The organism is Streptomyces sp. IBSBF 3136, assembly GCF_036815105.1.
Classification (GTDB): Bacteria; Actinomycetota; Actinomycetes; order Streptomycetales; family Streptomycetaceae; genus Streptomyces.
Genome location: NZ_JAJSZC010000037.1, coordinates 1 through 45,885 on the forward strand (window position 1 = coordinate 1; position 45,885 = coordinate 45,885).

The following is a 45,885-nucleotide window of genomic DNA, read 5'->3' on the forward strand; positions in this document are numbered from 1 at the left end:
GGGTCTCACCGGCTGCCGCGGGCCTGGTGGGCGATGCGGCGCAGCGCCTCGGCGAAGTCGTCGGCGACGCGGCGCACGGTGTCCGTGGCGTGGAGGGCGGGCCGGTGGTGCCAGGTGAAGGAGAGCCGGCCGCCCTGGACCGCGCCGACGACCTCCAGCGGGTGGGAGCCGCTGTCGCGCGGGTCGTGGTGCCGGCCGAACGAGCCGTGTTCGGCGCGCACCAGGCCGTCGCCGGGGCTCTCGGGGCGGGCGTCCCACTGACCGAGGTAGTTGAAGACGACCTGGCCGTGCGCGGCCCGTCCGAGCCGCTCGCGCACCTCGGGCGGGCCGAAGGTGCGCAGGGCGCCGAAGCCCAGGCCGTTGCCGGGTACGGCGCGCAGTTGGCGGCGGACCGACTTCACCAGAGCCCGCCAGTCCCGGCCGGGGCCGAGATCGGCCGGGTCGGGCACGTGGAGGGCGACGGGGTGGACGGTGGTGAACCAGCCGACCGTGCGGGAGAGGTCCACCTCGTCGAGGATGTCCTCGCGGCCGTGTCCCTCGAGGTCCAGGCGGACCTCCTCACGGCCGGTCCAGCGGGCCAGGGCCAGGGCGAGGGCGGCGAGCAGTACGTCGTTGACGCGGGTGCGGTAGGCGGTCGGGGCGGCGCGCAGCAGTGCCTCGGTGTCCGGCTCGTCCAGCTCGACGGTGAGTGTCTCGACGAGGCCCGTTTCCGGTGTGTCCGGTGTCCGGGCGGGCAGCGGCTCGGTGTCGACGGCCCGTTCCCAGTACGGCAGTTCGTCGTCGAGGGAGCCGGCCGCGACGTGCGCGGCCAGGCCCCGGGCCCAATCGAGGAAGGAGGTGGTGCGCTCCCCCAGCGTGACGGGCTCGCCCCGGACGGCCTGCCGGTAGGCGGCCTCCAGGTCGTCGCGCAGGATGCGCCAGGACACGGCGTCGACCACCAGGTGGTGGGCGACCAGGAGGAGGAAGGCGGGCCGGCCCGCGTCCCCGGTGAACAGGGCCGCCCGCAGCAGGGGGCCGCGCCCCAGGTCGAAGCCGGTGTGCAGGTCGTCGGCGGCCTTCTCCATCGCCGCGTCGGCTTCGGCGGGGGTGAGGCCGCTCAGGGCGTGACGGGCCAGGAGCCGGTCGCGGTCGGTGTCGGACGGCGGGGGGTCGAACTGCTGCCAGCCGTTCTCGTCCTCGGTGAAGCGCATGCGCAGCGCGTCGTGGTGGTCGAGCAGGGCGTTGAGCGCTGTTTCCAGGGCGGTGGCGTCCGGGTCGATGCCCAGTTCCAGCAGCAGCGACTGGTTGAAGTGGTCGTGGCTGGCGCGGGGGCTGGTCAGGAACCACTCCTGGATGGGGGTGAGCGGCACGTCCCCGCTGACCGGTCCGGTTTCGGTGTGCCGGGGTGCGCCGCCGGCGACGGTGGCCAGTTCGGCGACGGTCTGGTGGGTGAACAGGTCGCGGGTGGCCAGGTGCAGTCCGTCGCGCCGCAGCCGGGAGACGACCTGCATGCTGAGGATGGAGTCGCCGCCGAGGTGGAAGAAGTTGTCGTGCGCGCCGACGTCCGCCACACCGAGCACGTCGGCCCAGATGCGGGCGATGCGGCGTTCGGTGTCGGTGCGTGGCGCGGTGCGCGGCCCGGCGGCGGTGTGCGTGGGGCCGGGTTCGGGCAGGGCGGCCCGGTCGGTCTTGCCGTTCGGGGTGAGCGGCAGGCGTTCCAGCGGCACGAACGCCGACGGGACCATGTGCGCGGGGAGCAGCCCGGCGAGGTGGTCGCGCAGCTCCGCCACCGGCAGTTCCTCGACGGTGTCCCCGGCGGGTACGACGTAGGCCACGAGCCGTCCGCCGGACCGGCCGTCCGGGTCGGATCCGCCGCCGCGCACGGTGACGACCGCGTCGCGCACCCCCGGGCTGCGGCGCAGCGCGCTCTCGATCTCGCCGGGCTCGATGCGGAAGCCGCGCAGTTTCACCTGGTCGTCGGCGCGTCCGGCGAAGCGCAGGTCGCCGGAGGAGTCCCAGCGGGCCAGGTCGCCGGTGCGGTACATCCGCTCCCCGGGCGCGCCGAACGGGTCGGCGACGAAGCGGGAGGCGGTCAGCCCGGGCCGGTTCAGGTAGCCGCGGGCCAGTCCGGGCCCGGCCACGTACAGCTCGCCGGTGACGCCGGGCGGGACGGGGCGCAGGGCGGCGTCGAGGACGTGGACGTGGGTGGCGCCGGCGGGGCGTCCGATCGGCGGGGCTCCCGTGCCCGGGGTGAGGGGGCCGGTCCAGGTGGCGACGACGGTGGCCTCGGTCGGGCCGTAGGAGTTGATCATGCGCCGGCCGGGTGCCCACCGTTCGACGAGGTGGGCCGGGCACGCCTCCGCGCCCACGATGAGGGTGCGCAGGTGCGGCAGGGCGTCGGCGGTCCCGGCGTCGACGGTCGCCAGGGCGGCGGGCGGGATCAGGGTGTGGCTGATGCGCCGCTCGGCGAGGACCTGGGCGAGCCGCTCGCCGACGAGGGGGCCCTCCTCTCCGGTGACGAGGGTGGCTCCGCCGAGCAGGGACACGCACAGCTCCAGCACGGAGGCGTCGAAGCTGGGCGAGGCGAACTGCAGGACCCGGTCGCCGGGCCGAGTGTCGTAGCGTTCGGCGGCGGCCGCGGCGAAGGCGGCCAGGCCGCTGTGGGTCACGGTCACGCCCTTGGGTGTGCCGGTGGAACCGGACGTGTAGATCACGTACGCCGGGTGGGCGGGCGTCAGCGGGGCCGTGCGGTCGGCGTCCGTGGGCGCGGTGTCCGGCCCGTCCGCGTCCCGTACGGCGGCGGGGTCGTCCAGCACGAGCCAGGCGTCCGCGTCGCGCAGCATGAACTCCCGTCGCTGCTCGGGGTAGTCGGGGTCGACCGGCAGGAAGGCGCCGCCGGCCTTGGCCACGGCGAGCTGGGCCACCACCGTCTCCGCGCCGCGGGGCAGCGCCAGTGCCACGATCCGCTCCGGACCCACGCGCCGGGCGATGAGCCGGTGCGCCAGCCGGTTGGCGGCGCGTTCGACCTGCGCGTACGTCAGCTCGCGGCCGTCGGCGTCGGCCAGGGCCACGGCGTCGGGGGTCCGGGCGGCCTGCCGTTCGAACAGCTCAGGCAGCGTCGCCGCGGGTATCGGGCGGGCGGTGCCGCGGCCCTGGTCGAGGACGGACTTGAGCGCTTCGTCGGTGGCGAGCGGCAGGGCGCCCACGGGCCGGTCGGGGTCGTCTGCGACGGCGGTCAGCAGGGTGCCGAGCTGGTCGGCCATGCGTTCGGCGGTGGCCGCGTCGAACAGGTCGGTGTTGTAGGTCAGCAGGCCGTGCAGCTCCCCGGCAGCGGTCTCGGCGAACTCGAGGGTGAGGTCGAACGCCGCATGTCGCAGGTCCGTGTCGACGTCGCCGACCTGGATGCCGGGCAGGTCGAGGTCGGCGGCCGGGGCGTTCTGCAGCACCACCATGACCTGGAACAGGGGGGTGCGGCTGGTGTCGCGGACGGGCTGCACCTCGTCCACCACGCGTTCGAACGGCGCCTCCTGGTGGGCGAAGGCGTCCCGTACGGTCCCACGCACGTCGGTGAGGAACTCGGGGAAAAGGCGGCCGGGTTCGACGTGGGAGCGCAGGACGAGGGTGTTGACGAAGAACCCGACGAGGGCTTGCGTCTCGGCGCGGTCGCGGCCGGAGGTGACCGTGCCGACCGTGATGTCCCGGCCGCCGGTCAGGCGGGCCAGGTAGCTCTGCGCGGCGGCGACGAGCGTGGTGAACAGGGTGGCCTGCCGGTCCCGTCCCACCTGGACCAGGCGGCGGGTGGTGGCGCGGGGCAGGGCGAGCCGCACGGTGGCGCCGCCGTGGGTGCGCACCGCCGGACGCGGCCGGTCGGTGGGCAGGTCCAGCGTCTCCAGGCCGGCCAGGTGCTCCTTCCAGTACGCGAGGTGCTCGTCCGTGGCGGTGCCGCGCTGCCAGTGGGCGTAGTCGGCGTAACTCACGGGCAGCGGCGGCAACGGCTCGGCTTCCGCGCCCAGTTCGGTCCGGTAGTAGTGCGCGAGATCGCCGGTGAGGACGCCGGTGGACCAGCCGTCGGTGACGATGTGGTGCAGGGTCAGCGTCAGGACGTGCTCCTCGTCCGAGAGCCTGATCAGCCCCGCGTGCAGCAGCGGGCCGCGCCGCAGGTCGAACGTGCGGGCGCGCTCGGCCTCCAGCAGCTCGCGCAGCCGGTCCGCGCGGCCGCTCTCCCCCGTCGCCGTCAGGTCGCGCAGCTCCAGCGGCACGTCCTGCGCCGGGTGGACGATCTGCACGCCGCGGCCGTCCACCGTGTCGAAGGTGGTGCGCAGTGCCTCGTGCCGCTCGGCCAGGGCGCGCAGGGCCGCGGTCAGGGCGGGCACGTCGAGCCGGCCGCGCAGGCGCAGGGCCAGCGCGGTGACGTACTCGCCGCTGCCGGGCGCGAACTCCTCCAGGAACCACAGGCGTTGCTGGGCGTGCGACATCGGTGCGGGCGTGTCGCGGGGGGCGGGGACGATCGCGGTGGGCACGGCGTCGCCGGACGGCTCCGCGGTGAGCAGCGCGGCGAGTGCGGCGGGGGTGGGGTGGGTGAACACCGCCCGCGGTGACACGTCGGCGCCGAACGCCTCGGACAGGCGGGCGGCCAGCCGGATGCTGAGGATGGAGTCGCCGCCGAGCTGGAAGAAGTCGTCCTCCACACCGGGCCGTCGGACGGCGAGGACCTCCGCGAAGACGTCGGCGGCACGCCGTTCGGCGTCGGTGCGCGGTGCGATCGCCTCGCGCTGCCGGTCGCCGCTCGCGGGCTCCGGGGCCGGGAGGGCGGCCCGGTCGACCTTGCCGTTGCCGCTGAGCGGCAGCGCCGGCAGGGCGACGAAGGCGGCGGGGACGAGGTAGTCGGGCAGCGAACGGACGGCGAACTCCCTTACGTCCGTGAGGTCTTCGGGACCGACCACGTAGGCGACCAGGCGCCGGCTGCCGGGCCGGTCCTCGCGGGCCACCACCGCGACGTCCGCCACGTCGGGGTGTGCCGCGAGGACGGCCTCCACCTCGCCGGGTTCGACGCGGAAACCGCGGATCTTCACCTGGTCGTCGGCGCGGCCCAGGAACTCGACCGTGCCGTCGAGCCGGCGGCGGACCAGGTCGCCGGTGCGGTACATGCGGGTGCCGGGCGGGCCTGCGGGGTCGGCGAGGAAGCGGGCGGCGGTGTCGCCGGGGCGGCCCAGGTAGCCGCGGGCCACGCCCTCGCCGGCGACGTACAGTTCGCCGGCGCAGCCCGGCGGCACGGACCGCAGCCGGCCGTCCAGGACGTGCACGCGCATGTCGTCGAGCGGGTGGCCGATGGGCACGGTGCCGGGGACGGCCGTGGCGTCGGTCAGTGCGAAGGACGTCGCGAACGTCGTCGTCTCGGTGGGGCCGTACCCGTCCACGACGGTCAGTCCGGGGCAGGCGGACAGCACGCGGCGCACGGCCGCGGCGGGCACCACGTCGCCGCCGGTCCACACCTGGCGCAGGCCGGCGAAGCAGTCCGGCGCGTCCTGCGCCAGCAGCCGGAAGAGGCCGGCGGTCAGCCACAGCGCGGTCAGGCCGCCGTCGCGGACCAGGTGCCGCAGCAGGGCCGCGTCCATGGGCCGGGGCGGTGCCACGACCACGCAGCCGCCGGTGAGCAGGGGCGCCCACACCTCGAAGGTGGCGGCGTCGAAGGCCACCGGGGAGTGCAGCGGCACCCGGGCGCACACCCCGCCGGCGAAGCGGCTGTCGGTGGCGAGGGCGGCCACGTCCCGGTGGCGTACCGCGACCGCCTTGGGCTCGCCGGTCGACCCGGAGGTGAACATCACGTACGCCAGCCGGTCGGCGTCCGCGGGTACGGGTGCGGGCGCGTCCGGCACGGGTGCGGCTGCGGCTGCGGCTGCGACGTCCGCGGCGGTCAGCTCGACCGTCGCGCCCGCCCGCCCGATCAGCGCGCGGCGCCGGTCCTCGGGGGCGCGGGCGTCCACCGGGACGTAGGCGCCGCCCGCCTTGAGGACGGCGAGCTGGGCGACGACGAGTTCGGCACCGCGGTCCATCAGCAGCGTCACCCGGTCCTCCACCCGCAGGCCGCCGGCGAGGAGCCGGGAGGCCACGGCGTCGGACCAGTCGTCGAGGCGGCGGTAGGTCAGCTCGGTGCCGCCGTCGCGCACGGCGGGCGCGTCGGGGGTGCGGCGGGCCTGTTCGGCGAACAGCTCGACGGGGCTGCGCGGCGCCGGCTGCCGGGCGGGAGTGTTCCACCGCCGGAGCAGGGCGCGGTCGTCCCCGGTCAGCAGCGCGAGGCCGGTCACCTGCGTGTCGGCCTCGATGCCGTCGGCGAGGGCGGTCAGGACGGTCGCGAGCCGGGCGGCGAGGCGTTCGGCGGTGTCCGCGTCGAACAGGCCGGCGTCGTAGGCGAGGTCGATGCCGAGCCGGTCGCCGAGGTGGGTGCGCAGGCACAGCGGGAAGGTCGGGGCGTCGTCGGCCCGCACCTCCTCGACGCGCACGCCCGTCCGGGCCGTGGCGGACTCGTCGACGGGGTAGTTCTCGAAGACCACCATGCTGTCGAACAGCGCCTCGCCCGCCGGGACCTCACTCAGCGCCTGGATGCGGGGCAGCGCGAGGAAGTCGAAGCGGCGGGCGTCGCTCTGCCGCTCCTGCACGTCCCGCAGCCAGGACACCACCGATCCGCCCGGGACGCGGATCCGGGTGGGCACGGTGTTGATGAACATGCCGATCATCGCCTCCACGCCCGGCAGTTCGGCCGGGCGGCCGGAGACGGTCGTGCCGAACACGACGTCGTCGCGTCCGCTGTGGCGGGCCAGCAGCAGCGCCCAGGCGCCCTCGATCACGGTGTTCACCGTCAGCCCGGCCCGTGCCGCCGTCTCCCGCAGCCGCGCCGAGACGCGCTCGTCCAGGTAGCGGCGCGCGGTGGCGGCGGCGCGGGCCCGGTGCGCCTCGGCCGGCGTGCGGTCGTACGGCAGCGGGGTGCGGGCCGGGAAGCCGGTGAGAGCGCCGGCCCAGTACGCCTCGGCCGCCTGCTCGTCCTGGTCGTGCAGCCAGCGCACGAAGTCGGAGAACGGGCGCCGGACCGGGACGGGGGCCTCGCCGCCGCCGGTGAGCGCGGCGTGGCTTTCGCACACCTCGGTGAGCAGCTGCCCGGTGCTCCAGCCGTCCAGGATCAGGTGGTGGGAGGACCACAGCAACAGGATCTCGTCGTCGGGCAGTGCGGCCAGGGTGATGCGGGTGAGGGGTGCGGTGGTGAGGTCCATGCCGGCCGTGCGGTCGGCGGTCAGCAGGTCCTCGGTCTCCTTCGCCCGCTGCTCGGGGGTCAGGTGCCGCCAGTCGAGGTGGGTGACGGGCAGCTCCACGCGGTGGTGGACGACCTGGACCGGGTGCGGCAGGCCCTGCCAGTGCACGCTGGTGCGCAGAGCCTCGGTGCGGTCGGCGACCTGCTGCCAGGCCGCGGCGAAGGCCCGCGGGTCGCTCACTCCGGACAGCCGGACGGCCGTCCGGTCGAAGTAGGCGCCGGCCGTGTCCACCAGGCCGTGGAAGAGCATGCCGGCCTGCAGGGGCGTCAGCGGCAGGACGTCCGCCACGTGCCGGCCGTCGCCGACGAGGCGGTCCAGCTCCCGCTGTCCGAGCCCGGCAAGGGGGTAGTCCGACGGGGTGCGGCCGCCCGCGTCCGGGCGGGCGCAGTGGGCCGCGATGTCGCGCAGCGCCGCGCACATCTCGTCGGCGAGGGCGCGGACGGTGGACTCGTCGTAGACGGCCGGCGGATAGGTCCAGCCGAGTTCGAGCCTGCCGTCCTGGACGACCCCGGTGAGGTCGAGCAGGTAGGGGCGCGGCGCGTCGGGGTCGGTGTCGGAGCCGGCCGGGGGCAGCGCGGCACGGTACAGACCGCCGCCGTCGCCGCCGGTGTCCCACTGGCCGTGGTAGTTGAAGCCGACCTGCGGTGCGGGGGCGCCGGCCGGCGGGCTGCCGGGCAGCAGGTGGCGCAGCGCGCCGTGGCTCAGGCCGTGCAGGGGCACCGCGCGCAGCTGCTCCTTCACCGAGCGCAGGGTGTCGTGCCAGCCGGCGTCGGGCGCGACCGTCAGCGCGAGGGGGTACTCGGCGGTGAACCAGCCGACCGTACGGGACAGGTCCAGGTCGTCGAAGAGGTCCTCGCGGCCGTGGCCCTCCACGCCGACCAGCACGGTCTCTCGGCCGCACCAGCGGGCCAGGGTGCGGCCGAGGGCGCTGAGCAGGACGTCGTTGACCTGGGTGCGGTAGACCTCCGGGACCCGGCGCAGCAGGGCGTCGGTCGTCTCCGGGTCCAGTTCCACGGTGACCGTGGCGGCGGTGCCGTGGGTGTTGGGCCCGGGTCGACCGGCGGGCAGGGCGGCGGGGGCCGCGGCGGTGCGCTCCCAGTGGGGGAGGTCGCCGTCCAGGGCGCCGGAACGGGTGTGCGCCTCCAGGCGGGCCGCCCAGTGCCCGTAGGCGGTGGTGGCCGGGGGCAGGTCGACGGGGTGTCCGTCCGACGCCTGGCGGTGGGCGGTCTCCAGGTCGGCCAGCAGGATCCGCCAGGAGACGCCGTCGACGACCAGGTGGTGCACGGTGAAGAGGAGTTGCGCGGGCAGGTCGGGGCCGCGGTCGAAGAGCAGGACGCGTGCCACCCGGCCCTCGTTCGGGTCGAGGCGGTCCCGGGCCGCGTCCGCCGCGCGCCGCACCTCGGCCTCCAGCGCGGCGCCGTCCAGGCCGGTCACGTCGTGGTGGGTGAGGATGCCGTCGGGTGCGTCCGGCAGGACGTCCTGGCGCCGGCCGTCGCCGGTCGGGCGGAAGCGGGTACGCAGGGCCGGATGGTGGCGGACGAGGGCGTCGACGGCCGTGCGGAGGGCGGACAGGTCGGTGCCGGGGGCGAGTTCGAGCCGCTGCGACATGGTGAAGCGCAGCGGGTCGCCGGGACGGCGGCCGTCGAGGTACCAGCGCTGGATGGGCGTGAGCGGTGCCTCGGCGGGCGGGGCCGTGTGCGCCTCGGCCGGGGCCGCCTCGGTGACGCGGAGGGCGAGTTCGGCCACGGTCTGGTGGCGGAAGACGTCCTTGGTGGTCAGCGCCAGTCCCGCCCGGCGGGCCCGGGAGACGATCTGGATGCTGAGGATGGAGTCGCCGCCGAGCGCGAAGAAGTTGTCCCGCGCGCCCACCCGGTCGAGCCGAAGGACGTCCGCCCAGATGGCGGCCAGCGTCTCCTCGGTGCCGGGGCGCGGTGCCACGTACGCCGTGGCGGGGTCCGGCTGGGCGGGCGGGGCGGGCAGGGCGCGCCGGTCCGTCTTGCCGGTGCTGGTGCGCGGGATCCGCGCCAGCGGGACGAACGCCGCCGGCACCATGTGGTCCGGCAGGGTGCGCCGCAGCGCGCCGCGCAGGGCGTCGGCGGCCGGGACGGCGCCCTGGGCGGGCACCACGTAGGCCACGAGCATGAGCCGGCCCGCGTGTTCGCGCGCCGTCACGACGGCCTCGGACACGTCCGGGTGGGCGAGCAGCGCGGCCTCGACCTCGCCGGGTTCGATGCGGAACCCGCGGATCTTGATCTGCTCGTCGGCCCGGCCCAGGAACTCCAGCAGCCCCCGCTCGTTCCAGCGGACGCGGTCACCGGTGCGGTACATCCTCCCTCCTTGCCCGCCATCGGGCAGGAGGGGCCCACCCGGCGCGCCGAACGGGTCGGCGAGGAAGCGGGAGGCGGTCAGGCCGGGGCGGCCCAGGTAGCCGCGGGCCACCTGGGCGCCGGCGAGGTACAGCTCGCCGGGCACGCCGGGCGGCACCGGGCGCAGGGCGCCGTCGAGGACGTAGGCGCGCAGGTTCCGGCCGGGGCGGCCGATGACCGGCCGGTCCGGGTGGTCGGCGCAGCGGCCGTAGGTGGCGTCGACGGTGCACTCGGTGGGCCCGTACATGTTGTACGCGGTGACGCCGAGGCCGGTGGCGGCGCACAGCTCCCGCCAGGTGCCGGGGCCGGTCGCCTCGCCGCCGACCAGCAGGACGCGCGGGTGGTGGCGGCCGGGGGCGAGGAGCCCGGCGGCGGTGAGTTCGCGCAGGAAGGACGGGGTGACGTTCACCAGATCCAGGCGGCGTTCGGCGACCTGGGCGCAGAACGCGTCGGGGTCCAGGCGCACGTCCTCGTCGATGAGATGGACCTCCTGCCCGAGGGCGAGGAGCAGCGGTCCCTCCCAGGAGGTGTCGAAGGAGAACGACGCGCTCAGCGCGGCGCGCAGCCGGCGCCCGTCGGCGGTGTGCGGGGCGACGAGTCCTTCGCGGTGGTCGTGGCAGAGGTTGACCAGGTGGCGGTGTTCGACGACGACGCCCTTGGGGCGGCCGGTGGAGCCGGAGGTGTAGACGATGTACGCGGCGTGGTCCGGGCGCAGCGGGGCCGGGCGGTCGCGGTCGGTCGGGTCGTGGGCGGGCAGCCGCTCCCACGGCGTGTCGCGCAGTGCCTCGGCGGTCAGCACGGTGTGCGGGGCCGCGTCGGCGAGGAGGTGGGCGGCACGCTCCTCGGGCAGGCCGGGATCGAGACAGAGCAGGGTGCCGCCCGCCTTGGCGACGGCGAGCACCGCCACCATCAGGTCGGAGGTGCGCGGCAGCCGTACGGCGACCACCCGCTCGGGGGCGACACCCTGGGCGAGGAGATGGTGGGCGAGCCGGTTGGCGCGCTCGTTGAGGACGGCGAAGTCGAGCGTGGCGTCCCGTGCCACCAGGGCGGTGGCGTACGGCGTGCGGGCGGCCTGCGCCTCGAAGAGGGCGGGGAAGGTGGTCTCCGGCACGGCGAGGCGCGGGCCCTGCCAGTCGCGGAGGACCTGGTGCCGCTCGGCCGTGGTCATCAGCTCCAGCGCCCGTACGTCCCGGTCGGGGTGCTGGGCCGCCGCCTGGAGCAGCAGCCGCAGGCGGTCGGCCAGGCGGCGGACGGTGCTCTCGTCGAACAGGCCGGTGTCGTACTCCAGGTGGCCGGTGACGCCGCCGTCTCCTTCCACGAAGTCGAAGGCGAGGTCGAAGGTGGCGTTCCGGACCGGTGGCAGGACCGGCTCGACCTCGAGGCCGGGGAGGGCGGGCGTCTCGGCGCCCAGGTTGTGCAGGGCGACCATGACCTGGAACAGGGGGGTGCGGCTGGTGTCCCGCTCGGGCTGGAGGGCGTCCACCAGCCGTTCGAAGGGCACGTCCTGGTGGGCGAACGCGTCCAGGACGGTGCCGCGCACCTGCGCCAGCAGCGCGCGGAACGTGCTGCCGGGGCGCACCCGGTTGCGCAGCACCAGGGTGTTCACGAACATGCCGACCACGTCGTGCAGTTCGGGGCGTTCACGGCCGGCGGTGACGGTGCCGACGGCGAAGTCGTCCTGGTCGGCCCAGCGGGACAGCAGGGCCGTGCAGGCGGTCAGCAGCGTCATGTACAGGGTGGCGTCGGACGCCCTGCCCAACTCGCGCAGCCGATGGGTCAGTTCGGCGGGCAGGGTGAAGGTCACCAGGGCGCCGTCCCGGGTCCGTACGGCGGGACGCGGCCGGTCGGTCGGCGGCTCCAGCGGGGGCACTCCGTCCAGCCGCTCGCGCCAGTGCGCGAGTTGTCGCTCGACGCGGTCGGCGCGGGCGCGCTGCCAGGTGGCGTGGTCGGCGTACCGGACGGGCAGGTCCGGCAGTTCGGGGCGGCGGCCCTCGTGCGCCGCGGTGTACAGCTCGCCCAGGTCCCGGCCGAGCACGCCGAGCGACCAGCCGTCGGTGGCGATGTGGTGGACGGCGAGGACGAGGGCGTGCTCGCCGGCGGCCAGGCGGGCCAGCCGGGCGCGCAGCAGCGGCCCGGCCGCCAGGTCGAAGGGGGTGGCGGCCTCGCGCTCCAGCAGCGCGTCCAGCGCCGCCCGCGCGTCCGGGGCCGTGGTGAGGTCGTCCACGGGCAGGTCGACCCGGTGCGGCGGGTTGACCACCTGCCGTGCCTGTCCGTCCTGTTCGGTGAACGTGGTGCGCAGCGCCTCGTGCCGGGCGACGAGGCCGTCCAGCGCGGTGCGCAGGGCGTTCCGGTCGAGCGGTCCGCGCAGGAGGAGCACGGACAGCGTCGTGTACTCGGTGCTGCCGGGCTCGAACCGGTCGAGGAACCACAGGCGTTGCTGGGCGTACGACAGCGGGGCCGGGGTCTGCGGGGCGGTCGCCGGTATCGCGTCGGTCTCCGCGGCGGAGGCCGTGTCGCCGACCGGTTCGCCGAGCGCGGCGGCCAGGGCGGCGACGGTGGGGCGGGTGAACAGCAGCCTCGGGGAGACGCCGGGGCCGAACGCGGCGCGCAGGCGGGCGGTGACGCGGACGGCGAGGATGGAGTCGCCGCCGAGCGCGAAGAAGTCGTCGCCGGCGTGGACCTCGGCCACTCCCAGGACGTCCGACCAGGCGGCGGCGACCAGCCGTTCGGCGGGCGTGCGCGGCGGGGTCCGGTCGGTGCCGGCGGCGTAGCCGTCCGGTCCCGGTGCGGGCAGCGCGCGCCGGTCGAGCTTGCCGTTGACCGTGAGCGGCAGCGCGTCCATCGGGACGTAGGCGGCGGGGACCATGTGGGCGGGCAGCAGGCGCTCCGCGTGGGCGCGCAGTTCGGCCGCCGCGGGGGCCGGGCCGCCGCTGCCGACGACGTGCGCCACGAGCCGGCGGGTGCCGGAGGCGTCCTCGAACACCCCGACCGCGGCGTCGGCGACGCCGGGGTGGGTGTGCAGGGCGGCCTCGATCTCGCCGGGTTCGATGCGGTAGCCGCGGATCTTGACCTGGGCGTCGGCGCGGCCCAGGTACTCCAGGGTGCCGTCGACCCGCCACCTCGCCCGGTCGCCCGTGCGGTACATGCGGCTGCCGGGCCGGCCGAAGGGGTCGGCGAGGAAGCGGGTGGCGGTGAGACCGGGGCGGCCCAGGTAGCCGCGGGCCAGCCCCTCCCCCGCCACGTACAGTTCGCCGGTCGCGCCGGGCGGCACGGGCGCCAGGTCCGCGTCGAGCACGTGCACCCGCAGGTCCGGGATGGCCGTGCCGATGGGGCTGGCGGGGCCGTCGGCGGCGGTGGCGGGGTCGAGCGGGGCGTACGTGACGTGCACCGTGGTCTCGGTGATGCCGTACATGTTGACCAGCCGCGGGGCGGCGGCCGGGTGGCGCGTCCACCAGTCGGTGAGCCGTCCGGTGTCCAGGGCCTCGCCGCCGAACACCACCGTGCGCAGCGCGAGGCGGGCGCCGGTGTCCGGGTGGTCGGCGTCCGCGCGGATCAGCGGGTAGAACGCGGACGGCGTCTGGTTGAGGACGGTGACCCGCTCGTCCGCGAGCAGGCGCAGGAAGTCCTCCGGGGAGCGGGCCGTCTCGTCGGGTACGACCACGAGCCGGCCGCCGTGCAGCAGCGGTCCCCACAGTTCCCACACGGAGAAGTCGAACGCGTAGGAGTGGAACATCGTCCACACGTCGTCCGGGCCGAAGGCGAACCAGTGGCCGGTGCGGGTGAACAGCCGGACCACGTTGGCGTGCGGGATCACCACACCCTTGGGGCGGCCGGTCGAACCGGAGGTGTAGATGGCGTAGGCGGGGCTCTCCGGCAGCGGGCGCCGGGCCGGGGCGGGGCCGGTGGCCGGGCGGTGGGCGAGGTCGGCCTCGGTGTCCGGGTCGTCGAGGAGGAGGGCGGGCACACCGGTGCCGTCGGTCCGGGCGGCGGTTGCGGTCGTGGTCACCAGTGCCACCGGGGCGGCGTCGGCGAGGAGGTGGCCGATGCGTTCGGCGGGTGAGGCCGGGTCGATCGGCAGGTAGGCCGCGCCGGTCTTCAGGACGGCGAGGATCGCGACGACCTGGTCGCCGGAGCGGGGCAGGGCGAGGGCGACGAACCGCTCGGGTGCGGCGCCGAGTTCGGCGAGCCGGTGGGCGAGCCGGCCGGCGCGGGCGTCGAGCGTGGCGTAGTCCAGGTGCTCGCCGTCGCAGGTGACGGCTACGGCGGCGGGCGTGCGGGCGGCCTGCTCCTCAAACAGGTCCACCAGGGTCCGGTCGGGGCGGCCGTGTTCGGTGCCGTTCCAGTCGGTGAGCATCCGCCGACGTTCCCCGGCCGTCGTCCAGGCCAGGGCGCGCAGCGGCCGGTCGGGGCCGTCGGCGAGCTCCGTGAGCAGCAGGCACAGCCGGTCGGCGAGGGAGCGGACGGTCGCCGCGTCGAACAGGGCGGGATCGTAGGCGAGGTCGAAGCCGAGGCGTTCGCCGTGGTAGGCGCGCAGCACGAGGGGGTAGTTGGTGGCGTCGCGGGAGGTCACCTCGGCCAGGCGCACCCCGGAGCCGGCGGTGCGGGCCTCGTCGAAGGGGTAGTTCTCGAAGGCGACCATGCTGTGGAACAGCGGGCTGCCGGAGGGCACCTCGCTGAGCTGGGTCAGCTCGGCCAGCGACACGGCGGCGAACCGCCTCGACTCGGCCTGGGCGTCCTGCAGTTCCCGCAGCCAGGCGCGGGCCGTGCGTCCGGCGTCGACGCGTACCCGGGTGGGCACGGTGTTGATGAACATGCCCACCATCGACTCGACGCCGGGCAGGTCGTCGGGCCGGCCGGAGACGGTGGTGCCGAACACCACGTCGTCCTCGGCGCCGTAGCGGGCGAGCAGCAGCGCCCAGGCGCCCTGCACGACCGTGTTGAGGGTGAGTCCGGCCTCGCGTGCGGTGCGCGCCAGCCGGGCCGACGTCGCGTCGTCCAGGCCGGCCGTGTGCATGTCGGCGGAGCGGGCCAGGTGGGCGTCGCGCAGGGGGCGGTCGGTGGGCAGCGGGGTGGGGGTGGTGAAGCCGGCGAGGACGCCCTGCCAGTGCGCGCGAGCGGCGGCGGGGTCCTGCTCGGCGAGCCAGCGCACGTAGTCGCCGAAGGGGCGCCGTACCGGCGGCCGGGACTCGACGCCGGCGGTGAGCGCCGCGTACTCCTCGCACACCTCGGTGAGCACCTGGGCGAGGCTCCAGCCGTCCAGGATCAGGTGGTGGGAGGTCCACAGCAGGTGCAGTCCCGCCTCGGGCAGCCGGACCAGGGTGAGCCGCATCAGCGGTGCGGCGGCGAGGTCGATGCCGCGGGCCAGGTCGTCCGCCCGCAGCCCGGCCAGGCGCTCGGCCCGCTCCGGCTCGTCCAGGTCCCGCCAGTCGAGGTGGGTGACCGGCACCCGTACGTCCCGGCGCACGACCTGGAGGGGCAGGGGTACGTCCTCCCAGACCACGCAGGTGCGCAGGGCGGGCGTGCGCTCGGTGACGCGCTGCCAGGCCGCGGCGAAGGCGTGCGGGTCGGCGACGCCGTCCAGCAGGAGCGCCGCCTGGTCGACGTAGACGTCGTCGTCGCCGCCGACCAGCCGGTGGAAGAGCATGCCCTCCTGGAGCGGGGTCAGCGGCAGAATGTCCTCCACGTCCCGTCCGTCGCCGGCCAGCCGGTCCAGGCGGTCCTGGTCGAGGCGGGCCAGCGGGAAGTCGGACGGGGTGCGGCCGCCCGCGCCTGGGCGGGCGCAGTGCTCGGCGATCGCGGCGAGCGCGCCGGTCATGCCGTCGGCCAGGGCGCGGACGGTGTCCTCGTCGTGCACCTGGTCGCTGTAGTGCCAGGTGATCTCCAGTTCGCCGCCGGCGACCACGGCGGAGACGTCCAGCAGGTGGTCCAGCGGTTCGCCGGCGGCGATGTCACGGCCGGGCACCTCGCCCGCCGGGGTGAAGTCCCGCCCGGCGCCGGCCTCCCACTGGCCGTGGTAGTTGAAGCAGACCTGCGGCAGCGGGAGGTCCCTCAGGGCGCGGGCGGCCGGGTCGGGCGAGCCGAGGCGGGCCAGGGCCTCGTAGCCGAGGCCGTGCCGGGGCACGGCCCGCAGCCGCTCCTTCACCGTCTTCAGGGTGGCGCCCCAGTCGGGCGCGCCGGACGGTCCCGCGGGCGTGAGGGTGACGGGGTACTGGGTGGTGAACCAGCCCACCGTGCGGGACAGGTCGAGCGTGTCGTCCTCGCGGCCGTGCCCCTCCAGGGCGACGGTCACCCGCTCGGTGCCGGTCCAGTCGGCGAGGACCCGGCTCAGCGCGCTGAGCAGCACGTCGTTGACCTGGGTGCGGTAGACCGCGGGCACCTGGCGCAGCAGGGCGCCGGTGGTGGCGCGGTCCACGCGGGTGCGCAGGGTGCGCACCGAGCCGGCGAGCGGGGTGCCGGGACGGTCGACGGGCAGCGGGGTGCGGACCTCGGCGGCCTCGGCCGTCCAGTGCGCCAGGTCGGCGTCGAGGTCGCCGGCGCGCACCCGGCGGGACAGGTGCGCGGCCCAGTCGGCGAACGGCGTGGCGACGGGGTCCGGTTCGACCGGGTCGCCCTCGGCCGCCTGCCGGTAGGCCTGGGCGAGGTCGGCGAGGAGGATGCGCCAGGAGACGCTGTCCACCGCCAGGTGGTGGGCGGTGAGGAACAGCTGGGGGCGCTCGCCGGGGCAGGTCAGCAGGGCCGCGCGCAGCAGGGCGCCGGTCTGCGGGTCCAGGGCGGCGCGGGCCGTCTGCGCGGCCTCCTCGCGGGCGGCCGCCGGGTCGGCGGCGCGGGCCAGGTCGTGCCGGGTGAGCAGGCCGGTGCCCGGGCCCTCGCCGGGGTGCTGGCGCCAGGTGTCCCCCGTGCGCGCGAAGCGGGTGCGCAGCGCCGGGTGGTGGGCGGTCAGTGCCTCAAGGGCGCGCTCCAGGGCCCGTTCGTCCAGGTCGTGCGGCAGGTCCAGCAGCATCGACATGGTGAAGTGGCGCAGCGGGCCGTGCGCGGCGAAGAACCACTCCTGGACGGGGGTGAGCGGCGCCGGGCCCTCCTCGCGCGGGCGCCGGGGCGCGGGCACGGCGGCGGTGCGCGCCGACGCGGCGGCGGCGAGGTCGGCGACGGTCTGGTGGCGGAAGACGTCCCGCGAGGTCAGGTGCAGGCCCGCCGCGCGGGCGCGGGAGACGGCCTGGATGCTGAGGATGGAGTCGCCGCCCAGCTCGAAGAAGTTGTCCGTGACGCCGACCCGGCGCGCGCCCAGCACCTCCGCCCAGATGCGGGCGAGGGTCTCCTCCTCGGGGGTGCGCGGGGCGACGAACTCCCGCTCGCGCTCGCCGCCGTCGAGGTCGGGCGCGGGCAGGGCCCGCCGGTCGACCTTGCCGCTGACGGTCGTCGGCAGGGCGTCGAGGACGGTGAAGGAGGACGGCACCATGTGGTCGGGCAGCACGAGCCGGCAGGCCGCCCGCAGCTCGCCCGGGGCGAGCCGCGTGTCCCGCTCCGCGGGGACGAGGTAGGCGGCCAGCCGGGTGTGGCCGTGCGGGTCGGCGACGGCGACGACCGCGGCGGCCGCCACGCCGGGCAGGTCCGTCAGGGCCGCCTCCACCTCGCCGGGCTCGATGCGGTGGCCGCGCACCTTGACCTGGTCGTCGGCTCGTCCCAGGTAGTCCAGGCGGCCGTCACCGGTCCAGCGGGCCAGGTCGCCGGTGCGGTACATGCGGGCGCCGGGCGGGCCGAACGGGTCGGGCAGGAAGCGTGCGGCGGTGAGCCCCGGCCGGCCCGCGTAGCCGCGGGCCAGCTGTACGCCGGCCAGGTACAGCTCGCCGCCCACGCCGGGCGGTACGGGCCGCAGCCGGTCGTCGAGGACGTAGGCGCGCACGTTGCCGAGCGGGCGGCCCACGGTCGGGCGGCCGTCGCCCTCGATGCGGCAGGCCAGCGCGTCGACCGTGCACTCGGTGGGCCCGTAGAAGTTGTACGCGGCCACGTCCGGCCGCCCGGCCAGCTCCCGCCACAGGCCGGGGCCGACGGCCTCGCCGCCGAGCATCAGCACCCGGGGGTGGTGGCGGGGGTCGGTGAGCAGCCCGGCGGGCAGGAGCTGGCGCAGGTAGGTGGGGGTCAGGTCGAGGAAGTCGATGCGGTGCTCGACGACGTACTCGACCAGCGCGGCGGCGTCCAGCCGGGTCGTCTCGTCGACCAGGTGCAGCGGGTGGCCGTCGGCCATCAGCAGCACGCCCTCCAGCGAGGTGTCGAAGGAGAACGACGCGGTGAGGGCCACCCGCAGCGGCCCGCCGCCCGCCTCGGCGACGAAGCCCTCGCGGTGGCTCACCAGGAGGTTCGCCAGGGACCGGTGGGCCACGGCCACGCCCTTGGGGCGGCCGGTGGAGCCGGAGGTGTAGATGACGTAGGCGGTGGTGCCGGGATCCGGCGGGGCGAGGCGGCCGGACGGCGTCTCGGCGGCGGTGTCGGGCACTTCCCGCAGCGCGGCCTCGTCCAGGACGAGCGCCGGCCGCGCGTCGTCCAGGAGGAACCGCACCCGGTCCTCGGGCAGCGCGGGGTCCAGCGGCAGATAGCCGGCGCCCGACTTCCAGACGGCGAGGATCGCCACGATCATGTCGGCGGTGCGCGGCAGGCGGAGGGCGACCAGTCCCTCGGGGCCCGCGCCGCGCGCCGCGAGGTGGCGGGCCAGGCGCTCGGCCCGCGCGTCGAGTGCCGCGTAGTCCAGGGTCGCGTCCCCGGCGACCAGGGCGGTGGCGTGCGGGGTGCGGGCGGCCTGCCGCGCGAACAGCTCGGGCAGGGTCTCCTCGGGTACGGGCCGCGCGGTCGCGTTCCAGTCCCGCGTCACCTGCCGCGTCTGCCGGGGCGAGAGCAGGGGCAGGGCGCCGAGCGGCCGGTCGGGTTCGGCGGCGGCGCAGTCCAGCGTGCGCAGCAGCTGGTCGGCCATGCGCTCGGCGGTGGCCGCGTCGAACAGGTCGGTGCGGTACTCCAGCAGGCCGGTCAGCCCGTCCCCGTCCGGGACGAACTCCACGCTCAGGTCGAAGGTGGCGGCCCGCCGGGGCACGGCGACCGGCGCGGTGGCCAGGCCGTGCGGGTCGGGTGCGGCGGGCGGCGCGGGGTGCAGCAGGACCATCACGTCGAACAGGGGGTTGCGGCCCGGCTCCCGGGTCGCGCCGACCGCCTCCACCAGGCGCTCGAACGGCGTGTCGCCGTGCGCGAAGGCGTCGTTGACGGTGTCGGCGGCGGCGGTGAGCAGTTCGCGGAAGGAACAGCCGCTCTCCACGCGGGTGCGCAGCGCGACGGTGTTGACGAAGAAGCCGACGGCCTGTTCCAGGTCGGTGCGGCCGCGGCCGGGGGTCAGCGAGCCGACGGTGATGTCGTCCTGCCCGGACCAGCGGGCGAGCAGGGCCTGGCAGGCGGCGACCAGGGCGGTGAACAGCGTGGTGTGCTGCCCGGCCGCGAGCTGCCCGAGCCGGGCCGTGGTGGCCGCGGGGACGGTGAAGGTGTGCACCGCGCCCGCGCCGGACTCCTCCCCGCCGCGCGGCCGGTCCAGCGGCAGTTCGGGCGCCACCGCCCCCGACAACCGCTCCTTCCAGTGGGCCAGTTCGCGCTCCAGCCGGGCTCCGGACAGTTGCCCGCGCTGCCAGACGGCGAAGTCCGGGTACTGCGTGGCCACCGGCTCCAGCGCGGGACGGGCGCCCCGGGCGAGCGCGTCGTAGGCGGCGCACAGCTCCTGCAGCAGCACGCCCATCGACCAGCCGTCGGTGACGATGTGATGGGCCGTCAGCAGCAGGACGTGCGCGTCGGGCGCCTCCCGCAGCAGCAGGGCGCGCAGCAGCGGCCCGGTCCGCAGGTCGAAGGGGCGCTCGTACTCGTCCAGGAGTGCGGCGTCCAGGTCCGCGGGCCGCTCAGCGGGAGCCGTCAGGTCCCGCACGGGCAGCGGGACCGGCCCGGCGGGGTGCACGGTCTGCACGGGTCTGCCGTCGCTCTCCTGGAACGTGGTGCGCAGCGCCTCGTGCCGTGCGACCACGTGCTCCAGCGCGCCGGACAGGGCGGCGCGGTCGAGGGGCCCGGTGAGACGCAGCGCGACGGCGCTGTTGTAGCGGGCGTCGCCGGGGCGCAGCCGGTCGAGGAACCACAGGCGCTGCTGGGCGAACGACAGCGGCAGCGGCCGGCTGCGGTCGGCCCGCGGGACGGCCTGCCGGGTGGCGGCGCCCGGGGTGCCGGCGGCCCGTCCGGCGAGCCGGCGGCGGAGTACTTCCTGGAGGTCCTGGGGCAGTGCCTCGGCGCGGTCTCGCTTCGAAGACGTCATGGTCGTCCGGTCCTCACCGTTCGTCGTGGTCGCTGTCGCCGCGTGCGGCGTCTTCGAGTTCGCTCAGCACCTGTTCCTCCACCAGGTCCGCCAGGGCGGCGACGGTGCGGTTGACCAGGACGTCGCGGGGCGTGAGGGTCACGCCGAAGAGGTCGTTGGCGCGGGAGGCGATCCGCAGCGCGCGCAGGGAGTCGCCGCCCAGGTCGAAGAAGTCGTCCTCGGCGCCCACGGTGGTCTCCAGGGCCTCCTCCCACAGGGCGGCCACGGCCTCCTCGGTGGGGGTGCGGGGCGGCACGTGCCCGGCGGCCGGCTCCTCGGCCTGCGGGCCGGGCGCGGGGAGCGCGGCCCGGTCGGTCTTGCCGTTCTCCGTGAGCGGGAAGCGGTCCAGCGTCACGAACGCCGAGGGCACCATGGGGCCGGGCAGGGTGCGGGCGGCGAAGGCCCGCAGCCGGGCGGCGGAGGGCGGCTCGGCGCCGGGCGCGAGGAGCAGGTGGGCCACCAGGCGCGGCAGCCCCGGCTCGTCCTCCCGCACGCTCACCACGGCGTCCAGCACCGCCGGGTGGCGCACCAGGGTCGCCTCCACCTCGCCGGCCTCGATGCGGTGGCCGCGCAGCTTGAGCTGGTGGTCGGTGCGCCCGAGGTAGTGCAGTTCGCCGCGGGCGTCGCGCCGGACGAGGTCGCCGGTGCGGTACATGCGGGTGCCGGGCGGTCCGAACGGGTCGGCGGTGAAGCGGGTGGCCGTCAGGCCGGGGCGGCCCAGGTAGCCGCGGGCCAGGGCCGGACCGGCGAGCCACAGTTCGCCGGGCACGCCGTCGGGGGCGGGGCGCAGGCGCGCGTCGAGGACGTAGGCGCCGGTGGCGGGCAGCGCGCGGCCGATGGGCGGCGCGCCGCCGTCCGGCTCCAGCGGGTCGGACCAGGTGGCGACGACGGTCGCCTCGGTGGGGCCGTAGGAGTTGACCATGCGGTGGTGCGGTGCCCACCGGGCGACCAGTTCGGCCCGGCAGGCGTCCGCGCCGACGATCAGGGTGCGCAGGTCCGGCAGGGTGCCGGGGGTGTCCGGCGGCAGGGTGGCGAGCGCGGCGGGCGGCAGGAGGGTGTGCGTGATGCGCGCGGTGCGCAGGAAGCCGGCCAGTTCGGCGCCGAGCAGCGGGCCGGGCGGCGGCACGACGAGGGCCGCGCCGCTCGGCCACGCCATGCACAGCTCCAGCACGGAGGCGTCGAAGCTGGGCGTGGCGAAGGCCAGGACGCGGTCGCCCGCGTCGACTCGGTAGTGCGCGGCTTCGGCCGCGGCGAAGCCGGCCAGCCCGCGGTGGGTGACGACGACGCCCTTGGGGGTGCCGGTGGAGCCGGAGGTGTAGATGACGTACGCGGGGTCGTCGAGGTGGAGCGGGCGGACCCGGTCGGCGTCGGTGGGCCGGTGGGCGGGCGTGCCGTCGGGCGGCGCGGCGAGCAGGCCGGCGACCTCCTCGGCGGTGAGGGTGACGGCGGGGTCCGCGTCGCGCAGCATCAGCGCGACCCGCTCGGCCGGGTAGCCGGGGTCCACCGGGAGGAAGGCGGCGCCCGTCTTGGCGACGGCGAGCTGGGCGAGGGCCATGTCCGCCGAGCGCGGCAGGACCAGCGCGACGAGGTCGCCGGGCCCGGCGCCGCGCGCGATGAGGTGGTGCGCCAGCCGGTTGGCGTGGGCCTCCGCCTCGCCGAAGGTCAGCGTGGACTCCCCCGTGTCGAGGGCCGTCCCGTCGGGCCGTCGGTCGGCCGCGGCCTCGAGCAGCGCGGGCAGCGTCGCCGGGGGCACCGGGGGCAGTTGCGGGCGTGCGGGGCCGTGCAGCAGCCGGTGGCGTTCCGCGGGCGGCAGCACGTCGACGGTGCGCAGGGGCGCCTGGTCGCCGGACGCGGCGAGCGCGGTCAGGGTGTGCGTCAGCCGGGCGGCCAGGGCCTCGGCCGTCGCCTCGTCGAAGTACCGGGGGTCGTAGCCGAGTTCCACGCTGAGCTCGTCGCCGGGCGAGATCACCACGGTGAGCGGGTAGTTGGTCGCCTCGCGGGCGTCGAGGTCCCGGATCCGCACGCCGTGCGCGCCGGCGGTGGCGTCGCCCACGGGATAGTTCTCGAAGACCAGCAGGCTGTCGAACAGGGAGGTGCCGGGCGGCAGTTCGCTCCACTGGTGGAGGTCCGTCAGCGGCACGTGGTCGAAGCGCCGGTCCTCCGCTCGGGCGTCCTGGAGCTCCCGCAGCCACGTCGCGCACGGCGTGGACTCGTCCACGGTGATCCGCGCGGGCAGGGTGGTGATGAACAGGCCGGTGATCGTGTCCGCGCCCGGCAGGTCGGCGGGCCGGCCGGAGACGGTGGTGCCGAAGCACACCTCACGCTCGCCGCCGGCGCGGGCGAGCAGCAGCGCCCAGGCGCCCTGCACCAGCGTGTTGAGGGTGAGCCGGTGGCGGCGGGCGAAGTCCGTCAGCCGGGCGGTGCCGTCGGCGCCGAGCCGCCGGGACAGCCAGGTTCCCGACCGGGCGGCGGCGCCCGGGGCGGGCCTGCGGTCGTACGGCAGCGCGGTGGGCGCGGCGTACCCGGCGAGGGCGGCCTTCCAGTGCTCCTCGGCGGCGGCCGCGTCCCGGCCGGCCAGCCAGCCGGCGTAGTCGGCGAAGGGCCGCCGCCGCGGCAGTTCCGGCTCGCTTCCGGCGGCGAGCGCGGCGTGTGCGGCCATCACGTCCGACAGGACGTGGAAGACGCTCCATCCGTCCAGCAGGACGTGGTGGAAGGTCCACACCACGCGCACCTCGTCGGGGCCGAGGCGGATGAGGGTGACGCGCAGCAGCGGGGGGCGGTCCAGGGCGATGCCGCGGGCGCGGTCCTCGTCGAGCAGCCGCTCGAGCGCGGTCCGCCGCCGCGCCGGGTCAAGGCCGCTCCAGTCGAGTTCGGTGAGGGGCAGGGTGACGTGGCGGTGCACGGTCTGCAGCGGGACCGGGACCTCGCCCAGGGCGACGGCGGTGCGCAGCACGGGCGTGCGGGCCACGACGTGCTGCCAGGCGGCCGCGAGCAGCCGGGGGTCGCGCACGCCGTCCGCGACGAAGGTGATCTGCTCGACGTAGAGGCCCTCGCCGGGCTCGTCCATGCCGTGCACGACCATGCCGGTCTGGGTGGGGGTGAGGGGATAGACGTCCGTGACGTCGCGCCCGTCGCCGGCCAGCCGGTCCACGGCCCGCTGGTCCAGGGCGGCCAGCGGGAAGTCCGACGGGGTGCGGCCGCCGGCGCCCGGTTCGGCGCAGTGCCGGACGATCTCCCGCAGTTCCTCGGCGGTCTCCCGGGCGAGGCGTGCGACGGTGTCGTGCCGGTGCGCCCGCCGGGAGTACGACCAGGTGAACTCCAGCCGCCCGCCGGCGACTCGGCCGAGGACGTCGATGAGGTGCGGGCGGTCCGCCGAGCGGTCCATGCCGCCGGTCAGTCCGCCGTGGGGGGCCCGCAGCAGGCCATCGGCGGGCGCCGTCCGGTCCTGCTGCCCGAGGTAGTTGAAGCCCACCTGTGGCAGGCCGGGCAGGTCGCGTCCCGCCGTGGGGTGGAGGTGCCGCAGCGCGCCGTGGCCCACTCCCCCGCGGGGTACGGCGCGGAGGTTCTCCTTGACCGTCTTCAGCGCGGTGGCGAGGTCGGCGTCGCGGGGCACGTCGAGGCCCACGGGGAACATGGTGGTGAACCAGCCGACGGTGCGGGCGAGGTCGACGTCGTCGAAGAGGTCCTCGCGGCCGTGGCCCTCCAGCGCGAGCACCACCCGGTCCTGCCCGGTCCAGCGGGCCAGGACGCGGCCGACGGCGCACAGCAGGACGTCGTTGACGCGGGTGCGGTAGGCGTCCGGCACCTCCTGCAGCAGCCGGCGGGTGTCCTCCTCGCCGAGGCTCACCGTCACGGTCTCCTCGTCGGCGCCCGAGTTGCCGCCGTCGAGGTCGGTGGGCAGGGCGGTGGGGCGCAGGCCGCTCCAGTGCGCGAGCTCGTCGTCGAAGCCGCCGTCCGCGGTGTACGCGGCCAGGCGCCGGGCCCAGGTGCGGAAGGACGTCGTCTTGGCCCCCAGGTCGGGCGTGGTACCGGCGCGCAGGGCCCGGTGGGCGGCGTCGAGGTCCTCCAGGAGGACGCGCCAGGACACCGCGTCGACGACCAGGTGGTGGGCGGCCAGCACGAGGACGGGCGGGCGGTGGCCGTCGGGGCGGCACAGGGCGGCCTTGAGGAGCGGCCCCTTCGCCAGGTCGAACGCGGCGCACAGGTCGGCGGCCACGGCGGCCGGCTCGCGCGGCGTGTCGTGCACGTCGAGGTGCGGCGCGGCGCCCGGCGGCGTGCCGTACTGGCGCCACCGTCCGTCAGCGTCCTGTTCGTACCTCATGCGCAGCGCGTCGTGGTGCTCCAGCACCGCCGCGAGGGCGGCGCGCAGCAGCGCCACGTCGAAGTCGGGTGCCAGCTCGTAGGAGACCGCCTGGGTGAGGCGGGCCGGGTCGCCGCCGAGGGTGTCGAACAGCCAGTGCTGGACGGGGGTGAGGGGGACGTCCCCGGCGACCGGGCCCTGTTCGGCGTCGGCCGTCGCGGCCGGGACCTCCTCGACCGCCGCGGCCAGTTCGGCGACCGTCTGGTGCTGGAAGAGGTGCCGGGGCGTCAGCGCGAGACCGGCCCGGCGGGCGGCGGAGACGATCTGGATACCGAGGATGGAGTCGCCGCCGAGCGCGAAGTAGTTGTCGGTCGCGCCCACGTCTGCCACGCCCAGCACCTCGGACCAGATCGCGGCGAGCGCCCGCTCGCCGGCGGTGCGCGGCGGACGGCTGCCCTCCGCTGCGGGGGCGGACCAGACCGGTTCGGGCAGGGCCCGCCGGTCCAGCTTGCCGGTGGCGCCCAGCGGCAGCCGCTCCAGCGGCACCACGACGGCCGGGACCAGGTGGTCGGGCAGCGTCCGGGCGAGGAAGGCCCGCAGGTCGGCCGGTGCGGGGGTGTCGCCGCCGCGGGGCACGGCGTAGCCCACGAGGCGCTTGTGGCCGTCGTGCTCCACGACCCGGGCGGCGGCCGCGGCCACCTGGGGGTGCCCGGCCAGCGCGGCCTCCACCTCGCCGAGTTCGATGCGGAAGCCGCGCACCTTGACCTGGTCGTCGGTACGGCCGAGGTACAGCAGGTCGCCGTCGGCCGTCCAGCGGACCAGGTCCCCGGTGCGGTACATGCGGCCGCCGGGCGGGCCGAAGGGGTCGGCGAGGAAGCGGGACGCGGTCAGGCCGGGCCGGTTCAGGTAGCCGCGGGCCACGCCGGTGCCGGCGAGGTACAGCTCGCCGGGCGCCCCCACGGGCACGGGGCGCAGGCGGGCGTCGAGGACGTAGGCGCGGGCGCCGCCGACGGGCCGGCCGATGGGCGGGTCCCGGTCGGGGTCGGCCGGGTCGCAGGTGAAGGCGGTGGCGTAGACGGTGGCTTCGGTGGGGCCGTAGATGTTCATGACCCGGCAGCCGGGTATCGCCGCGTGCACCTGGCGCACGGCGCGGGCGGGCAGCGCCTCGCCGGCCAGGACGACGGTGTCGGCCGTGACACGTACGGTGTCCTCCGCCAGCATGCGGCCCAGGGCGGAGGGTACGGCGCTGAGGAGTCCGGCCCGCCATGGCCCGGGCCGATCGGCGAGGGCCAGCACGTCGCGGACCAGCTCGACGTGGCCGCCGGCCAGCAGCGGCGAGAGGATCTCGAACACGGACACGTCGAAGTTGAGCGAGGTGGAGGCCACGACGTGGGCGAGTCCGCGGCCGGTGAACTCGGCGGCGGCCCAGTCGGTCAGCGCCACCACCGAGGCGTGGGAGACGACGACGCCCTTGGGGCGGCCGGTGGAGCCGGAGGTGTGGATGACGTAGGCGGGGTGGTCCGGCAGCAGCGTGCCCCGCCGCTCGCCGTCGCCCACGGGGGCGGCGGACGCGGCGGCGAGACGTGCGGCGCAGGCCGTGTCGTCCAGCATGATCCGCGTGTACGGGCCCTCCGGCAGCCGTGCGGAGGTCTCCGCGCAGGTGACCACCGCGTCGGGCCGGACGTCCTCGAAGAGGAACGCGATGCGGTCCGCCGGGTGGCCGGGGTCGACCGGCAGGTAGGCGGCGCCGCTCTTGAGGACCGCGAGGAGGGCCACGATCAGGTCGGCGGTGCGGGGCAGGGCCAGTGCGACGAACCGCTCCGGTCCGGCCCCCGCCTCGATGAGGAGACGGGCCAACCGGTCGGCGCGCTCGTTCAGCTGTTGGTACGTCAGGTTCTGGCCGCCGGCGGTCACGGCCAGGGCGTCGGGGGTGCGGGCGGCCTGGGCCGCGAAGGCGTCCGGCAGTGTGCGGTGCGGCAGCTTCGCCACCGGTCCCGCGAGCCGGTCCAGCAGGTGGCGCCCGTCGTCCGGTGCGAGCACCGGCAGCTCGGCCAGGCGGTGGCCGGCTCCGTCGGCCATCGAGGTCAGCAGGGTGCGCAGGGCCGCGCCGAGCCCTTCGACGGTGGCGGCGTCGAAGGCCGCCGGGTCGTAGTCGAGTGACACCGTCACGTCGTCGCCGGGGGCGACGACCACGCTGAGCGGGTAGTTGGTCGGCTCCAGGTCGCGTTCCTGCTCGACGGCGAGCCCGTGCCGGGCCAGGGCGCCCGCGTCGAAGGGGTAGTTCTCGAAGACGACGATGCTGTCGAACAGGTTGGTGCCGCCGGGGACCTCGCTCCAGCCCTGGACCTGGGCCAGGGAGACGAAGTCGTGGCCGCGGGCCTCGGACTGGGCGGCCTGCACCTCGCGCAGCCACTCCAGCAGGGGGCGGCGGCCGTCGATCCGCAGCCGGGTGGGCACGGTGTTGATGAACAGGCCCACCATGGAGGTCACGCCGGGCAGTTCGGCCGGGCGGCCGGACACGGTCGTGCCGAAGACGACGTCGTCGCCGCCGCCGAAGTGGTGCAGCAGCAGGCCCCAGGCGCCCTGGAGCATCGTGTTGACGGTCAGCCCGGCCTGCTGCGCGGTCTCCTTCAGCCGTGCCGACACCTCCTGTCCGAGGGCCACCCGGACCGTGCCCGAGGACGACGTGCGGTGGGCGTCGGCGGGGCGCCGGTCGCGCGGCAGGGCGGTGGGCGCGGCGAAGCCGGCCAGCGTCCCGCGCCAGTAACGCTCCGCGCGGCCGGTGTCCCGGGCGACCAGCCACCGCAGGTAGTCGGCGAAGGGCGCCCGGCCGGGCACCCGCGGGCGGCGTCCGGCGGTCAGCGCCGCGTACCGCTCGCACACCTCGTCGAACACCTGTGCCGCGCTCCAGCCGTCGAGCAGGACGTGGTGGAACGTCCACACCATGCGCACCCGGTCCGGGGCCAGGCGGATCAGCGCGAGCCGCGTGAGCGGGGCCGCGCCCAGGTCGATCCCGGCCCGCCGGTCCGCGTCGAGCAGCGACTCCATGTCCCGCGCGCAGTCCTCGGCGGACCGACCGGTCCAGTCGTGGTGGGTGACGGGCAGGACGGCCCGCCGCTCCACCACCTGGAGGGGTTCGGCGGTCTCCTGCCACACCAGGCGGGTGCGCAGAATCGGGTTGGCGTCCGCCGTGTGCTGCCACGCCTCGGCGAGCGCGGGCGGGTCGGTGACGCCGTGCAGCACCACCTGCACCTGGTTCACGTAGGTGCGGGCGCGGGAGTCCAGCAGGCTGTGGAACAGCATGCCCGCCTGCATCGGCGTGAGCGGGTACACGTCCTCCACGGTGCGTCCGTCGCCCGCGATCCGGTCGACGGCGGCCTGGTCCAGCCGGGCCAGCGGGAAGTCCGAGGGTGTGCGGCCGCCGGCGTCCGGGGCGGCGCAGTGCGCGACGATCTCCTCCAGTGACCGCAGCATGCCCGTGGCGAGGGCGGCGACCGTCTCCTCGCGGTGGCGTCCGCCGCTGTAGTGCCAGGTGATCTCCAGCTCGTCGCCCTCCACCCGGGCCACCACGTCCAGCAGGTGCGGTCGCGGCGCCCCGGGGTCCTCGGCGCCGCCCAGGCCGCCGGGGACGGACCCGACCAGCGCGCCGGCCTCGGCCGACCAGTCGAACCGGCCCAGGTAGTTGAAGCTGATGCCGGGCAGCGGTGCGGCGGCGAGCGCCTCGTCGCCCGCGAGGTGGCGGAGGGCGCCGTAGCCGACGCCCCGGTCGGGGACGGCCCGCAGCTGCTCCTTGACGGACTTCAGCGCGGTCCCCCAGTCCCCCTCGGGCAGTTCGAGGGCGACCGGGAAGAGGCTGGTGAACCAGCCGACCGTGCGGGACAGGTCGAGGTCGTCGAAGAGCTGGTCCTCGCGTCCGTGCCCCTCCAGTCCCACGGCGACGGTGCCGCGGCCGGTCCAGTCGGCCAACACGCGGCCGAGGGCGGTCAGCAGGACGTCGTCGATGCGGGTGCGGTAGACGCCGGGGACCCGGCGCAGCAGGTCCTCGGTCCGCCGGCGGTCCAGGCGTACGGTCACGGCGCGCAGGTCGCCGGCGGTGTTGCCGCCGTCGAGGTCCACCGGCAGCGGTTCGGCGCAGTGCCGCGACACGGCCTCCCAGTGGGCGCGCTGGGCCGCGAAGTCCCCCTCGCGGGCGCGCCGGGTGAGCCGCCGCGCCCATTCCCGCGCGGACGTCGTGCGCTGCGGCAGCCGGATCGGCTCACCGGCCCGGGCCTGGCCGTAGGCGGTCTCCAGGTCCTCCAGCAGGACGCGCCAGGAGACGCCGTCGACGATCAGGTGGTGGGCGGCCAGCAGGAGGCGCGCGGGCCGGTCCGCGCGGGTGAACAGCCGGGCGGCGAGCAGCGGGCCGGTGTCCAGCCGGAAGCCGGTGTGCGCCTCCCGGGAGAGGTGGTCCTCGGCCGCCGCGGCGGCCCCGGCGTCGAGGGCGCCGAGATCGTGGACGTCCAGCAGGCGGGGGGCCTCGGTGTCCGGAGCGGCGATCTCCTGGTGCCAGGTCCCGTCCGCGGCGCGGGTGAAGCGGGCGCGCAGGGCGTCGTGGTGGGCCCACAGCGCGGCCAGGGCCGCGGCCAGCGCGCCGGCGTCCACGGCCCCGGCCGTCTCGACGAGCACGGACTGGTTGAAGTACTCGGGGCGCGGCGGCTCGGCGTCGAGGAACCAGCGCTGGATCGGGGTGAGCCCGGCCTCTCCGGTCACCGGACCGGTGCCCGCGACGGTCGCGGCCGCGCCGGTCGCGGCGGTGGCCAGCGCGGCGAGCGTGGGGTGCCGGAACAGGTCCCTCGGGGTCAGCGCCAGCCCCGCGCTGCGGGCCCGGGAGACGACCTGGATGCTGACGATCGAGTCGCCGCCCAGCATGAAGAAGTTGTCATCGGCGCCGACCCGTTCCACGCCCAGGAGTTCGGTCCAGATGCCGGCCAGCACGCGCTCGGCCTCGGTGCGCGGCGCGCGGTAGGCGGTGTCGACCGCCGCTGCCAGGTCGGGTGCGGGCAGCCGCCGCCGGTCGACCTTGCCGTTCGCGGTCAGGGGCAGCTCGGCCACGGTGACGAACGCGGCCGGGACCATGTAGTCGGGCAGGTCGCCGGAGAGGCGGTCGCGCAGCTCCGCCGCCGCGGGCACCGCCGCGCCGGGGGCGGGTACCAGGTGGGCGAGCAGGCGTTTGCGGCCCGCGTGCCGCGACACCGACACCACGGCCTCGGCGATCGCCGGGTGCGCGGTGAGCCGGGCCTCGATCTCGGCGGGTTCCACCCGGAAGCCGCGGATCTTGATCTGGTCGTCGGCGCGTCCCACGAAGTGCAGTTCGCCGTCGGCGCTCCAGCGCACGATGTCGCCGGTGCGGTACATCCGGCCGCCGGGCGGACCGAACGGGTCGGCCAGGTAGCGGGCCGCCGTCGCGCCGGGCCGCCCGGTGTAGCCGCGGGCGAGGCCGGCGCCCGCAAGGTACAACTCGCCAGGTATGCCGGGCGGTTGAGGCTGCAGCGCGCCGTCCAGGACGTACCCGCGGGTGTCGTCCAGGGGGCGGCCGATGGGCAGCGTCGCGGGCAGCGCGTCACCGGCGCGGAAGACCTTCCGGGTGGCGAAGGTGGTGGTCTCGGTCGGGCCGTACACGTCGACGACGGTGAGGCCCGGGCAGGCGTCCAGGACGCGTCGTACGGCCGAGCCGGGCACGGCCTCGCCGCCGGTCCACACCTCGCGCGCGCCGGACAGGCAGGCGGGGTCCTCCTGGGCGAGCAGGCGGAACAGGCCGACCGTCAGGAACAGGCAGCTCACCTCCTGTTCGGTGATGGCGTGGCGTACGGCGGCGGCCTCCAGGTCCCCGGGCGGGGCGAGCACGGCGGTGCCGCCGCGCAGCAGCGGCACCCACAGCTCGTAGGTGGAGGCGTCGAAGGCGTGCGGAGAGTGCACGAGGACCCGGTCGTGGCCGGCGAAGGCGCGGTCGAGGGCGAGCGCGGTGACGTCCCGCTGCCGTACCGCCACGCCCTTGGGGGTGCCGGTGGAGCCGGACGTGAACATCAGGTACTGGACGTGGTCCGGGTGGACGCGGGGCGCGGCCGCCGGTTCCGCGGGCGGAGCGCTGTCGTCGTCCGGCCGCAGCACGTGCTCCTTCGGGAGGAGTGCGGTGGCCGTCTCCTCCCAGGCCTCGTCCGTGAGCAGCAGGTCGGCGCCGGCTTCCGCGAGCATCGTGCGCAGCCGCTCGCGGGGTGCCCTGCCGTCGAGGGGGACGTACACGCCGCCGAGGCGGGCGAGGGCGACCTGGGTGACGACGAGACCGGCCGAGCGGTCCATCAGGACGCCGACGGGGACCTCCGGGCGGACCCCGCGCGCGGCCAGCCGGGCGGCCAGTGCGGCGGACCGGTCGTCGAGTTCGCGGTAGGTGAGCCGCTCGTCGCCGGCCTGCAGCGCGACGGCGTCGGGGGTGCGCCGCACCTGCGCGGCGAACAGGTCCGCGGTGGTCGCCGCGGGGGTACCGGTGGCGGTGTCGTTCCACGTGTGGAGCACCTGCTCGCGTCGGGCGGCCGTCAGCAGGGGCAGGCGGGCGGGGGTGCTTCCCGGCGCGGTGGCGAGGCCGTCCAGCAGGACGGTGAGGTACTCGGCCATCCGCTCGACGGTGGCGGCGTCGAAGAGGTCCGGGTCGTAGCCGAGGCGCAGGGCGAGTTCCGGGCCGGGGTAGGCGACGAGGCTGAGCGGGTAGTTGGTGGTCTCGATGCCGTCCAGGCCGGTGAGCCGCAGCCCGTGCGCGGCGGCGAGCGCGTCGTCGACCGGGTAGTTCTCGAACACCACGATGCTGTCGAACAGGGCGGCGCGCTCGGGCAGCCGGGTGAACGTCTTCATGTGGTGCAGCGGCACGTGGTCGTGGCGGCGGTCCTCGCTCTGCTCCTGCTGGAGCCGGGCCAGCCAGGTGAGCAGCGGCTCGTCCCGCGGGACGGTCACGCGGGTGGGCAGGGTCGCGATGAACAGGCCGGTCATGGCGTCGGCCCCGGGCAGCTCGGGCGGCCGTCCGGAGACGGTGGTGCCGAAGACCACCTCGTCGGTCGCCGCCTGGCGGCCGAGCAGCACGGCCCAGGCGCCCTGCACGAGGGTGTTCATGGTCAGGCCCGCCGTCCTGGCCAGGCTCCGCAGGGCCCGGGTGGTGGTCTCGGGCACCGTGACGCGCACCGCCCGCGTGGACTCCGCGCGGTGGCTCTCGCGGGGCTCGCGGTCGAAGGGCAGCGCGGTGGTCTCGTCCAGGCCGTCCAGGCGGCTCTGCCAGTGCCGTTCCGCCTCGGCCCGGTCGGCGCGGTCCCGCAGCCAGGCGACGTAGTCGCGGAAGGGGCGGCGGTCGGGCAGCGCTGCGTGCGCCGTGCCCGTCAGGCCGGCGTGGCAGGCGAAGACGTCGGAGAGGACCTGGAACAGGCTCCAGCCGTCCAGGATCAGGTGGTCGAAGGACCACACGACGCGGACCTCGCGGTCGGAGACGCGGGCCAGCACCAGGCGCTGGAGCGGCGCGCACGTCAGGTCGACACCGCGGGCGCGGTCCTGGTCGAGGAGTGCGCGCAGCCGCTCGTCGCGCTCGGCGTCGGGCAGGCCGCGCCAGTCGAGCCGCTCCACCGGCACCGCTGCCCGGCGCTGCACCACCAGGAGCGGCTCGGGCACGTCCTGCCACACCACGCGGGCGCGCAGCACCGGCGTGCGGTCCGTGACCCGCTGCCAGGCGTCCGCCAGCACGGCGGGGTCCGCCACGCCGTCGAGGACGAACGTCAGTTGCTGGAAGTACACGCCGCGGTCGTCCTGCGAGAGCCGGTGGAAGAGCATGCCGGCCTGGGTGGGCGTGAGGGGGTGGACGTCCTCCACCTCCGCGGGGTTCTCGCCCGCGATGCGGTCGACGTGCGCCTGGTCGAGCCGGGCGAGCGGGAAGTCCGAGGGGGTGCGTCCGGCGGCGCCGGGCCGGGACGCGTGGCGGGCGAGACCGGCCAGCGCTTCGGCGTACCGCCCGGCGAGGTCCTCGACGGTGTCCGGCCGGTGCAGCTCGTCCGAGTAGAACCAGGTGAACTCCAGGCCGTCCTCGTCCAGGCGGCCCACGACCTCCAGGGCGTGCGGGCGGGACGCCGAGGGGTCGGCGTCCAGCTCCAGCGGGCGGAACAGGCCGCCGTACAGCCCCTCGGAGGTCCCGGAGGTCCCGGAGGCCCCGGAGAGCCCGAAGCGGCCCAGGTAGTTGAAGCTGATCTGCGCGGGGGTCGCCGGCAGCGGTGCGGTGTCGCGGCCTGGCCGGGTCAGGAGGCCGTGGCCGAGGCCGTGGTGGGGCACCGCGCGCAGTTGTTCCTTGACCTGCTTGAGCACGGCGTCCCAGTCCGCTTCGGGCGGGACGGCGAGGGCGACGGGGTGGCGGGTGGTGAACCAGCCGACGGTGCGGCTGGTGTCGACGTCGGCGAACAGCTCCTCGCGGCCGTGGCCTTCGACGTCCACCAGCACCCGGTCCTGCCCGGTCCAGCCGCACAGCACCCGGCCGAGGGCGGCGAGCAGGACGTCGTTGGCCCGGGTGCGGTAGGTCTCGGGCAGGGTGCGCAGGAGCGCTTCGGTGTCGTGCGGGTCGAGGCGCACCGTCACCGAGCGCTGGGAGGCGTAGGTGTTGGCGCCCGTCCGGTCCGACGGCAGGGCGGCCCGGGCGCCGTCGGTCGCCCGCGTCCAGTACTCCTTCTCGTCGTCGAAGCCGCCGGCGGCGGCGTGCGCGGCGAGGCGTTCGGCCCACTGCCGCAGCGGGGACGACTTCCGGGGCAGCGCGGCCGCTCCGTCCCCGCCGGCGCGGCGGGCGCGGTAGGCCAGGTCCAGGTCCTCCAGCAGCAGGCGCCAGGAGACTCCGTCGACGACCAGGTGGTGGACGGCCAGATGCAGGACCGGCGGTCGTCCGGGGCCCCGGTCGTGCAGCACGGCACGCAGCATCGGTCCGTCGAGCAGATGGTGGGGGCCGAGGTGCGGGGTGTCGGTGTCCGGGCCGGTGTGGTGGGCGAGGCGGAAGTGGGCGGCCGGGCCGTCGATCAGCCACCGTACGCCCGTCCCGTCGGAGGGGAAGCGGGAGCGCAGGGCGTCGTGGTGGGTGACGACATCGCCGAGGGCGGCTTCGAGTGCCCTCGCGTCGGCGTCGGCGCGCAGTTCCACGGAGAGGGTCTGGCCGAAGTGCCCGGCCCGCTCGGCGGCGCTGTCGAAGAGCCAGCGCTGGATGGGTGTGAGCGGGGCGGAGCCCGTCACCTCGACGGGTGCGGGCGCGGCGGCGGGCCGCCGGCTTCCCGCCTCGTCGGCGCGGCGGGCCAGCGCCGCCACCGTCTGGTGCCGGTACACGTCACGCGAGGTGATCGTCAGGCCCGCCTGCCGGGCCTGGGCGACGACCTGGATGCTGAGGATGGAGTCGCCGCCCAGCGCGAAGAAGTTGTCGTCCGCTCCCACCCGCTCCACGTGCAGGACGTCGGCCCAGATGGCGGCAAGGGTCCGTTCGGTGGGGGTGCGGGGGGTGACGTGGCGTACGGCCGTTTCGGCGGCCGCGTGCTCGGGGAGCCGGCCGCGGTCCAGTTTGCCGTTGGCGTTGAGTGGCAGGGCGGGCAGCACCACGACGGCCGCGGGGACCATGTAGTCGGGCAGGGTGCGCCCGAGTTCGCGGCGCACCGCCTCCGGGTCCACGTGGGCGCCCGGGGCGGCGACGACGTACCCGGCCAGGCGGCGGTGGCCGTCGCCGTCGCGGACGGACGCGGCGGCCTCGACGACACCGGTGCAGTGGCGCAGTGCCTCCTCCACCTCGCCCAGTTCGATGCGGAAGCCGCGCACCTTGACCTGCTGGTCGATGCGGCCGAGGTACTCGAGCCTGCCGTCGGCGCTCCAGCGCACCAGGTCGCCGGTGCGGTACATGCGGTCGCCGGGGGCGCCGAACGGGTCGGCGACGAAGCGCGCCGCGGTCAGCCCCGGGCGCCGCAGGTAGCCGCGGGCCAATCCGCCGCCGCCCAGGTACAACTCGCCGGTGACTCCCGGGGGTTGGGGGCGCAGGAGGCGGTCCAGCACATAGGCGCGGGTGCGCGCCACGGGGCGGCCGATGGGTGGGGCCTGGTCGGGGACGGTGCCGTGGGCGAACCAGGCGGTGGCGTACACGGTGGCCTCGGTCGGGCCGTAGAGGTTCGCCACCTCGGCCGCGGGCATGGCGTCCGTGATGTCCCGCACCGTCCGGGCGGGCAGGGCCTCGCCGGCCAGGACGACGGTGTCGGCCTCGACGGCGCCGCCGGAGCCGAGCATGCGGGAGAGCACGGACGGGACGCCGCTGAGGAGTCCCACCTTGTGCGGTCCGGGAGCGTCGGCGAGGGAGGGGAGGTCGGCGACCACCTCGACGCCGCCGCCGGCCAGCAGGGGGCACAGCAGCTCGAAGACGGACACGTCGAAGTTGAGGGAGGTGGACGCGACGACGTGCGCCAGCCCGTGTGCGCCGAACGTCTCCTCGGTCCAGGCGGCCAGCGCGGCCACGCTGCGGTGGGTGACGACCACGCCCTTGGGGCGGCCGGTGGAGCCGGAGGTGTAGATGACGTAGGCGGGGTGGGACGGGTGCAGCGGCCGGATCCGGTCGGCGTCGGTCAGGTCCGCCTCACCGTCGCCGGACGGCTCGGCGTCCTCCAGGAGCAGCGGCTCGCAGTCGTCGGGGAGCGCGTGGGCGGTCTCGCGGGTGGCGACGACGAGGGTGGGGGCCGCGTCGGCGAGCATGTAGCGGATCCGCTCGGCGGGGTAGCCGGGATCGACGGGCAGGTACCCGGCGCCCGTCTTCAGGACGGCCCACAGCATCGGCAGCAGGTCGGCGGAGCGCGGCAGGCACAGCGCCACCAGGGACTCCGGGCCCGCGCCGCGCGCCGTCAGCAGCCGGGCGAGCCGGTTGGCGCGCCGGTTCAGCGCGGCGTAGTCAAGACGGGTCCCGTCGCAGGTGACGGCGGTCCGGTCGGGGGTGCGGCGCACCTGGGCCTCGAACAGCGCGGGAAGCGTGGGGCCGTCGGCGTGGTCGCCGGCCGGCGCGGGCGGGTTCCAGGAGTCGAGGAGCGTGCGCCGCTCGTCGTCCGACAGCAGCGGCAGTTCGGCCAGTGTCCGGTGCGGGCCGTCCGCCATGCCCTCCAGCAGGCGGTGCAGCTGCCGGCTCATGCGGGCCGCGGTCGCCGCGTCGTACAGGCCGGTGTTGTACTCGACGGTCAGCTCGCAGCCGCCGTCGGCGCGCGGCGCGAACTCCAGCACGAGGTCGAAGCGGGCGGCCGGGCGGGGCAGCGGGTGCTCCTCGATCCGCACCCCGGCCGCCACCGGCGGGTGGTCGGGCGCCGTCTGCTGCACCACCAGCACCTGCACCAGCGGTGTGCGGCTGGGGTCTCTCGGCGGGGCCAGTTCCTCGACCACCCGGTCGAAGGGCACGCCGTCGTGCGCGAAGGCGTCCAGGACGGTCGCGCGCATGGACTCCACGAACCGGTCGACGGTGAGAGCGTCGTCGACCTCGCCCCGCAGCACCACGGTGTTGGCGAAGAAGCCCGTCACGTCCTCCAGTTCGCGGCGGTCCCGTCCGGTGGTGACGGTCCCGAACGCCACGTCCCGTTGCCCGGAGTAGCGGGAGAACAACACGGCCGCCGCCCCGGCGAACAGGGTGAAGACGGTGGTGCCGCGGCCCTGGGCCAGCCGGCGCAGCCGGTCCACCAGGTGCTCGGGGACGTCGTGGCGGTGGGCCGCGCCCTCGGTGGTGCGCACCGCCGGCCGGGGGCGGTCGGTGGGCAGTTCCAGTTGTGGCATGCCGGCCAGGTGGCGCTTCCAGTAGCCGAGGTCGTCGGCGTCCGTGTCGCCGGTGCGCCGCGTGTGCTCCCACAGCGCGAAGTCCGGGTACTGCAGGCCCGGCCGGGGAAGGCCGTCCGGTTCGCCGCAGGCCTCGGCGCGGTAGAGCGCCGCGAGGTCCCGGGTCAGGACGCCGACCGACCAGCCGTCGGTGACGATGTGGTGCTGGGTGAGCAGCAGGACGTGGTCCTCGGACGCGCGGCGGACGAGCAGCGCCCGGGTCAGGGGGCCGCTCGCCAGGTCGTGGGGGCGGCGCAGTTCCTCGGTCAGCAGACGCTCCACGGCCTCGTCCCGCCGGTCCTCGGGCAGCTGCCCGGCATCGGCGGTGCGCAGCGGCAGCACCGCCTCAGCGGCGACCGACTGGACGCCCTGGCCGTCGACGGTGGCGAAGGTGGTGCGCAGGGAGTCGTGGCGGGCGGCGAGCCGGTCCAGGGCGCGTCGCAGGGCCGGCGTGTCGAGCGGACCGCGCAGCCGCAGCGCCACGCCGGTGTTGTACTCGGCTCCGCCGCCGGCGAGGTCGTCGAGGAACCACAGGCGCCGCTGGGCGCTGGAGAGCGGGACGGGCTCTTCGCGCGGGGCGGAGGGGATCGGGTCCGGCGCTGCGGCGGCGGACGGCTCGGTGGTCAGCGGGGCGAGCGCGGCGACGGTCCGTGCGGTGAACACGTCGCGCAGGGAGAGCCGGACGCCGAAGGCTTCCCGGATCCTGGTGAGGGTGCGGGCGGCGAGGATCGAGTCGCCGCCGAGGTCGAAGAAGTCGTCGGTGACGCCGACGGTGCCGACGCCGAGGACGTCGGCCCAGATCCCGGCCAGGGTCCGCTCCCCGTCGGTACGCGGCTCGACGTGCCGCTCGGTCGGCGCGCCGCCGGGGGCGGGCAGGGCCCGCAGGTCGGTCTTGTGCTGCGGGGTGAGCGGTATCGCGTCCAGGACGACCACGGCGGAGGGCACCATGTGGGCGGGCAGGACGGCGGCGAGGGCGGCGCGCAGCCGGGCGGGCTCCGGTCTGCGGGCCGGGTCGGCGGGCGTGACGTAGCCGACGAGCCGGCCGCGGGCGGGCTCCTCGTCGCGGACCACGACGACTGCCTCGCGGACACCGGGGTCGCGGGTCAGCGCGGTCTCGATCTCGCCGGGCTCGATGCGGAAGCCGCGTATTTTCACCTGCCGGTCGGCCCGGCCGAGGAACTCCAGCTCGCCGTCCGCCCGGCGGCGCACCCGGTCGCCGGTGCGGTAGAGGCGGGCGCCGGGCGGCCCGGAGGGGTGGGCGACGAACCGGGTCGCGGTCAGGCCGGGGCGGCCGAGGTAGCCGCGGGCCAGCCCGTCGCCGCCCACGTACAGCTCGCCCTCGGTCCCGGGCGGCACCGGGCGCATCGCCGGGTCCAGGACGTGGGCCTCGGTGCCGGGCAGCGGGCTGCCGATGGCCGGTGTCCCGGTGCCGGCGGTCAGCGGTCCGGTCCAGGTGGCGACGACGGTGGCCTCGGTCGGCCCGTACGAGTTGATCATGCGCCGGCCGGGCGCCCACCGGTCGACGAGCACGGCCGGGCAGGCCTCCGCCCCGACGATCAGGGTGCGCAGGTACGGCGCGCCCCCGGTGTCCGCGGGGTCGGGCAGGGTGGCGAGCGCGGCGGGCGGGATGAGGGCGTGGGTGATGCGGTGCTCGTTCAGGACGGCGGCCAGTTCGTCGCCCAGCCAGGGCCCGTCCGGCGGTACGACCAGCAGGGCGCCGGACAGCACGGAGACGCACAGCTCCAGTACGGAGGCGTCGAAGCTGGGCGAGGAGAACTGCAGCACGCGGTCGCCCGGGCCGGCGGCGTACCGCTCGGCGGCGGCCGCGGCGAAGCCGCCGATGCCGCGATGGGTGACGGTCACGCCCTTGGGGGTGCCGGTGGAGCCGGAGGTGTAGATCACGTAGGCCGCGTGGTCGGGGAGGACCGGGCTCCCGGACGGATACGGCTCCTGGTCCCCGGCGTCCGTCAGCGCGCGGACCCGGCCGGGGTCGTCCAGCACGACGGCCGGTGCGGCGTCGGCGAGCATCAGCGCCCGCCGTTCGGCCGGATAGCCGGGGTCCACCGGGAGGAAGGCGGCGCCGGCCAGGGCCACGGCCAGTTCGGCGGCGACCAGTTCCATCGAGCGCGGCAGAACCAGCGCCACCGTCCGCTCCGGCCCGGCGCCGCTCGCCACGAGATGGGCGGCGAGACGGGCGGCCCGCCGCGCGAGTTCCCCGTACGTCCAGGTGCGCCGGCCGTCGGTCACCGCGGGAGCGTGCGGGTCGCGCGTCACCCACCGGGTGAACAGCTCACCGAGCGGGACGTGCCGGGTGGCGTGCTCCGCGCGGGCCGGCGGCGGGGCGCTGCCGGCCGGTGGGCGGACGGGCGCGGCGGGTTGCTGGGCGTGCAGGTCCGTCATCGGGGTGAAGTCCTTCGGGCGTGGGGCGGCGCGCGGACCCGGCGCGGCGGTCGCGGGCAGCCCGCGGGCACACCGGAGCGGTGCGGGGTCCTTGCGTACGGGGCGGGTGCGGCGGTCGCGGGCACACCGGACCGGTGCGGGGTCCCTGCGTACGGGCGGGTGCGTGACGCGGGGCTCGGTCAGACGGTGCCGGTGCGGCGCGCCGTGCGTCCGGATATCTGCAGGCGGTCGATGGTCCCGGTGGCGGGGTCGCGATGGAAGCGGCCGCCCGGCTCGTGCCGGCCCGTGGCCGGATCGACCAGGTCGCAGGACAGGTCCGGGTAGCACACCAGCGGGATGGGGCAGTCGCCGTCCACGGACAGCGTCGGCGTGCCGTCCCCGTCGAGTTTGACCGCGTACTCCGTGCTCCCGTTGCGGTAGGTGCCGGCGCACCCCGGCAGCGGTACGGCAGGACCGCGGCGGGCGGGGGCCGGCGCGACCGGCACGCGGATGCCGGTGAGCCGGGTGAGGTCGGCGGCGAGGTCCCGCCACAGGGCGGTGGCGGCGCCGGCGTTGCCGGTGAAGGCGACGACGACGCCGCTGTCCGGCTCGGCCCGCAGGTGGCAGGAGGTGCCCTGGGCGTTCCCGTCGTGGCCGCACCACAGGCGGCCGTCCTGCTCGAAGAGCGCGAGGCCCAGCCCCCAGGAGTCCGCCAGGGCACCCGGGTGGGCGGCCGGTTCGGGGCGGCGCATCCGGGCGGCGGCGGACGCGGGCAGGACGGTGGACCGGCCGATGACCGCCCTGCCCAGGGCCGCGAGGTCCTCGGCGCCGGCCAGCAGGGCTCCGGCCGGGGCCTCCACCGGGGCGAGGTTCTGGTGGGCCGGGCGTACCAGGCCGGTGGCCGTGTTGAGGGCGTGACCGGTGGCGACCGGCCGCGCGGGCGCGCTGTCGCCGAGGAAGGCGGGGACGATGCCCAGGGGTTCGAGGAGGAGCGCGCGCAGTGCTTCCTGCCAGGTCATGCCGGTCACTTCGGACACGAGCCGGCCGGCGGCGACGTAGCCGGCGTTGGAGTAGGAGAAGCCGGTTCCCGGCGGGAACAGGGCGTTCTGCGCGGTGCAGACGGCGGAGAGGTAGCGCGCGGCGGTGGTGCCGGCGGCGCTGTCGGAGTCGGGCCCGGTGGGCAGGCCGGCGGTGTGACTGAGCAGGTGCCGAGCGGACACCTCGGGTAACGGCCGCAGTTCCGGCAGGAGTTCGGCGGCGGGCTCGTCGAGGTCGAGGTCGCCGTCGTCGGCGAGGAGCAGCACGGCGGCGGCCGTGCCGATCTTGGTGACCGAGCCCAGGGGTACGGCCGTGTCCGCGGTGAAGGGTGCTCCCGTCGCGGCGTCGGCCGTGCCGGTGTGCACGCTCAGGGTGTGCGTGCCGGTGTGGACGGTCAGTTGGGCACCGGGCACACGGTGGGCGCGGGCGAGGGCGTCGAGGCGGCTCTGCACCTCGTCGCGCAGCGGGGACGGTGGCCGCTCGGCGACCGGGGCAGCGCTGGAGTGCGGCATGAGCAGGGGACTCCTGATGAGAGCGGGTGCGGGGAGGGAACGCGGCCGGTCCGCGGGTGAGCGGTGCGGAGCCTGCGCGCGCCGACACGTCAAGGCCTGGTGACGGCGATCGGTAGGTGGCGAACGCCGACGAGGACGGCCGGATTCTGGTAGGTGACGTCGTCGTAGGAGGGGATCGCCAGGGTGGGGAAACGTTCCATCATCATGTGCAGTGCGATCCGTGCTTCCAGCCGGGCCAGTGGCGCGCCGAAGCAGAAGTGGATGCCGTGGCCGAAGGTCAGATGGGGATTCGGACTGCGGGCCACGTCGAAGACGTCCGGACGGGTGAAGCGGGCGGGATCGCGGTTGGCGGCACCCAGGTGCACCATCAGCAGGGTGTCGGCCGGGATCTCGTGGCCGCCGAGCACCACCGGTCCGGTGGTGCGCCGGCCCAGCTCGGGGAAGGGCGGCAGCCAGCGCAGCACCTCCTCGACGGCGTCCGGCAGCCGGCCGGGGTCCTCGCGCAGCGCGGGGAGGGTTCCGGGGTGGCGGTCGAAGGTGACCACGGCGTTGCCGAGCAGCGCGGTGGTCGTGATGTGCCCGGCCACCAGCAGCAGGGCGACGAATCCGACGATCTCCTCGTCGGCCAGGCGCGTTCCGTCCACCTCGGCGGCCAGGAGCCGGCTGGTGAGGTCGTCCCCGGGACGGGCCCGGCGGCGCCGGATGTGGTCCAGCACGTAGCCGTTCATCTCGCGCACGGTCGGGGCGATGGCCTCCAGCGCCCGCTCCAGGTCGGCCATGTCGAGGCTGTCACCGAGCTGGTCGCCGCCGAAGAGGGTGCCGGCCCACTCCTGGAAGAGTCTGTGGTCGTCGGCGGGGATGCCGAGGAGTTCGGCGATCACGATGATGGGCAGCGGGTAGGCGAGGGTGTCGACCAGGTCGAACCGGTCGCGGTCGGCGACACCGTCCAGGAGGCGCGCGCAGACTTCCTCGATGCGCGGTTCGAGCCCGTGGACCACCCTCGGGGTGAAGGCCTGGCTCACCAGGGTCCGCAGTTTGCGGTGTTCCGGCGGGTCCATGCCGACGAAGTTGCCCTGCCGGAAGGTCTCGAAGTCCTCCTGGGTGGGGGTGATCGGCGTGAGGTCGGAGGAGTAGGTCGCCGGGTCGGCGAGTACGGCGGAGACTCCTTGATGGTCCACGACGCGCCACTGGCCCTGGGCTTCGTCGTAGGTCACGGGGCCCGCCTCGCGTAAGGACCGCCACCGGTCGGGTAACGCGCTCAAGGGCGATTCGACCGCTGTCGGTTGAGTGCTTGTCACCGGTTCTCCTTGGGTGAGACGCGCGGGCCCGGCGTGGGCCGTCCACGGTGGGGAGGGTTCGCCGGGCGGGTAGCCCCTGACGTGACGGGCGCGGTCTACGGGTCCGGCACCACGGGGCGGCTCTCGCTCCGCGCCAGACGACCGACGCGCGGTCAGGGGGTCCGACCGGCCGCTCGGACGTCCGCCCGTACGTCCCGTCGCGGCATGCGGCTCGGTGCCGTAGGGGTCAGCAGGCCCGGGGGCGGGTTCCGTCCGGCAGGGCGGTGGTTCCGGGCGATCCGGAGATCCGCCGCACGGCCGGCAGGTCCGCGCGTCCGCAGCCTGGCAACGCGCGCCTCGGGCACCCAGCAGACATCTCCACATCCCCCAGTGACTCTGCTCGCGCAGCGAGCCGCGCGAGACTCCCCTGTGCCACGAATCTGGTGCTTAATCTGGTGCTTGGTGTGCATGAAATACGCTTCGACCCGATCCGTCCGGGTCGAATGCGCTCACAGTTTTCACGTCGGGTGACGGAATGGCAACCCCCCGAAGTGGAAGGGGGCGACGGTCCGGCACCGACCCAGCGCTACGAGCGTGTATCCCTTCGCGCCATCCTCAAACTCCCTGTCGCGCAGCGGAATTGGCCCTCTTGCCGGCGCGCGGACGGCGGCCGTCGCCACCTGCGTCATTGCGGCGGGGAGATCCGGAGGCACGTGCCGGGGCCCCGCCCGATGGTTTCGGCCATTTCGAGCGACGGCGACCGGGACGGGCGTTCGGTCCGGGGCCCGGGGACGGGCGCTGCGCACAGGGAACTCGGCGCCACGCCACAGGAGTTCCCGGCGCGCGCGGTTGCGGTCCGCGCGCCACGTGCCTCAACCGGACAGTGGCAGTACAGACCGGGTTCCGTACGCCGCGGACGCGCCGTCCGTCACCGTTCGGTCAACGCCCGTCCGGGCCGGCGCACTCGGTGACGAGCCGCACGACGGTGTCCGGGTGGTCCGTCAGGAAGAAGTGCTCTCCAGGGAGGATTTCCAGCCGGAAACCGGCGCTCGTGTGACTCTTCCACGCAGCGGCCTCGTCCGGCGCGACCCGAGGGTCCCGATCCCCCGTCAGGCAGAGGACGGGGGTGTCCACGACGGCGTCGGGGGCGGGCCGGTACCGGGTGACCGCCCGGTAATCATTGCGCAGGACGGGCAGGAAGAGGTCCATCAGATCAGGATCGCGGACGACCGCCGCGTCGGTGCCGCCGAGACCGGCGATGTGGTCCAGGATCTCCTGGTCGGTGTCGCAGGCGGGTGTCTCGCGCGGCACCGAGGGGGCGGTCCGCCCGGAGACGACCAGGTGGCAGTGTGCCGTCAGCCCGTCGCGTGCGAGCCGGAGTACCGATTCGAAGGCGACGGACGCCCCCATGCTGTGGCCGACGAGCACGAGCGGCACAGGCTCCGCCGCCCACCGCCGCAGGGACGGCACCACCCGGTCGGCGAGTCCTTCGACGGTCGCCACGAACGGCTCACCGAAGCGCTCCTGCCGCCCCGGGTACTGGACGGCCGCGACGTGATGCCCCTCGGGGAAACGGCGTGCGAACGGAGCGTAGAACGACGCGGCGCCACCGGCGTGCGGAAAGAAGAGCACTCGCACGCGAGGCTCCGCGGCACCGCGCAGTGGCCTGATCCAAGGGTCCTCGCCCTTCACCGGCGCCCCCGCCCTTCCTTTTTGCGACCGAGTCGTGTGCCCCGGCCGACCTGGCGGTCACGGTACCGGCTCGGCCGGCCTTCTGCTTCTCTCCCGGCTCGTGGACGTAGGCGGCGGTCAGGGTGCCCTCCCGCTGCCCACAGCGCGCGAGGGCGGGGCCGAGACGGAGGAAGGTCGGCGCCCGTGCGCCGACGTGGACGTCCCCGCCGGGAAACCGTCCCCGCAGGGACCGTCCCCGCGGGCGGAGGGAGCACGACGCCGAATTGCGTGCCCCGTTCTCGGCGGCCGTCACCGTTCCACGACGCGAAGATCCGGCCATCAAGGTGCACAGGGGCGCACGCGGGGCGCCCGTACACCACTGCGCGCATCAGCTCTGGGGGCATGAGGTCGGCCGGACGGGGTATCTGTGCGCACCCCGGGAAGCGGCGCTCCCCCGCAGGTGAGCGCCGCGGGGCGGGAACAACCGAAGACGCTCGCCGTGCGCCGCGCTCCCCCGCGAGGCAGCCTTGACCCCGGGAAGCGAGGCGACGCGCGGCCGTGGGAGGAGGTGGTCGGCGTGTCCGACGGGCCAGGGCCGACGCGGGCACCGGCGGCCGCCACCGCACCGACCGGCGAGCCGCTGCTGTCGCTCGCGCTGGCCTCGATGCTCGACGGGGTGCACGCGCACTCCGGGGCGGTGTACCTGCTCCACCCCGACGAGCCGGTCCTGGAGATGGCGGTGATGGCGGGCATGCCCCGGGCTTTCGCGGCGCCCTGGCAGCGGGTCGGGCTGAGCGCGCCGATCCCGGTCGCGGACGCGGTGCGCCGGCGGCGCCTGGTGTGGGTGGGCGGCGAGGAGGAGATGGCCCGCCGCTATCCGCGCATCGCGGTGGTGCTGCCGTACCCCTTCGCCCTGGCCGCGCTGCCGGTGGCGACGGCGGACACCGTGTACGGGGCCGTGTTCCTCACCTGGCCCGGCGCGCACGCGCACGAGCTGTCGGACGGGGAGCGCGAGCAGCTGACGGCGGCCTGCGAGCGGCTGGCCCTGCGGCTGGAGCGGGCCACGGCGGAGAACCGGCCGCCGGGGCCCGAGCGCGACCTGCTGGCCACGCCCGTCTCCGGGGTGGCGGGCAGGCTCGGTTCGGTGGAGGCCGCGCGGATGGTGTCCCGGCTGCCCTACGGACTGGTGTCGCTGGATCTGCACGGCCGGATCTGCTTCGCCAACGCGGCCGCCACCGAGATGCTCGGCCGGCCCGCCGGCGAACTGCTCGGCACGCTGCCCTGGGTGTCGGTGCCGTGGCTGAACGACCCGATGTACGAGGACCGCTACCGGGCCGCGCTGATCAGCCAGCAGGCCACGTCGTTCGTGGCGCTGCGCCCGCCGGGCGAGTGGCTGTCGTTCCGGATGTATCCGAGCACCACCGGGCTGAGCGTGCGGATCAGCCGGGCCCGGGCGGTGGCGGACATGGCGCACACCGCGCCGCGGCAGGAGCGGGGGCACCCCCGCCTGGTGACCATCTCCCAGGTGCTGAGCCTGGCCGGGGCACTGACCGAGGCGGTCAGCGTGCAGGACGTGGTGCAGCTGGTGTGGGACGAGGTGGCCCCGGCGGTCGGCAGCCAGGCGATGGTGATCCTCGGCTCGGAGGCCGGGCGGCTGCACGTGCTGGGCCACCGCGGCTACCCGGACCCGCACACCGTGGAGCGGTTCACCGGGCTGCCGCTGAGCGAACGCACCCCGGGCACCCAGGCCCTGAACAGCGGGGTGCCTGCGTTCTTCGACTCGCGGGAGCATCTGGAGCGGCTGTACCCGAACCGGCAAGAGACCCCGGACGGGTACGCGGCCTGGGCCTACCTGCCGCTCATCGCGTCCGGGCGGCCGGTCGGCACCTGTGTGCTGGCCTACGCCGAACCGCACGTCTTTCCCGCCGACGAGCGGGCGGTCCTGACCAGCCTGGGGGGTCTGATCGCGCAGGCCCTGGAGCGCGCCCTGCTGTACGACGCCAAGCACCGGCTGGCGGAGGGGCTGCAGCAGTCGCTGCTGCCGCACTCGCTGGCCCGGCTGCCCGGCATCGAGGCGGCGGCCCGCTATCTCCCGGCCACCCTGGGCATGGAGATCGGCGGCGACTTCTACGACCTGGTGCCCGCCCGGCCGCTGGCGGCCGCCGTGATCGGGGACGTGCAGGGCCACAACGTGACGGCGGCGGCGCTGATGGGGCAGATCCGCACCGGGGTACGGGCGTACACCACGGTGGGCCAGCCGCCCCAGGAAGTGATGCGCAGCACCAACCAGCTGCTCGTCGACCTAGGCGCCGAACTGTTCGCCAGCTGCCTCTACCTGCGGCTCGACCCGGCGCGCGGCAAGGCCGTGATGGCCCGCGCCGGGCATCCCCCGCCCCTGGTCAGACGCCCGGACGGACGGGTGCGGGTGCTGGACCTGGCCGGCGGCCCGCTGCTCGGGATCGACGCGTCGGCCACGTATCCGACGACCGAGGTGTCCCTTGCGCCCGGATCGGTCCTGGTCCTGTACACGGACGGCCTGGTGGAGTCGCCCGGCGTGGACATCGAGGACTCCCTGGTCGAGCTGGGCGCGCTGCTCGCGGAGGTGGGCGACCAGCCGCTGGAGCACCTGGCCGACGAGCTGGTACGGCACAGCGCGGCCGCCCGGGAACGGGCGGACGACGTGGCGGTGCTGCTGCTGCGCGCCGGTGAGACCGGCTGAGCCGTCGGGCCCGGTGACCGGGATGCGGTCACCGGGCCCTCCGGCGGGAGGGTCGGGCCAGGGCCGGGGGGGGGGGGGGGGGGGGGGGGGGGGGGGGGGGGGGGGGGGGGGGGGGGGG

The 45,885-nt window shown here is 75.9% G+C and carries 6 protein-coding genes; 1 reads left to right on the plus strand and 5 read right to left on the minus strand.

Translation table 11 applies throughout. From position 1 onward, the window contains the following. Nucleotides 1-5: 5 nt before the first annotated feature. The 5 genes from V7E45_RS11035 to V7E45_RS11055 all read right to left on the minus strand — a co-directional run bounded on the left by V7E45_RS11035 (nucleotide 6) and on the right by V7E45_RS11055 (nucleotide 43,015). Nucleotides 6-19,976 carry a non-ribosomal peptide synthase/polyketide synthase gene (locus V7E45_RS11035; protein WP_333773922.1) on the minus strand — a complete coding sequence of 6,657 codons (19,971 nt, stop codon included), beginning with the start codon at nucleotides 19,974-19,976 and terminating at the stop codon, nucleotides 6-8. Nucleotides 19,977-19,989: 13 nt separating this feature from the next. Then, the gene (locus V7E45_RS11040; RefSeq protein ID WP_333773923.1) at nucleotides 19,990-38,571 is read right to left on the minus strand and encodes a non-ribosomal peptide synthetase; all 18,582 of its coding nucleotides are present in this window, start codon (nucleotides 38,569-38,571) and stop codon (nucleotides 19,990-19,992) included. Nucleotides 38,572-38,750: 179 nt separating this feature from the next. Next, nucleotides 38,751-40,100 carry a serine hydrolase domain-containing protein gene (locus tag V7E45_RS11045; RefSeq protein ID WP_333773924.1) on the minus strand — a complete coding sequence of 450 codons (1,350 nt, stop codon included), beginning with the start codon at nucleotides 40,098-40,100 and terminating at the stop codon, nucleotides 38,751-38,753. 89 nt (nucleotides 40,101-40,189) lie between these two features. Then, nucleotides 40,190-41,314 carry a cytochrome P450 gene (locus tag V7E45_RS11050; protein ID WP_333773925.1) on the minus strand — a complete coding sequence of 375 codons (1,125 nt, stop codon included), beginning with the start codon at nucleotides 41,312-41,314 and terminating at the stop codon, nucleotides 40,190-40,192. Between the two features lie 1,002 nt (nucleotides 41,315-42,316). Further along, nucleotides 42,317-43,015, minus strand: a complete 699-nt coding sequence (locus V7E45_RS11055) for a thioesterase II family protein (RefSeq protein WP_333773926.1) — start codon at nucleotides 43,013-43,015, stop codon at nucleotides 42,317-42,319. A gap of 601 nt (nucleotides 43,016-43,616) precedes the next feature. On the opposite strand from V7E45_RS11055, the gene V7E45_RS11060 reads away from it, so the two are divergent. Beyond that, nucleotides 43,617-45,767 carry a SpoIIE family protein phosphatase gene (locus V7E45_RS11060; protein ID WP_443056011.1) on the plus strand — a complete coding sequence of 717 codons (2,151 nt, stop codon included), beginning with the start codon at nucleotides 43,617-43,619 and terminating at the stop codon, nucleotides 45,765-45,767. The last annotated feature ends 118 nt before the right edge of the window (nucleotides 45,768-45,885 follow it).

What these genes read in the sequence shown, in the direction of transcription:
- V7E45_RS11035 (WP_333773922.1), bottom strand. Translation starts at nt 19,976, where the DNA reads ATGACGTCTTCGAAGCGAGACCGCGCCGAGGCACTGCCCCAGGACCTC.
- V7E45_RS11040 (WP_333773923.1), bottom strand. Translation starts at nt 38,571, where the DNA reads ATGACGGACCTGCACGCCCAGCAACCCGCCGCGCCCGTCCGCCCACCG.
- V7E45_RS11045 (WP_333773924.1), bottom strand. Translation starts at nt 40,100, where the DNA reads ATGCCGCACTCCAGCGCTGCCCCGGTCGCCGAGCGGCCACCGTCCCCG.